Here is a 57,671-nt window from a genome sequence, read left to right on the forward strand (position 1 = left end):
CAACCAGTTCGGAAAATTTTTCACGCGATACCATGCTGCCTGCCGGGTTGGACGGGCTGGCAAGGATCAGTCCTTCAACCGGTTTATCCAGCGCTTCAAGCATGGCAATCGTTGGCTGATAGTGGCTTTCGGGACCGGCCATCAGTGTGACCGTTTCAATACCAAGCGCGCCGAGAATATTGCGATAGGCCGGGTAACCCGGTGCCGCCATCGCCACACGGTCGCCAGCATCAAATGCCGCCAGAAATGCCAAAACAAAGATTGATGATGAACCGCTGGCAACACAAATGCGCGACGGGTCCAGCGTAACGCCGAATTTGCGTTTGTAATGCCCGGAAATTGCATTGCGCAGGGGTTCAACCCCCAATGCATCGGTATAGCCGATCAGGTCATCATCAAGCGCACGCGCCGCTGCCTCGCGCACCTTGCGCGGTGCAGGCGTGCCCGGCTGGCCGACTTCAAGATGGTAAACCGCCTTGCCGCTTTGCTGGCGCATATTGGCCGCGCGCAAAACATCCATCACGATAAAAGGCGAAATCGCACCGCGGTCAGATTTTTTCAACGTCATCTTCTATCCAGTCCGTCAAAACGAAACCTGCCTGTATGAAGATCACACAGGCAGGAAAAGGGTCTTTTCTGCATCAGGTGGTCAAACCGCCTGCAAAACGATTACCGGCGCGTTTACCGCCCCAGTGCCATACCGGCCCCGGCAGGGTCCGCCACAAACTGGCAGCTTTCCGGATGCGGCGGAATGCCCGCAGGGCATGACACCTTGTTCACCGTTGAAACACCTTTGCTGTTCAGGCCAATATTTGCCGCACTGCCCGCACCCACCAGTTCCTCGGCCATCTGGGCGATCTGGCTGGTTGCGCCTGCCGGCGTATCGGTCCCGGCGATGCCATAATAGAATTCAAAGACATTCGGGTTGATTTTCAATACCGGGCCGACCAGCGGTTCCGCAACATCACCACTGGCAAGGTCAAGACCAAAGGCATTGGCGCCAATACCAACGCCAAACGGCTCGGTCATGGTGGTTTCGCAGGCAACGGCATTTGCGGCCAAGTCAACCACAACAAAACCGCTGCGCCCGCCCTTTGCCGCGCTGGCCGGGGCATTATCAATATCGGCCAGATAACGGTTCAGGACATCCACCAGTTCACCTTCCCCGGTAATGTCGCCAGTGCCCGTGGCAGCCCGCGGCGCATTGGTGAAATAGATGTTTTCATTGCCCGATTTAACCGCAGTTGCTTCACGCCAGACCGGTTTATAATTGTTCAGGTCCGCCAGGGTCAGCGTGCCACCTGCATTGTTCACGGCAGCAACAAGCTGCGTTGCCAGGCCACCATTATAAAACTCACCCGGCCCCTTAACACGCAGCGACGTCAACAAGGCACCAAGACCCAATTGCTGAACACGATCACCAACATCAAGCAGTTCGCCATCACGGCTGTAAATCTGTGCCAGTGACGGGGTGGAAAGGATTTTATCGCGCGATGCATCCAGATCAATTTTAAGCGAGCGCGATAGCGGGGTCCCAAAACGGGCATCCTGTTCGGCACTGGCAAGAAGCTGGCCCCAGTTCAAACGGCCATAGCGGGCGCTAAGCGCATAAAGACCACGGGGAACACCGGGAACGGCCGTATGGACCTGCCCGCTTTTGGTTTGGGTGCCCGGGCGCGGCCAGAAATCAAGAACTTCGATTTTTTTTGCCAAACGGTCATGCACAACACACACACCGCCACCGCCAATCCCCGCCACCGAAGGCTTGGTTACGGTCATGGTGGCATACATGGCCACCGCAGCATCAGCCGCCGTACCACCGGCAGACAAAACATCGCGCGCGGTCTGGACTGCAAGGGGTTCATCACCCGTAATACCACCCAGCACACCTTTTACTGCCCCGATCTGGCCAAGATTTTGTGTTGGGGTTGTACAGGCGGCAAGTATAGCAGTCATTGCGAAAGCGGCAGCGATCCGCCATGATGGCTGGCCCGACGACTTTTCGTCTGGCCCGGATGAACGAACATACGGAACGCATATTTTGCTTAGACGCATTTTAACACTCACTGCCATTTTCCTTGTTGCCTTGCCTAGCGCAGTATTCGCCCAAGGCCGTTCATTTATCCGTGACACGGAAATCGAAGAAACCCTTCGTCTCTATGCCACGCCCCTGTTCAAGGCCGCTGGTCTCGATCCACAGGCTGTATCGGTTTACATCGTTTCCGATAACAGTCTCAATGCGTTCGTTGCCGGCGGGCAAAAACTTTTTATCAATACCGGGCTTCTGTTGAAAGCAGATACTCCTGAACAGGTGATGGGCGTGATCGCGCACGAAACCGGCCACATTGCCGGCGGCCACCTTTCACGCGTGCAGGACCAGTTGCGAAATGCCTCGGCAATATCCATTCTTTCCACGGTGTTAGGCGTTGCTGCTGGTGTTGCAGCGGGTCGTGCGGATGTGGGCACTGCCGCAGTTATTGGCGGGCAGAACCTGGCCCAGCGTAACTTTCTTGCCTATTCCCGTACCCAGGAAAGCAGCGCGGACCAGGCCGGCGTTAAATTCCTGACCCAGGCCGGTATTTCGGCGCGTGGCATGAAAAACTTCATGGAAAAGCTTGAAGGCCAGGAACTGTTAAGCGCCGCCAACCAGGACCCGTATCTGCGCAGCCACCCGTTAACCACGGAACGTGTTGAGTTTCTGGAAAATTACGTTGCCAATTCGCCGCTGAAAGATGCCAAGGTCTCGCCGGTTCTGTATGAACGCCATGCACGCATGCGCGCGAAGCTGTATGCCTTTACCAACAGCCTGCAATTAACCCTGCGCCAATACCCGGAATCGGATACCAGCATGGCTGCGCGTTACGCGCGTGCCATTGCCTATTACCGCGATTCGCAATTGCAGCCGGCACTGGACCGCATCAATGCCCTGATCACGGATGAACCAGAAAACCCCTATTTCGCCGAATTGAAGGGCCAGGTCCTGCTGGAATTTGGCAAAGCCAGCGATGCCATCGAACCGCTGCGCACTGCGGTTCAGCAATCCAATGGCGATGCACCGCTGATTCGCATTCTGCTGGCCCATGCCGAACTGGAATCCAATAACCCCGATGTTTTGCCCGACGCCAAAGAAAACCTGCTCGCGGCCCTTTCCAAGGAACGGGACAATGCGTCGGCATGGCGTTTCCGCGCGATTACGGAATCGCGCTTGAACAATGCTGGCGAAGCATCCCTTGCCCAGTCGGAATACAGCCTTTTGACAGGGGATCGCAGTGCTGCACGCTATCATGCCGTTCAGGCCGACCGCCAACTGACCAGCGGCACCGCCCCCTGGCAGCGCGCGCAGGATATTTTGCGCGCAACCGAACCGGATAAAAAGAACTGACACCCCAATACACCCGGCGCGTTTAACGCTTAAACAGCAATTAATCGCGCCGGGTGACCTTTGGGGGATTGCTCGGCAGTAATCGTTCAAACCACTTCCACCCTTCGGCTTCACCCTGCCAGAAAGCATTGATATCCGGGGCGGCAAACCACCCTGCCCCAGGACCAAACCGCTTTCTGCTGCTTTTGATTTTGCGGAAAACAGGCATATGCCGAAACCAGCCTTTCACCCCCTTGCCCATCTGCACTGTCTTTTTACCCGTGTCCTGGCATCCGGTGCGCTTTGTCTGGTACTGGCAGCCTGCACCCTGCCCGGTTCCGGGGTGGAGGCCAATGGCGGGCTGAAACTACTTTATGCGCCCTTTCCATTAAATGCGGAAAAGCTGCCGGAGTATTGGCTTTATGCATCACCGGTCGATGATCTGGTGACAGGCCAGCCGTCGCCAAATCGCAGCGATGATACCCTGCAACGCGATACCCTGTTCTGGCAGGATATCGACGGCAGGATTGCACTGGGCGTTTCATCCCACCCCGCGCAAAACCGGCATATCCAGCTTGGCCGACGCACCAATGTTGCCATTCTTGGCAGCCCCTATCTGTCGTTTGACTGGCAGTTGCGCGGCGGGGCAAAGGGTGGCGACACCACGCTTATTCTTGGTTTTCGCAACCAGAATGCCGGTAGCTGGAATGAAAATGACCTGGGCATAGGACTGCCTGGCGTCGATTACGTTTTGCAAATTCCCGTGGGTGGCGCACCCGGTGCAAAAGAACCGCTGATCAACAACCCCGCCCCTGACGAAACAGGTTATTGGCAAACCGATTATCTGGATCTTGCCACCCTGCATCGCCATTACTGGCCCGATGCCAATACACGTGACGTCAAACTGGTCTGGATCGGCATTGCCACCGGCCCCCATCAAAGCCGCCCGGCGCAGGCTGTGACCTACCTCTCGCATATTTTACTTTCCCGCTAGGGGTGCTTCCCCGTATCAAGGCAGGATAAAGTTTTCACATGGATGGTGGTGTTCGCGTCACCATTCCGTAAACAACAGGAATTTCAATGCCTTTGCACATTTTAAAGAAAACCGCAGGATTTGCTGCAATCGTGCTGCCGCTTTCAATGATGGCGATGGCCCCGGCCCATGCCAGCGACGACAATCTGTCTGACGCGCAGCAGAAGCAGGTGGAATCCATGATTGAAAACTATCTGATGGATCATCCCGATGTGCTGTTAAAGGCGCTGCAAAATGTTCAGACCTGGCAAATGGCAGAAAAAACCCGCATGCAGGACGAAGCCATTGCACCGGTCTGGCAGGAACTGACCAGCAAGGATGCCACTGCACCGTCCGTTGGTGCAGCCGAGGCCCCCGTCACGGTTGTCGAATTTTTCGATTACCAGTGCGGCTATTGCAAACGTGCCTTTGACGATGTGATGGCAATGGCCGATGACGACACCCAGAAAATCCGCACCGTATTTTTGGAACTGCCGATCCTGACACCGGAATCACTGGTGGCCGCCAAGGCGGCCCTCGCTGCCCAAAAACAGGGCAAATATCTGGAACTTCACCGCGCCATGATGGGCAGCCGTGGTAAACTCAGCAATGATCGCATTGATGAACTTGCCGCAGGTGCCGGCGTTGATGTCGCCCTGATGCGCAAAGATATGGAAGGCGACGATATCCGCAAGGAACTGGCGCGCAATGCAGCGATGGCAAAATCCATCGGCGTTAATGGCACCCCGGCCTTCCTGATCAATGGAACGCTGGTACCGGGCGCGGATATGGAACGGGTGCAGTCACTCGTGGATGCTGGCCTGGAAAAGAATTCCTGATCCGTTAATTGCCAACACTGGCAGTTTTTTGGTTTCGGTTTCAAATCAAACAAAGAAGGCTCCGTTTCGATCGGGAAACGGAGCCTTCTTTTTACCCTGAGCGGGTTTTGCGCCGATCAGATAATACCTGCCAGCGGCGAGGACGGATCGGCATAGCGCTTGCGCGGCATACGACCAGCCAGGAACGCTTCACGCCCGGCAATAACAGCATGTTTCATGGCGCGCGCCATACGGATCGGGTCCCTGGCACCAGCAATGGCTGTATTCATCAAAACACCGTCACAGCCCAGTTCCATCGCATAGGAAGCTTCTGATGCAGTGCCAACGCCCGCATCAACCAGGACCGGCACCTTGGCGTTTTCCTTGATCAGCGCGATATTGACCGGGTTAATGATCCCCATGCCTGATCCAATCAGCGAGCCCAGCGGCATGATGGCAACGCAGCCCATATCTTCAAGAATTTTCGCCTGGATGGGATCATCGCTGCAATAAACCATCACATCGAAACCCTCTTTGATCAGAATTTCGGCGGCTTTCAGGGTTTCGGGCATATTCGGATACAGGGTTTTCTGATCGCCCAGCACCTCAAGCTTCACCAGGTTCCATCCCCCGGCTTCGCGGGCAAGGCGCAATGTGCGCATGGCATCATCGGCGGTAAAGCACCCGGCCGTATTGGGCAGATAGGTGTATTTTTTGGGGTCAACATAATCAACGAGCATCGGCTGGCTCGGATCAGTTACATTCACGCGGCGCACGGCGACCGTTACGATTTCAGCACCGGATTCCTCAAGCGCAAGGCGGGTTTCCTCGAAATCGCGATATTTACCGGTCCCGACCAGAAGACGGGATTTGAAACGGCGCCCGGCGACAACAAAGCTGTCATCGGCAGCAGCCGCCAGTTCCGGCTCGCCCGTGCCACCACCGATAAAATGAACGATTTCAAGCCGGTCGCCATCGCCCAGTTCTGTGGCACCATAAGCGGTTTTGGGTACGATCTCCAGATTGCGCTCCACGGCAACCTTGGTCGAGGCAATCTGCAATTGCTCGAGCAGGTCGGCGACGGTTGCGGCATTTTCGATAATACGGTCTTCACCATTGATCGTAAGGCGCATTGTTCTGCTTACTTTCCTAATCCTTGCATGCTGGCGCGCAGTATGGTCAGCACCGGGGGCGAAGGCAAGCCGAGATCGAGCGAAATACCGCCCCTAGACGGTTGAATAGGGCAATCAACGAACAATTAACGACAGGGCTGGCATATTCCTTGTTCAGAATGTAAGGAATGCAGCGTTGCGTCAGACTTTCGTCGTGTTATAAACGCTGCACAAACTGTTGGGTATGTGAGACCGGATGACAAAACCCGTCTACATTTTAAATGGGCCAAATCTTAATCTTCTTGGACAGCGTCAGCCCGAAATATACGGTGCGACCACCCTTGAGGACATAAAGTCACTGTGTGACAACCATGCAGCGACGCTTGGTCTGGAAATTGCCTTTCATCAAAGCAATCACGAAGGCGTCCTGGTTGACTGGATACAGGAAGCCCGTGTAAAGGGATGCGGCATCATTTTGAATGCTGCGGCCTATACACATACATCGGTCGCAATTCTTGATGCCTTGCTGGCATCCGACCTGCCGATCATCGAGGTACATCTGTCGAATATCCATCAGCGCGACACTTTCAGGCACCATTCCTATGTATCGAAGGCCGCAAAAGGCATGATCTGCGGTTTTGGTGCCCAGGGTTACATTCTGGCCCTTGACGCGTTGAAACCCCTTATCGCTCCATCATCATAAAAGATAGTCGAAATGAGCAAGTTCAACATCGATAACGACGCCATTCGCCAGCTTGCAGAACTGCTGGACGAAACCAACCTTACGGAAATTGAAGTTGCCGCTGGCGACAACAAAATCCGCGTTGCCCGCCAGGGTGCAACCTATGCCGCCGCACCGGCCCCGCTTGCAGCAGCGCCGGTTGCAGCCGCCGCTGCACCGGCAGCCGCCGCATCTGGCGGTGACGTTGCATCGCATCCGGGTTGTGTCAAATCACCGATGGTTGGTGTTGTCTATTTCGCACCGGAACCCGGTGCCGCACCGTTCATTACCGCTGGCAGTACCGTTGCCGAAGGCCAGACCCTGATGCTGATCGAAGCGATGAAAACCTTCAATCCGATCCGCGCGCCGAAGGCCGGTAAAATCAGCCAGATTATTGCGACCGACGGCAACCCCGTCGAATATGACGAGCCGCTGGTCATCATTGAATAAGCCGGGGTTATAACCGCAATGTTCGAAAAAATCCTGATTGCCAACCGAGGCGAGATCGCGCTGCGTATCCAGCGCGCCTGCCGCGAAATGGGCATCAAAACCGTTGCGGTGCATTCCACCGCCGATGCCAATGCCATGCATGTTCGCCTGGCAGACGAAGCGGTTTGTATCGGCCCGGCAGCATCGCGTGACAGCTATCTGAATATTCCGGCCATTCTGTCAGCAGCTGAAATCACCGGTGCCGAAGCCATCCATCCCGGATATGGCTTCCTTTCGGAAAATGCCGATTTCGCCGCCATGGTCGAAGAACACGGCTTTGCCTTTATCGGCCCCAGCCCGGAACATATCCGGACCATGGGTGACAAGATCACGGCAAAACAGACCGCCGAAAAGCTTGGCATTCCTGTTGTGCCGGGTTCCGATGGTGAAATCACCACCGTTGAAGCCGCCAAAAAATGTGCTGCCGAAATCGGCTATCCGGTTCTGATCAAGGCATCGGGTGGTGGCGGCGGTCGCGGCATGAAGGTCGTTGAACGCGACGAAGACCTTGCCGAAGCCTTTTCCATGACCCGTAAGGAAGCATTGCAGAACTTTGGCAATGCTGCCGTTTATATGGAAAAATATCTGGGCAAGCCGCGCCATATCGAATTGCAGGTTATTGGCGATTCACATGGCAACGCCGTGCACCTGTTCGAGCGTGACTGTTCGCTGCAGCGTCGCCATCAAAAGGTTCTGGAAGAAGCACCAGCGCCAATGCTGCCTGCCGAAGAACGTGCCCGTATCGGGTCGATCGTGGCTAACGCCATGCGCGGCATGGGCTATCGCAATGCTGGCACCATCGAATTTCTTTATGAAAATGGCGAGTTCTATTTCATCGAAATGAACACCCGCCTGCAGGTGGAACATCCAGTAACCGAAGCCATTTCCGGTGTTGATCTGGTGCGCGAACAGATCCGCGTTGCCGCTGGTATGGAACTGTCATTTACCCAGGACGATATCGAAATCAATGGCCATGCCATTGAATGCCGTATCAATGCCGAAGACCCGCAAACCTTTGTCCCCTCGCCTGGTAAAATTCAGGAATACCATGCACCGGGTGGCCTGGGTGTGCGTGTTGATAGTGGCATTTATGCCGGCTATTCGATTCCGCCCTATTATGACAGCATGATCGCCAAGCTGATCGTGCATGGCCGTGACCGCGAAGAATGCATGATGCGCCTGCGCCGTGCGCTGGCCGAATATGCCATTGGCGGCATCAAAACCACCATTCCTTTACATCAGCGACTGCTTTCAAACCCTGATATTCAGGCCGGCAACTACGATATTCACTGGCTTGAAAAATTCATGGATATGAAGAAGTAAAATAAAAAACCGGGGATCAAATGATCCCCGGTTTTTTGCTGTAATTGCTACATCAAGTGGGATTAGGTCGGTGAGGCATTATCAACCAATTCTGAACCCTGTATGACCGGTATCTCAGAATCAGATTCACCATTTTGTTCTTGATTGTTTTGCCCGCCCTGATTCTGCAATAATATGTTCTGCAACTGGGCGGAATTGCCCGGATTTGCAGCATTTAAATTCTGGCTGGTACTTGCCTGACTAATAGCCGAAGTTACTTGCTGTACCGCCCCAGGCGACACCGCAACGACCGCCGAATTATTTGCCGCAGCATATGAATTGGCAGCAACCTGCACACTTGCGGTCGGGTTAGCCTGATATACGCGCGGTGATGTTGCAACCCGAACCGCCTGGGTCGCAACTTGCGCAACCTGTGCAGGTGCAACCCGAATCACATTCGGGTTAACAATAATACGAGCCGCAATTGCGGCCACATTATTGGCAGCCGCTGGCGCGGAAGTCTGGATCGGGCTGTTGCTGACAATACTGACCGCCGCCTGCGCCGCAGCAATGGCCAACTGCGGATTGGCATCAGCAACCCCCTCAGCTATTGCAACAACCTGCTGGGCAAGACTTGCTGCCTGCGTCGGGTTACCCCCACTCAGGGTCTGAATTGCCGACTGAATTGACTCTACATTCCCCGATACAAGAGCCGCCCGCAAAGCTGGGGGAAGCTGGTTAAGAGCAGAAGGCCCCGCCTGCTGGGCGAAAGCGATTGTCGGACCGTATGCGCCGACAAAAGCCGTCGAGACAAGGAAGGCAACACCAACTGACCGTAAAAGTTTCATGATACCTCCTCAGAAAACATACGGTTGAATTTTGCGAATAATGCGCTGAACATGCGTATTACACAATGCCAAATCGGAATTCCAAAACCAGTACGACAGGTTTTCTGATACTGGCCGAATGCAATTTTGTTTTATCCATCAATGCGATATCATCATCGCAAATTTGAACCCCATTAAGTATAGGTTGCATTATACCTAATCACAGTAAAACAGAATAGATTAATTTTCATCTTGTTGCGCTGGTCACGATACACATATGAAAGACAGGATCTGACGGGACGGGCCGTCAGTATGATCGGGATATGCAGCTATTTCAGCCATCATGTCGAACCAACTGACACCAGAGCTTTTGATCCGCGCCTATTCCGTGGGGCTGTTCCCCATGGCCGAAAGCCATGATGACCCGACCCTGTACTGGATTGATCCGGAATGGCGCGGCGTTATCCCGCTGGAAGGCTTTCACGTACCGCGCAGCCTGCGCAAGGCCGTCCGAAAGGGCGAGTTTGATATTCGTGTTGATTCAAATTTCGCTGCCACCATCGCAGCCTGTGCCGCCACCACCGATAACCGCGAAGAAACCTGGATCAATAAAGGCATACGTGATGCCTATTGCCATTTACATGAAATGGGCTGTGCCCATTCAATTGAAGCCTGGCAGGGCGGGCAACTGGTTGGCGGATTATATGGTGTCAGCCTGGGGCAGGCCTTTTTTGGCGAAAGCATGTTTTCACGGGCAACCAATGCATCGAAAATCGCGCTGGTTCATCTGGTGGCATTGATGCGGCAGGGGGGCTACCGCCTGCTTGACACACAGTTTGTCAATGATCACCTGAAACAGTTTGGCGTTATTGAAATTTCGCGTGAAAAATACCGGGGCCAACTGGCACAGGCGCTTACCGGTCGCGCCACCCTGCCCTTCGAGGCCGATGAAGACGCAATCGAAGCCGTTTTATGCCAAAAGCCCTATCCATAAAAATACCGGCTGCGCCTTTTGGGCAACGCAGCCGGTAACATGAAAGCCTATCAAACACCATCTAACAGCGCGGAATTTATCGCGCAGGCCAAGGGCTACACCCTTATTGTTGCAAACCCGGAAATGCCCAAAGACCCGCGACACGTAACAGATCGCGATAGACAACAAGGCGTTCGGCGTCGCTTACTTTTGCGGCTTCTTCGATACTGTCAAAATCAAGCGCGATCAGCGGATGAACCACAGCATCGTCATCATACTGGCCCAGAGCATCCTCGAGAACGCTGCGCGCGCGGCGCATGTGGCTGGCGCTGGTTACCAGGATGACGTCATCAGCCGTATGACGATGCAACAGGTTGGCGACATTCAGCATATTGCCAACGGTATCCTTTGATTTGTCTTCGATGATGATGCGATCGCGGCTGATGCCATGATCCACCAGCCAGCGCATCATCATGTCACCTTCCGTCACACCTGATTGCGGCTGGCCACCCGTTACCATCACATAGGCATCCCGGTTCTTTTTCGCCGCTTCCAGCCCCACTTCCAGGCGCTGCAACAAAGGTGGGCGCATGCTGCCATCTTCGGCCAGGGCATAGCCCAGGATCACCACCATCGAATGGTTTTGCAAAACCGGCACCGTCTGGTTCGGGCTTTCGGCCATGATGGCATCGGCACGCGCAAAACGCTGGCGGAACTGATCAGCCCGGACATGGTCAATACCGGCCATGGCATCCATATAATTGCGATAGGCGGCGGCGTCATTACGGATATGGGCCAATGCCGCCAGCCAGGTATAGGCGTTAAAGGCATTGGGATCGACACGGGTGATGCCGGTCAGGGTTTCAATGGCACCATCGGTATTTTTCTGCAAAATCCTGGCGGATGCAATGGCATAGCGGAAATCCAGCCGTTCGGGTGACAGGGCGGATGCCTGGGTAAAGGCCTGCTCGACCACGTCGTAGCGCCCATGCAGGGTAATGCCCTTGAAGACCTCGGCCTCGGCCTTTTTGATGTCACCGCCGGACCAGTAATAATGCATGCCGGTATCCACCAGCTCGCGAATGCGCGCGGCATCGGTTTGGTCGGCTGCCCACAGGGATGAAACCGGCGCGCTTGCCAAAAGTGCTGCCGTAATGCCAACCCTGATAGTTTTTTTGATATTCATTTTCTTGTCCTGTTTTGCCTTGTCCACGAAAGAACATCAAAACAGAAGCATGAAAAAATACCTTTTGAATACCAAATATGACACTTTTATTACAAAAAAGTTACAGTGGCTTTGATTGGTATTTGAATCACGAAAGGGTTTGAGACCAGTTCCAAAAAACAGCCACGAAAAAAGGGCGATGCCACCTGGCACCGCCCCTTTCAAAGCAGCGAGACAGACCGGAGTCTTAGAACAGGAAGCGCACGCGGAGCGTGCCGTTAATGGCTTCGAGTTCCTTGCGAATACCAAGGCCCGGTTTGATTTCGTCGTCAACTTCGACGACCACATAACCAACACCACCTTCGGAACGCAGATACTGGCCGGAAATGTTCATACCGCGCGATGCAAACACATCGTTGATCTTGGAAAGAACACCCGGAACGTTGCGGTGAATATGCATGAAGCGTGTATGGGTGCGGTTTTTAACCGGCAGGGCTACTTCGGGGAAGTTAACCGCGCCAAGGGTCGAACCGTTGTCGGAATAGGTGATCAGCTTGTCTGCAACTTCGATACCGATATTTTCCTGCGCCTCCTGGGTGGAACCACCGATATGCGGGGTCAGGATAACATTGGTCATGCCGCGCAGCGGGCTTTCAAATTCCTCGTCCTTGCCTGCAGGCTCGACCGGGAAAACGTCAATCGCGGCACCAGCAAGATGGCCGCTTTCAAGGGCAGCAGCCAGATCTTCGATAACGACAACATTACCGCGTGCCGCATTGATGAAATGCGCACCCGGCTTCATTTTGCCCAGTTCGACCGAGGTGATCATATTTTTGGTCTGATCATTGGCCGGAACATGCAGCGAGACAACGTCGGAACGGGCCAGCAGGTCATCCATGCTGACGCACGAAGTTGCATTACCCATGGCAAGCTTGTTGATCACGTCATAGTAAACAACATTCATGCCCAGCGATTCCGCAAGCACCGAAAGCTGCGAACCGATATGGCCATAACCGATAATGCCCAGCGTCTTGCCGCGTGCTTCGTACGAGCCCTTGGCATTTTTAAGCCAGCCACCGGCATGGGCCGCGGCACTGCGCTGCGGAATACCGCGCATCAGCATAATGATCTGGCCCAGCACCAGTTCGGCAACCGAACGGGTATTGGAATAAGGCGCGTTGAATACCGGAATACCGCGCATGGCAGCAGCCGACAGATCAACCTGGTTGGTGCCAATACAGAAACAGCCAATCGATGTCAGCTTCGGGGCGGCATCAATGATTTCTTCGGTCAGTTTGGTACGGGATCGAATGCCAAGAAAGTGCGCTTCGGAGACAACAGATTTCAGTTCGTCTGCGTCAAGCGCGGCGGGATACAGGTCGACATTGGAATAGCCAGCCTCCCGGAACATTTTAACAGCATTTTCATGGATACCTTCGAGCAGAACAATTTTGATCTTGTCCTTCTCCAACGAAAGTTTGCTGATCACGACGTACCATCCTTTTTTTCGAAGAATTAGCCGGGGTTTTCCCCGGGCCGTTCATGAAATAGGACCAACTTGCCGCTACGTCAAAGGCTTTCCCTTGCACATATACGCATTGCGCCTATCTTTTGAACGCATATACCGGGTTATGCGTAGACTTTCTTGGGGGCGAATACGCCCTTTGCCAACGGGGAAAAAAGTTTGCCAGTCGAATTGAAAACAGCCACCGATATCCACCAGATCGGGGCCGAAGCATGGGATGCCTGTGCCGGCGCCGCCAACCCGTTTGTCAGCTTTGCTTTTCTATCCGCCATGGAAGACAGCCAATCGGCACATGCCGATACCGGATGGCAGCCCTTTCACATCATTTGCCAGGATGAAGACGGCACCATTGCCGGTGTGGCCCCGCTTTATGTTAAGGGCCATTCTTACGGCGAATATGTATTTGACTGGGCCTGGGCCGATGCCTTTCAGCGGGCTGGTGGCAAATATTATCCCAAACTGCAATCAGCCGTGCCCTTTTCGCCGGTGCCTGGCCCCCGCCTGATGGTGCGTGCCGACCACCCCAACCCGGCAGAAATTAAAACCGCCCTGGCGCGTGGCCTTGCAGCCCTGCCCGAACAGCTTGGCCTTTCGGGTGTGCATGTCACATTTTGCAGCGAAGAAGAAAGCCAGGTCATGGCGCAAAACGGCTTTCTTGCGCGCGTGGGCATTCAGTATCACTGGAAAAACCGCGGCTATCAGACCTTCGACGATTTTCTGGCTGCCCTTAATTCGCGCAAACGCAAAAACATCCGCAAGGAACGCCGACAGGTTGTCGAGGCCGGATACAGCTTTGCCGCCCTATCGGGTGATGATTTGAAAACACATCACTGGGACCGTTTTTTCCGGTTTTATCGCGACACCACCGATCGCAAATGGGGCGAAGCCTATCTGACGCGGGAATTTTTCGACCTGCTGCATGACCGGCTGCGAGAAAATGTCGTACTTGTGACCGCATCACGCGACGGTGACATTGTTGCAGGAGCACTTAACCTTTTGGGGCAAGACACCCTATATGGCCGTAACTGGGGCAGCATTGATCGCACCCCGATGCTGCATTTTGAAACCTGTTATTACCAGGCCATCGACATTGCCATTGAACGCGGCCTTAAAACCGTTGAAGCCGGGGCACAGGGCGAACATAAAATCCAGCGGGGTTATGAACCGGTCTTGACGCATTCTGCACATTTTCTGCGCCATCCCGGCCTGCGCGATGCCATTGCCCAGTTCCTGGAACATGAACGTGCCGGGATCGAGGATGACAGCCTGTTTATCCGCGAGGAACACAGCCCCTATCGCAAGGAAACGGAACCACCGCAGCAGCCGGAATAACCCTGTTGCCCACATCAAAGCACAAACACAAAACAAAAGGCCGGAGCATGCAGCCCCGGCCTTTGTCGATTTTAGGTCACTGAAACTGCTTACACGTTGCGAACTTCATCAAGGAAGCCATGCACATGGGCCAGCAACTGGTCGTTAGCAGCCGTCAGACGGCCAACACAGCCCAGCTGACCGTTTGAAAGTTCGCCACTTTCGGTGGCCGCACGGGCAACACTGCCAACCGCATTGTTGATTTGCTGGTTGCCCGAGGCAACACCATCAACACTGCGCGAAATTTCGTGGGTGGCAGCACCCTGCTCTTCCACCGCGCTGGCAACCACGGCCATCAATCCTTCGATCCGGCGGATGGTTTCGGCGAAATCACGCACCGCCGCGGCAGCTGCACCGGTTTCAGACTGCATTTCCGTAATCTTGCCGGTGATCTGTTCGGTCGCACGGGCCGTTTGCGAGGCAAGGTTTTTCACTTCACCTGCCACCACGGCGAACCCTTTGCCTGCTTCACCGGCACGGGCCGATTCAATGGTTGCGTTCAGGGCCAAAAGGTTGGTCTGGTTGGCGATGTCGCTAATCAGGTTCACAACTTCGCCAACGCTTTGTGCGGCTTCGTTAAGCTGCAAAACGCGGGCATTGGTTCGTTCGGTATCGCGCACGGCCTGCTGGGCAATGTCGGTCACCTGCGAAATCTGATGCGAAATCTCGTTGATCGAGGATGAAAGCTGCGAAGTAGCCGTCGCCACCGTTTCGATATTTGCCGACGATTCCTGGGCCTGCACCGCGACGCTCTGGGCGTCGTTATTGGCACGTTCCGAATGGTCCGAAAGCTGTTCGGATGCACCGCGCACTTCATCAAGTGCGGTCGTCACGGTTTTCAGGACTTCGTTAATCTGACGATCAAAACGGTCGGAAAGTTCACCCATATGGCGAGCACGATCGAGCTGACGCTGGGCTTCGATGCTTTCCTGTTCAGCCAGGCGGGCACGTTCGGCAGCATTCTCGCGGAAAACCTGCAGGGCACGCGACATGGCACCAACTTCGTCGGTACGCTTCATTTCCTTGATGTAAACATTCACATCACCATCGGCCAGTTTGCTCATTGCGCCGGTCATATCGCGGATGGGCAGTGCAATCATGCGGGTCAGAACGGTAGCAAACATAATTGCAATACCGATCAGGATGATGATGCCGGTCAACAGCGTGATTTTGAAAAACGTGGTTGCAGCGTGTTGCTCTTTTTCCAACTCAAGACGCGTACCGTCGATATAGTCTTCCAGTTCCTGGGCTGCGACATTGACCTTGAGCGCCAACGCGCGCGGCTCGCCCGATGCTTCAATCGCCCGGGCATGGTTCACCGTCAGGTATTGACGCATCAGAAGCGCCTGCTCGTTGGCAAGTTTTTCCCAGCTATCAATGGCAGATTCCATTTCCTTTGCGAGGGCACGGATCTGCTCGTCATTGATCGCGGTATCCATCAGATGCGCGACGCTTTCGTCGGTGCGCACGACGGCGGCCTTATATGCTTCAAGGCCCTGGCGGTCACCGGTGGTCAGGAAGTAGGTCATTTCCTGGCGGGCCGTACGATAAGCAGCATCAATATTGTTGAAGCTTTCTTCAACATAGATCAGGTTTTCGCTTTTGCCATCGGCTTCTTCAACCTGGCTCATGGCGTAAAGGCCGCTACCACCAACAGCAAGAATAACAAGGATCATAACTGCAAAGCATGCCGCCAGCTTGGTCGGAATAAGCATATTTTTAATGTACATCATAACACTTGATCCCTTAGAGGCCCTTGCGGCGGGCGAGTTCAGTGAGGTTGACTTCAACAGTTACGGCACCCATCGGCTGGCCAGTATGGTCGGCAAGCGTCATGTTGAGCTGCGCACGCCAATTATCGGCATCTTCGTTATATTCCGCTTCGTCGATGAAAACGGCCGAGGCTCCAACCGGATAGGTTTTCTGAAATTTTGCTTCGTCGCCCTGCCAGAAATCCGACGTGATCGAGCTTTGACCAACATTAAGGCCATGCGCATCCATGACAAAAATTTCGCTATAAAGGCCACCGGAACGGGCCTGGATCTGTGTTAGGTATCCCGAAAGCGGATTGGTCAGGACAGCGGCAATAATCGGCTGATCTTCTGATTCGCGCTCAGTCCGCCATTCCTTGTCGGCAGTGTCGATGTCGGCCTGCGTCATATTTGCATTACGCTTGTTCTGGCCCATGACAGAAATTTCGACCACCGGACTGGCCAGCCATTCGCGGATGCCTTCGATCACCTTTGCATCAATAAGCTGCTGCGGAGACGCCGGAAGATCCTGCTTTGCTGATGCCGCACCCGTCACCAGCAACGATGCGAGGCCGGCAGCAACTGCCAAATACCGCGGATTAAATTGTTTCATCGCACATCCTTTGCCATCCTTTGGTGCGCCCTGACTTTATAGTTTGGTTACGAGCGCCAGATTTACAGGGCTTTTAATGCAAAATTCTGCCCTTGGGTATATGCGCAAACTATACGAATAGCGATATCTTACAATATCCTAATTTGGGGAGTGTTGTTTTGCCGTGACCAAATTCATTTTTCAGGCAAGAAAAAAGCGGCGATACGAAATCGCCGCTATAAGTTTTGGTTGGGACACGAGCAAACTGCAGAAGATTACGTTGTTCCAGGCGCACCGTAGCGCGCCCCTGCACAGAACAACTGTCCACTCCCTTCTATGCAGATACCGTGCCAGTTTTAAAATTTATAAATTTTCGCGGGTTTGCGCGGTATAGAGTAGTAATACTTTAGAGGTATAGAGGATAATTTCGCAAAATGCGAATTTCAATTTGCAAAATGCGAAATTATCCTTTTCAACTTGCAAAATTTTCACTTAAAATACGCGTACAACGTGATGAGAAATCAGCACAAAGCACGCAATGCCAGCATTTCGCCACGGCATCTCGTCCGAAAACTGAAATTTGCATTTTGGCGAATAGACTTCTACAAGCCCCGGTTTTAACGGGCTTTTTGCGACACCCCACAAGAGAGGGGTATTAATCCGAATGGATTAGAGGATTTCAAAATTCCAACTAAACTAGCGGAATCTTTTGCGTTTATTGGCTGTCGGCTTCTTATCGAAATTCAAAAGAGCCGGGGCATGCTGGATAATTTCTTCCAGAATATCGCGTGCCATATCCAGGTCATCCTGGGCGCTGGCATCAAGATCGCTTTTGAAACGCGGATCGGACAGCATTTTTTCAGCTTCATAGAGCGTGCGAAGCTCGCTTTGAAATAATTCCCGCGAGCCAAGGGGCAAAAAGGCCTTCGCACTCATGACAAAGAAGAATTTCAGGCTGGTCTTGATCACCAAGCGCAGCATCAGAACCTGCAGCTTGTGAAACTGGGTTTCCAGCTCATCCTTGCGGGGATGTGCATCAAGGGCAGCCAGACGCTCCGAGAGGATCAAAGACAACGCCTTGAAGTTGTCCACCTGCTCGCGAAAGGGGCGATAACGGGTAACATCCGTTGTATCAGCCAAGGCTTCAAGCTCGGCTGCAATCGATACCAGGATGCGCCCACGCTTTTCCAACTGCGACAGGAAATGCTCGACCTCTTTTACTTTTTGTCTTTGTGTCGATGAATTCATAAAGCGCCGGAACGTTCCTCGATGAAAAAATGCATCCGGTCCATAAGGATAGCCCGGATGCATTCCAAGATACTATGCTGTGTGCCGATAGCAAGTCCGAAGGACGGCACCCGTTAAATCAGCAAAGGCCGATTTATTCGACCATTTCAGGGTCGCGGGTTTGGCTTTTGTCTTCCTGATGATCAGGGAAACGGAAAACAACGCCGTCATTTTCGATATCCACCAGAACAGAACCGCCCTTTTCCAGCTTGCCAAACAGCAATTCCTCGGCAAGCGGCTTTTTGACGTGTTCCTGAATGACACGGCCCAGCGGACGCGCCCCAAATGCAGGGTCATAACCACGTTCCGCAAGCCAGGTGCGGGCTGCTTCCGTCAGCTCGATCGAGACGTTACGATCCGCAAGCTGAACTTCAAGCTGCAGAATGAACTTATCAACCACCATCTTGACCACATCGGCCTGCAGATGGGTAAACGGAATGACCGCATCGAGACGGTTGCGGAATTCAGGGCTGAATGTCCGCTTGATGGCTTCCTCATCCTCGCCAATGCGCTGGTCACGCATAAAGCCGATGGCAGGTTTTGCCATGTCCGAAGCGCCAGCATTGGTTGTCATCACCAGCACGATATTGCGGAAATCAACGGTTTTGCCGTTATTATCCGTCAGCTTGCCATGATCCATCACCTGCAGAAGAATATTAAACAGGTCCGGATGTGCCTTTTCGATTTCATCAAGCAACACCACAGCATGCGGATGCTGGTCAACGGCATCGGTCAGAAGGCCACCCTGATCAAACCCGACATAGCCGGGAGGTGCACCAATCAGCCGTGAAACGCTGTGACGTTCCATATATTCCGACATGTCAAAGCGAACAAATTCAATGCCCATGACATGTGCAAGCTGCTTGGTAACCTCGGTTTTACCAACACCGGTCGGACCGGAGAACAGGTACGAACCAATCGGTTTTTCCGGCTCACGCAAGCCCGCGCGCGCCAGCTTGATGGCACTCGACAGGGCCTCGATCGCCTTATCCTGACCAAACACAACCGTTTTCAGGTCACGTTCGATATTCTGTAATGCCTTGCGGTCATCGCTCGATACCGATTTGGCCGGAATACGGGCAATTTTCGCAACAATTTCTTCCACATCGCGCTTGCTGATCGTGCGTTTACGCTTGCTGGGTGCAATCAGCATCCTTGATGCGCCAACCTCGTCGATAACGTCAATCGCGCTATCGGGACGTTTGCGATCATTGATGTAACGCGATGCCAGCTCAACCGCCGAACGAATGGCTTCGTTGGTGTATTTGACGTGGTGGTGTTCTTCGTAATAGGGCTTCAGCCCCTTGAGAATCTTGATGGTATCTTCCAGCGACGGCTCATCAACATCGATTTTCTGGAAACGACGCACAAGGGCTCGGTCCTTTTCAAAATGACCGCGGAATTCCTTATAGGTGGTCGAACCGATGCAACGCAGCGCACCACTGGCAAGAGCCGGTTTGAGCAGGTTGGATGCATCCATTGCCCCGCCCGATGTGGCACCCGCCCCGATCACGGTGTGAATTTCATCAATGAACAGTACGGCATTTTCATGCTCGTCCAGTTCCTTGACCACGGCTTTCAACCGTTCTTCAAAATCACCGCGATAACGTGTTCCCGCCAGAAGCGAGCCCATATCAAGGGCAAAAATGGTCGCACCCTGCAAAACCTCGGGCACATCACCATCGACAATACGCTTGGCAAGGCCTTCGGCAATGGCGGTTTTGCCCACGCCCGGGTCCCCCACATATAGCGGGTTATTTTTGGTGCGGCGGCACAAAACCTGAATGGTGCGGTCGATCTCGCTTTGGCGGCCAATCAGCGGGTCAATTTTGCCCTTCTGCGCCTTGGCATTCAAATTAACGCAATAAGCCTTAAGGGCTTCGCCTTCCTTGGCCGCACCCGTTTCATCGGCATCGGCCGAACCGGGTGCATTAAGGTCTTCATCCGCACCACGCGGGATGCGGCGTTCATTAAGTTCAGGCGCCTTGGCAATGCCGTGGGAAATGTAGTTCACCGCATCCAGCCGGGTCATATCCTGCAATTGCAGGTAATAAACCGCATGTGATTCCCGTTCGGAAAACAGTGCTACAAGAACATTTGCGCCGGTAACTTCTTCACGCCCCGAAGACTGGACGTGAATGGCGGCACGCTGAATAACACGCTGAAAACCGGCTGTCGGTTTTGGATCAACCAAACGCGCACTAACCAGCCCGGAAAGCTCGCTATCGGCAAAGTCGCGCAATTCATTGCGCAGCCGGTCAACGTCGACGCGGCAGGCTTTGAAAACCGCAACCGCATCCTGATCTTCGGTCAGCGATAGCAGCAGATGTTCCAGAGTTGCGTATTCGTGACGCCGTTCGGATGCATATGCAAGCGCACGGTGCAGGCTTTCTTCCAGATTACGCGAGAGCATGTATGACTACTCCTTCTCTATCGTGCACTGCAACGGGTGCTGGTTCTGGCGCGCCAGGTCCATCACCTGGTTAACCTTGGTCTCGGCGATCTCGTATGTAAAGACACCGCATACACCGACACCTTTTCGGTGAACCTGCAGCATGATCGCCGTCGCCTCCTCACGCCCCTTGGCAAAGAACTGCTCCAGGACGAGAACGACAAATTCCATCGGTGTGTAGTCATCATTGAGCAACAACACCTTGTACATTGCCGGTTTTTTGGTTTTCGGCCGCGTTTTGGTTACAACGCCTGTGGTAGGGAGGCCGTCACCCTGATTGCCCTGATCACTCATAACCTGCTAACCGGAATCCTCTTAGTTGCGCCTTGGAAACATGATAGGTCAACATGACCGCGTTTCAAAGCCCCGTAAATTCAATCCACGAAATGATTGCTTGTTTACATGTCATGTAAGTTGCGTTTGCAGGCGCGCAAGATGCAGGCACAAAACTTGGTTGCACGGCACAACACCAAATCGTGAAGGCACCATCCCTTGTGGTGCCAAAAAGAAAACGGGCGCAGTCAAAACTGCGCCCGCCCGCCTTGATGGCCATCTTACATCCAAACGCCAAAACCACGTTTCGACGGATGAAAATCTTTTTTCTTGCGCCTGAAAACAGCGCTAGCCCGGTTATTTCGGCGCCCAGCTTTTTTCCATCAGCGCAACGCTATCATTCCACATCCCGAACCAGATTTCCTGGAAACGGGATTGTTCAGCCATACCATCATCGACGATACGCTTGACCATGCGGGCGTTGATTTCCTGAAAATCATCCATGGATTCCACCTTGGAAAGGGACTCGATATCCCCCTGAAGCGCATCAATTTCGCGCTGCATCCAGGTCATCCATTCCTTGCTTATAAGCCCGCTCTGGTCCGCCATTTTTGACGAAGCCTGCATCAACCCGTCCCAATTGGAAAGGTGGGACTGAATCAAATCTTCATACTGGCTGGCAAAATGCGAACCGGCATCCGAAACAATGTCGGTATGGTCCGACACTGCATCCATCAGGCTGGCAAAGGCATCATTTGCCGCTTCCTGGGCCGATGTGACCAGATCAACCACGTCATCTGACTGCCAGAATTCAAACATCTGCGAAACAGGCACGGTTGGCACCGGAATATCGGCAACCACCTTTTGCGAAACTTTCACCGTATCTTTCGCAGCCTTGTCATCAATGCTGACTTCAACCTTGGCAACCGGCGTCACCACTTCGGCCTTAACAGGCGCAACGATTTCCGGCGCCTTGGGTGCTTCTGCGGCGGCTTTCGCCACGGCTTCGGTTGCCGCCTTGGTCATTTCACCAACGGTTTCCTTTGCAGCCTCGGCTTGCTTGCTGGTGGCGGATTTTACGGTATCAGCCGTTTTAGCAGCGGCCTCGGTCGCCTTGGCGGCACTGGCGCTGGCGGTTTTGCTGGCAACACTGGCCGATTTCTCGGCTGGTTTGCTGGCACCCACGGCTGCAGCCCGTTTGGGTGCGGCAGCCTTGGCTGCGGACGGCGCAGCGCTGGATGAGGCCTTGGCAGCAGGTGCTGCCGCCTTTGGTTCTACCTTGGGTGCTGCTTTGACCGCACTACCAGAAGGCGTTTTTGCAGCCGACGCCGCCGGCGTGGAATTTGATTTGTTCGCAGATGCAGCACCGGCTTTCACTGTCTTGACAGACGAATCAGAAGCCCCGGACGCGGCCGTGCTTTTTGCGCTGGATGCTGACGCTTTTTGAGATTTTGCAGGCACCTTCTTCGGGGTCGTCACCATTGTGCCGTCCTCCATTTCCAAGTTTCAGGATTGCCGTCGCGATGTTGCAATGCAACAAAACCTTAGATGGAAACGGAAAATTCGTCAAGGATACTTTCGTGACATTCGCTTCACAATCCGCACTACCCTGCCCCGGATTGCCCCTAAAAACAACGGGCTGGCAAATGCCAGCCCGTCTGCGGATTTTACTGAAGCATGTTTCCGCGCACTGTTCTGTAGAAATTGCGATCCCGCATATTCTTGTCATTGCCATAAAAAGGATCGGGATTTTTGGCGGCATCAGGGTCCGGCGCGGGCGGCAATGGATCAGCCTGGCCTGACAATTTCTCCAGGACAACCGGGAAATGCAGGTCGCGCAGGTCACCCTTTTCCGAGCTCCAGGCTGCCAGCGTCATATGCTGCTGGGAACATCCCAGCGCCACCCAATAATGGTCTTCGGATTGCAAACGCAGGCCATCGCGGTCCTGGGTGCCAAAACCATCCTGCTGCATTGCATCGGTCAGGGTCAGATATTGCTGGCGCGTCATCTGGTTGCGCACCGGTTCGCCACTGAAGGCACCCAATGGCGACCTGACAGAGACATTCATCTCGCTCACATCGATCGGCCCGAACTGGTGGGACTCGATTATAAAGCCATCACTGCCAGTTTGCGGGGTGACGTCAAAGGTACGGACGTCTTTGTAATAATCCGCATTATAAACAATTCTGATTTTGCCTTCCGCCTCGCCGGCAGAGCAGGCCACGCGAATATCATCCGCATTCAGATAGGAAAACCAGCTTGCCTTGCGCACAACCGGATTCGCAACATCGCTGGTCGCCGTGTAGGTACAGCCACCCAAAATGGCAATTGTTGCCGCTGCTGTTGCAAACTTAATGATTCCAAGCCGCTTTGGGGCTACATCCTTGTGCGGTCGATGTATTTCTGTGGGCATTAATACCTCTGTTTTGACAGACTCGGTCACAACGCATAAACTCGCGTGCAATTGGGGCATCGGCAAGGCACATTGGCCTGCCAGCAATTTTCATTCCGTTAAGCATTTTTTTAGTCGGAACTGGCATGCTGGCCTCAACCGTCTTGGGGATACTCGTTAACCGGACATTGTTTATGATTTCTATGTTCCGCGTCGGCCCTGCCGTGCCGACCAGACAACCAGATTCCGCTGACTTTTTGCCATCACGCGTGACGGCCCGTCGCCTTTTCTGCGTGCTGAGCGTCATCCTGCTTTCACTGCTGGCCCTGCCCGCCATCAGCACCAATGCGCTTGCCCGTACCTACACGGCTCTGATCGTTGATGCGGATTCGGGCGAAGTGCTGCATGAATATCGCGCTGACCAGAAAGTTTATCCTGCGTCCCTGACCAAGATCATGACGCTTTATATGCTTTTTGATGCGCTTGATAGCGGCAAGGTATCGCTGGCGACCCGTATGCCGGTATCCAAACGCGCATGGGGTCAGGCACCGTCAAAGCTGGGTGTTCAGCCTGGTGAAACCATTGCCGTCAAGGATGCCATTCTGGCGCTGGTGACAAAGTCGGCAAACGATGTTGCCGTGGTGATTGGTGAATATCTGGGTGGTAGCGAAACGAAGTTTGCGCAGATGATGACCGCGACCGCGCGCAAAATCGGCATGAAAAGCACGACCTTCCGCAATGCATCGGGCCTGCCCAATCGTGGGCAAATGACCACTGCACGCGACATGGTACGCTTGGCAATGCGCCTGCGCCATGATTTCGGTGACTATTACCATTTCTTTTCGACCCAGAAATTCACTTATGGCAACCGGACTTATGGCAACCATAACAATCTTCTGGCGTCCTATTACGGAACGGATGGCATTAAAACCGGCTTCATCAATGCATCGGGCTTTAACCTGGTGGCATCGGTCAAACGCGATGGCAAACGCCTGATTGGCGCCGTGTTTGGCGGCCGCACGGCACGTTCGCGCGATGACCAGATGAAAAAGCTGCTTGATAAAGCCTATGTCGAGCTGAAAAAGGACGGCGAAATCATTCCGCCGCGCCCGCGCATCAGCCCGGAAGAAAAAATTCTGCCCGCCGATACCCAGCTTCTGATGGCAAAAGCCAACAGCGCCAGTGAAGGCCAAATTCCCGGCCACATCGACACTGACACCATTGTTGCCCGCATTAAACCAACCGGTGGTGGCTGGGGCATTCAGGTTGGCGCATTCAGCGACCAGCGCCGGGCTCAGGAAGCGGTGCTGACCGCAGCACGGACCGCCCCTGAAATTCTGCGACTGACCCGTGCAGCGGTTGAGCAGCAGGAATCAGATAGTGGCGTTGTCTATCGCGCCCGATTAATCGGCTTTGGTGCCGAAGAAGATGCCCGCAGCGCCTGTGCAGCCCTGCAACGTCAGAACATGGCCTGTATCCCTGTTGTCACCCCTGGTGACGCTGGCTGATTGCAAGAACGGCAAGCACACAAAACATAACGATCAAAGGTCGCCACGCTGGCGGCCTTTTTCTTTGCCCGTTAGACATAAGGTTACAGGCAAAGCACCTTTCCCAAAAAACATCCGCTCAACGCACCATCACGATCTAAACATCCCAGCAGCTCTCAATCTCTATAGACCGACACCGGGTTCTCTCTGATCGTGCTCAAAATAACGCAACCAAAAAGGCCGGGGCATTGCTGCCACCGGCCTTTCTGATCAGCCCGTAAATCAGGGCATCAATCTTTTAGTGTCCGCCACCTGGTGCGAAGAAATCATCGCTTTCAAGGCCGCTTTTCTGCAATTGCGCGGTAACCTGTGCTTTCAAACGCTCCAGCCCGGCATCGTCAGCCGCTTCGCAGCGTGCAACGATTGCAGGCTGGGTGTTGGATGCACGCAGCAGCCACCAGCCATCATTGCTTTTGACACGGACACCATCAATGCCATCAACTTCGGCATCGGTGCTGGCCAGACGATCACGTACTTCTTCGATCAGCGCAAATTTGCGATCATCGGGGCATTCAATGCGGGTTTCCGGGGTATTAACCGCCACCGGCATTGCGTCCCGCCAAGTATCAAGGCTTTTGCCGCTTTGCACCAGAATGCGATACAGGCGAACGGCAGCATAGGTCGCATCGTCATAACCGTAATAACGTTCGGCAAAGAAGATATGGCCGCTCATTTCACCGGCAATCGGTGCCTTTTCCTCGATCATTTTGGTTTTGATCAGGGAATGGCCCGTTTTCCACATAATGGCATTACCGCCCAGACGGGTAACTTCATCAAACAGGGTCTGGCTGGCTTTGACATCGGCGATAATGGCGCCGCCAGGAACACGTTCCAGCACGTCGGCAGCATAAATCTGCAAAAGCTGATCGCCCCACAAAACACGGCCCTGCCCGTCAACCACACCAATGCGGTCGCCATCACCATCAAAGGCAACACCCCAATCGGCATTATGCTTGGCAACGGCAGCTTTCAGGTCCACCAGATTGGCTTCAACCGTCGGGTCCGGGTGGTGGTTGGGGAAATTGCCGTCGATGTCATCAAACAGCAGATGGTGTGTACCAGGCAACTTGGCCGTCAGTTTACGAACCACATCACCAGCAGCACCATTGCCGCAATCCCAGACAATCGTCATCGGTTTGGCAACGTCAACATCAAGTTCTTCAACCAGGCGATCAACATAGCGGTCTTCGATATCGATATCGTCAAGGCCGCCAGCACCGACTTCAAAATCGCCTTTTGCAGCGATACGGCCCAGTTCCTGGATTGCTTCACCAAACACCGATTTACCGGCATTCAGCATTTTGAAGCCGTTATAGTCTGGCGGGTTATGCGAGCCCGTCACCATAATGCCGGCATCGGTTTTCTGGTTATAAACCGTGAAATACAGCATCGGCGTCGGGCCGCGCCCGATACGCAGCACATCACAACCCGTTGCCCGAATACCCTTGATCAGTGCATCTGCAAGCTCTGGCGAGCTTAAGCGGCCATCACGGCCGACGGCAACACGGCTGCCGCCGCTGCGGCGAACCATGGTGCCAAATGCCCGCCCAAGGGCGTGGGCATCTTCTGCATGCAGGGTCTTGCCAACAACGCCACGCACATCATATTCGCGCAGCATGGACGGGTCGAATTTATGGCCATCCGAAGCGGTCATTTATTAATTGCCTCCGATTGTGCCGCGGCCGATACAGCTATATTCAAAGCCGTTTTCTTTCATTTCGCGCGGCTCGTACACATTACGCAAATCCACCACCACAGGTGATTTCAAAGCAGCTTTAACGCGTTTCAAATTCAGCCCGCGGAATTCGTTCCATTCGGTCAGAATGACCATTGCATCGGCACCTTCAATCGTTTCAAAGGCACCTTCGCAGAAAGTCAGACCATCAAGCAGTTTTGCCGCTTCTTCCATTGCTTCGGGGTCATAGGCCCGAACATTGGCCCCAGCAGCAACCAATGCCGGAACGACATCAAGGCTGGGTGAATCACGCATATCGTCTGTGTTGGGTTTAAATGCCAAACCAAGAATACCAATAGTCTTGCCTTCAACAGAACCGCCGCAGGCCGCGATAATACGATCCGCCATTGCCTTTTTGCGGCTGTCATTGACAGCAACCACTGTTTCAATAATGCGCAGCGGCGAATTATGTTCCTGGGCTGTACGAACAAGGGCGAGCGTATCTTTCGGAAAACACGATCCGCCATAACCCGGCCCGGGATGCAGGAACTTTTTGCCAATACGGCCATCAAGGCCAATGCCGCGTGCCACATCGTGAACATCGGCACCCACTTTTTCGCACAGATCGGCGATCTCGTTGATGAAGGTGATCTTGGCTGCCAAAAAGGTATTGGCGGCGTATTTGATCATTTCCGAGGTTTCACGGGTGGTGAAAACAATGGGCGTTTCAATCAGGTAAAGCGGACGGTAAAGGTCCGACATCACTGCACGGGCGCGTTCATTGCTGGTGCCGATAACCACGCGGTCCGGGCGCATAAAGTCGCCAATTGCCGACCCTTCACGCAGGAATTCCGGGTTGGACACCACGGCAAATTCCGCATCGGGCCGTTTGGCACGAATGATACGCTCGACCTCGCGGCCGGTACCCACCGGCACGGTAGACTTGGTCACGATAACGGTAAAACCATCCATTGCTTCGGCAATTTCTTCTGCCGCTGCATACACATAGCTCAGATCCGCATGCCCGTCGCCACGGCGCGTTGGCGTTCCCACCGCAATGAAAACGACATCCGCATCCTTCACACCCTTTTTAAGGTCGGTGGTGAAATGCAGTCGCCCCGCTTTGACGTTATTCTCAACCAGGACATCAAGCCCCGGTTCATAAATTGGCATAATGCCCTGCTCAAGCCGTTCGATCTTGGAAACGTCTTTATCAACACAAATGACGTCTGTGCCGAACTCGGAAAAGCAGGCCCCGGATACCAAACCGACATAACCGGTGCCAATCATTGCAACATGCATGGATGTTTTACCCCATAAAACACTTCCGGGGGCTTGGCCCCCGGAAATTTGACAAATCTTTTATTTCGCAGCGTCGCCTTCGGCGAATTCCTGGATCAGGGCGCGCATATCATCGCGCAGGTCAGGACGGTCAAGCGCAAAGGCAAGCGTTGCTTTTAGAAAGCCAACCTTGTTTCCGCAATCAAAACGCTGGCCTTCAAAACGATAACCATAGAACGGGACCTTGCCAATCATGGCGGCCAGGCCGTCGGTCAGCTGAATTTCATTACCCGCACCGCGCGGAATGGATTCCAGAACATCAAAAATGCCCGGATCCAGAATATAGCGGCCAATTGCGGAGAGGGTCGACGGCGCATCTTTGGGATCGGGCTTTTCAACCATCCCGCAAGCACTGACCAGACGGCCATTGGTGCCTTCAACCTCAAGCACGCCATAGCGTTTGGTTTCTTCGCGCGGCACGTCCATCACGGCAACCATGTTACCACCGGTCCGGCCATAGCTTTCAACCATCTGCTTCATGCAGGGTGTTTGCGACTGGATAAGGTCATCAGCGAGCAACACGACAAACGGTTCATCACCGACCAGCGATTTGGCACACAAAACGGCATGGCCCAGGCCATGCGGGTTGCCCTGGCGGGTATAGGTTACGCGGCCATTTTCCGGGATCATCGCCAGCGCTGTTTCAAGCGCATCATGCTTGCCACGCTCCATCAGGATCGCTTCAAGTTCGGCGGAACGGTCAAAATGGTCCTCAATCGCGGTTTTGCCGCGACCGGTCACGAAAATGAATTCTTCAATACCGGCTGCAATTGCTTCTTCAACGGCATACTGGATCAGCGGCTTGTCCACGACAGGCAGCATTTCCTTGGGCATCGCCTTTGTTGCAGGCAAGAACCGGGTACCCATGCCCGCCACCGGGAAAACCGCCTTTTTAATTCGCTTGGTCATGTTTTATTTCCTTTGTTTTTCGGCGGCAACGGATGCGCTAAATCGCTCTTTTTGCAGCAGTATGCATTGCTTTTGCCACATTTCGAGATCGATGATCAAGCTGCCCCTTGGGGTGGTCATATCAATCGCCACAATTTCTTAACAATACTTGTCGCGCTGCATTAACCCGTGATGCCAAATAGTCCGAACCGCCATGATCTGGGTGTACCGCCTTGATTAACGTTTGATAGGCGCGATTGATCTCAGCACGGCTCGGATTTTTTCCCAGACCCAGAATTTTGCTGGCCTCCGTGACATCCATTCCCTCGGAACGAAATCCGCTATTGCCTCCGTGTTGTTCCTGCCTCGACGAGCTGCCATCAGCCCGCCCGACACAGTCCCAGTTCCGCCAGTCCTGACAATCGCTGCGACGATCAAGATAGGTCCCAAGCACCGTACGGCTCTGATCTTGTGCGCTGCAACATTCAACATATAAATGTTGCAACTCGTCAAGTCCCAGCCCGTCCAGATCACGCCCCGCCAGGGAACCGGCAATCACCGATCCTGAAAGGCGGCCTGACTCGTGCTCAAGCTGCATTACCAAAAACTGTGTCCTGATTTCAGAAAAGCGGTTCCGCCTGGTTCCGTTGCTGCTGGAACCGTGCGGGTTCGCCCCCCTGCCCCGATATCGGGCAGAACCGAACATCCTCTTGAAAAATGGCCACATTACGCCGAATTTGAGGACACGAAAAAGAAATGGTATGGCGGCAACAAGGGCAGCGAACATGGCAGCAAGTTTGCCTGTCAACAGCAGCCATAACCCCATCAGCACCAGCAGAACGGCAATGCCCCCAAATAGCAGATGGCGAATATCGGACGGGCGTGCATTGGCAAGCCACCGCAGGATAAAACCAGTCGCAATAAACAGCCCAAAACCCAGAATGACCCATTGCATGCAGGTTAGCGCCTTAACTGATCGGTCAAAAGGCCGATGCTGGCGGATTTTTTTGATTTTTCGTAAAGGCTTAGCGCATTAAAGCCACCAACAATAAGGGATGCAATCGCGCCAAGCATATCAGCCAATGCTGATGCTGCACTGCCATCAAGCCGTGCAAATGCACCATTGCCCAACCGGCACATATCGCGAAACACAGCTTCCGCCGCAGGATCGCCGCCATCCTGAAAGATAAATATCCGCGTGCCCGACATGCCCAGCGTTCCGGCCAAATGACCCAATGCGTCGACATCTTCCTCAACGCAGTCGCCAATATATATCAGTGCATCAATTGGCTGGTCCGGCGTTTTTCGGGACTGATTAATGACATGTTGTAAAACACGCGCGATCTGGGTGTGGCCGGCGCGGCATTGCACCGACGTCATTTTATCGCGCAATTCTTTGGCATTCCGGCACCATTTGCTGGCTTTGCATTCGCCAAAACCCCGGAAAAACACCAACTGAATATCAAGCGTGCCAATATTGCCAACGGCATCGAACATTTCCGCCTGGATATGGGCGGCGCGATCCCAATGGGGTTGGCGGCTGGCCGTGGCATCCATGGCAAACACAATTCGCCCCTGTGCCGGGCCGGAACGCGGTGCATGTGTCGCCACGGAATTTGCATTGCGAATAAAGTCCGCAATGTCCTGTTCACTTGAAACAGATGAAACAGCCTTGTCGCTGTCTGCCATTACCAATCCGATCCCTTGCCTGCTTTGGGGCCGCACCGGCAAAAATCGGTGCTAGCATTCGCCCCGCCACATAGGCAACCCGGGTCAGATTGGCAATTCCTCGCCATCTGCCGGTGTGAAACCGATAACTTCCAGCAATTGCCGGACTTCCTGACGGGCAGCCATATGCGACATGCTCAGCGTAATACCGATACCCTTTTCACGCAAATCAAGAAGGGTAAGGCCATTCAGGAACAACTCACGGTAAATCACACGTTCGCCAAAGCCCGGCGCGACACGGAAATGCACACGGGTTGCAAGTTTATCGACAATTTCGGCGATATCACGTTTGTTGCGCGCATCAAGATGGGACAATCGGTTACGCATCACGATCCAGTCAATCGTGCCACCATCAACGGCCGCCCGGCGCTTGCGGGCATCCCATACCATTTCCGCATACAGGCTGGGCCCTTTGACCTCGAGGCTTTCCGGGTCAATGCGCGCCAGCATATCAAGGTCAATATAGCTGTCATTGATCGGGGTGATCAGGGTGTCGGCACAGGCATGGGCCAGGCGCGACAGATAATTATCACTGCCCGGACAATCCATAACAACGAAATCATGGTTTAACACCAGTTCACCAAGCGCACGGGTAAAACGCTCTCGTTCGTCATGCTTGGCGGCTGTCGCGTCGTTATCTTCACTACGGTAAATCGGGTAATGCACCGGCATTTTTAACGCCAGGCCACGCGCCTGGTTAAAGACCTGACGGTTTTCCACATAGCGGGTCAGCGTACCTTGCCGGGCATCGATATCGAGCGAGCCGACTGAAAAATCCATTTTCAGCAGTGCAACGATCAAATGCATGGCAGTAGTGGATTTACCCGACCCGCCTTTTTCATTGCCGATCACGATGACATGCGCGCGCTTTGTGCGGCCGCCTGTGGATTGTGCGTCGCCCTGGCCCTTGATTTCGGTCATGGTGGCGGTTGCGTCCCCCGTCATTACGCGCTGCTCCGTCATATTGTTTTCTGAAAACCAAAGTCCCCATCGCCCGTGAATGAACGCCTTTGCGAGGAAAAATCAAGTATAAAGACGCATAAGTCACGGCGCAAACTGGCTCTACCCTAGCCAATTATCTGTCTTGGCGCTAAAGATAGAGCAAACAGCACCGCAAAGACAGCAAGCTCAATGGGGGAGAAGTTTGTGACCTTTCAGCAAAAATTTGCACCTGCGATCGTCGCACTGGCGCTAAGTGGCATTGCATCGCATGCCAGCGCCCAAAATGCAGGTGGATTCCAAAAAATCGAGGCTGCCGAAAGCCCGGTAAACTATCACGCACCCTTTAATGCCGGTGTGGTCTATTTGCGTCAAATACGTGAAAACAGCACAGTTTACGTTGCGCGCTGGCTGGATCAAAGCGATGACAGCCATTCATCAAACCAGATTTTTATCGAATCGGTCTTTTCCGAAACAAATCCCGGCTTTGCCTTTCGGACCGACACGCCCCCGGCCAGCCTGCTGGGTATGTTCGATGAATTAAAAGGAAACGCGCGCCCGAACGGAAACAGCTTTTCCTATCAAACCCCATCCGGCCCGATCCAGGTTTTGCCGTTTGCCCGGGGAAATGCACAATGTATCAGCTATGCTGGCCGTTGGGAGCCCGCACGCACCGACCAGCGCGGAAGCCAGCTTCTGGGATATTTCTGTGAACAGATTGCCGTTCAAACTGCCCCAAAGCATGAAGCCCCGGCGCAACAACTACCCGACACTGCCGCGCGTGACTTTGCCGCCAATTTCTTTTTGCGTTTTGAGGTGAACCTGCCCGATGGCACCGGCGCCCCGGCAACTGCGGTGCAGGCACCTGTCCTGAGCGCACCTGTCACATCTGCACCCATGCAACAACCCGCACCGGATATGCCCGCACCAGGCACCAATGCGGGTACGATGACGCAGGGCCAGGCCCCCGTTGCAGCGATGGAACCAGCATCACCCCAGCAAGCCCCGGCCATTGCCCCGGATGAAGGCATTGGCATTGCCACAAGCTGGAACAACCAGAATGGCTATGGTGCCCTGAAATTTGATAAACCCGCAGGCGAAGGTACCATGATTGTCGATAGTGGGGATCGCCATTGCGAAGGTTACTGGCAGCATCAGGGCGGGCGTTATCAGACCGCAACAGTTCCCTTTGGCAGTTGGTCCCTGTTTTGTTCGGACGGTGTATCGGTGCGTGGCACCTATAGCAGCCCGGACCCAAGCCAGGTCAAAGGTGAAGGCCAAGACAGCAATGGCCAGCCGGTCTTTTTCCGCCAGGCAGGACAATAAATACCATGTCCTTTGATATCGAAACCATCGTTGTTGGTGCCGGTGCGGTTGGGCTTGCCTGTGCACGCGCACTGGCGCAAAGCGGCCGGGAAGTTATGATCATTGAACGTCATGACGCCATTGGAACCGAAACCAGTTCACGCAATAGCGAGGTCATCCATGCAGGGATCTATTACCCAAAAGGCAGCCTGAAAGCCGCACTTTGCGTGAGCGGCAAACAAACCCTGTATCAATATTGTGCCGAACGCGGGATTAATCATCGCAACACCGGCAAGCTGATTGTTGCAACCCACGATGACCAGATCGACGCCCTGCGCCAGATTGAAAAGCACGCGAATGGCAACGGTGTTACCGACCTTGTCTGGCGCACAGCCGTTGAAATTGGCAAGCGTGAACCTGCCCTTAAATGCGTCGCAGCCCTTGAAAGCCCGTCAACCGGGATCATTGATTCACATGGGCTGATGGTATCGCTTTTGGGGGATGCTGAAATTGCAGGTGCCACCCTGGCACTGAATACCGATGTTATTTCCGGCCGCCATGAAAACGGCCTGCATGTTCTTCTCACCCGGGATGTTGCAGGCGAAGAAATGGAAATTTCCTGCAAGGAACTGATCATTGCGGGTGGCCTGCACAGCCAGACACTGGCCCGCAACCTGACAGGGCTGCCCGCACAGGCCGTTCCGCCGCAACATTATGCACGGGGCATTTACTTTACCCTTGGTGGTAAAAGCCCGTTTTCCACCCTGATCTATCCCGCGCCGGAACAGGCCGGACTGGGTATTCATCTGACGCTTGATCTCGGCGGGCAGGCGCGCTTTGGCCCCGATGTTGAATGGGTGGATGCGCCTGATTACACGGTGAATGAATCGCGGCGCGCGATGTTTGCCGATGCCATTCGCCGCTATTATCCCGACCTGGATGAAACCGCCCTGCAACCCGGTTATGCCGGTATTCGCCCCAAAATCCAGTCGAAGGGCGAAGCAGCCCGCGATTTCATGATTTCAGGGCCGGAAAGCCATGGCATTGATGGGCTGGTTTCCCTTTATGGCATTGAATCGCCAGGCCTTACCGCCTCGATGGCGATTGGCGATTACGTCTGTGCTAAGCTCAATCCTTCTTTGGCAAAAAAGGCTGCGTCCTGATTATGGTTTTCGCCCGTTTGCTCCGCCCCACCAACATGGTTCGTAATACCGGCAATAACGGCGCGCCCAAGCGTTCGTTTATTTCCGACATCACATTTGTTGCCCTGATCGCAGCAACAATAACCGGCATCATTCCGGTGCGGACAAATGCCCAGCAGCTTGAACCATTTATTCCCCCGGCCAACAGCCTCGCCAACAGTCCGAATGTCGGGGATAACAAGGAGGATGACGATTCCAAGCCAAAACGCGATTTTGCCGAAGACATGCGCAAGATGGTCATATCGCTAAGCCGCTGGGCAAAGCGGGAACGCAGCGATTTTTCCATTATCGCCATGAATGGTTTGGACCTGACGACCTTTATCGAACCCGGCCTTTTCGTTACCAAATCAGATGCCAAACCGGCCCGTAATTTCATCCGCGCCCTGGATGGTTTCCTGATCGAAGCACCCCGTTACGGTCGCGATGGCTATAATAAGGAAACGGTTGAGGGCGAAGTTAAATATGACGAACAGTATCTTGAACGCCTGTCAGATACCGGCATGCGTTTTTTCATGCTCGATTACACTGACAAAATTGAAAACATTCGCAAATCGCGCGAAAGCGTAAAGGATCTGAACCCCTTATATTACGCAGCCCCGCCGCCCGACATGCAACTGGCCGCGCTGGCCAAGGTGCCATCAACCCCGCTGAACGAAAACCCGTTCATCATTGATACCATTCACAAGGCGCGCAACTACGCCATGGTTGTCGATAGTGCACCCTTCGGGAACAAGGATGCCTATGTTGATGCCCTTGCCAACACCAATTACGACATTCTGATCATTGATGCCTTTCACCGGGGCACCACGCCGCTGACCTACGATGACATACGCAAATTGCGATACAAAAAAATCGGCACCCCGCGGTTGCTGCTGGCTTATATCGATGTCGGACGGGCGCAAACCTATCGTTATTACTGGCGCAATGACTGGCGGGCGGGTTCACCGGATTTTATCAGCAGTGCCAGCAATACCGGCCGCTGGGGCCAGGAAAACCACGTTTATTACTGGGACCCGCAATGGCAGAACATCATTTTCGGCAATGCCAACAGTTATGTTGCCGGTTTGATGCAACTGGGGTTTGACGGCATTGTCATGGATGGCATCGAAGATTATCGCTGGTGGCTTGACCAATAGGGCGAAATCAGGCGCTATATCCCCATTCAAGAAATGGCGATTAACGCCCGTCCAGAGGAGACATTCGTGTCCAAGGTTATCACCCATTATTTTTTCGTGCAGTCCCCATGGGCCTTTCTCGGCATCCGCCGGGCCATGGAAATTGCCAAACGTCACAACGCGACGATTGACCACCGCCCGGTAAAATCCAGCGAGATTTTCAAGCATGGCGGCGGCGTTCCCCTGAAACAGCGGCCGATCCCGCGCCAGGAATACCGCATGGTCGAGCTTAAACGCTGGCGTAAATTCCTCGATATTCCGCTAAACGAAAACCCCAAATTCTTTCCGGTGAACGAGGCCCTTGCTGCAGGCACCATTATTGCCGCCAAGCTTGACGGGCAGGATGTTTCCAACCTGGTCGCAACGATCATGGAAAATATCTGGATCGATGAACGCGACGCCGCGGCACCGGAAACCATTGCCGAGGCCCTGTCCGCAAACGGACTGTCTGACAAATATCTGGCACAGGCCAATGACCAGGCAGTGCTTGAAACCTATGACAGCTATACCGAAGCAGCCAAAGCTGTGAATATTTTTGGTGTGCCCACCTATTTCATCGGTGATGAAATGTTCTGGGGCCAGGACCGGCTGGATTTTGTTGATCGCGCCCTTGCAGACTGACCCAAGCACGATCAATCGCTAACAACTGCAAAAAGAAAAGGGCGGGTGTGGATCCCGCCCTTTTCCTGTCTAACCATTTGCGCCAGCACTTGTCTTATCATCCCGTTTAATCGGGAAGATGGCACAGAAGCCAAAATCAATCGTGGCGTTTGACGTGATCGACAACAAACCCGTCACAGGACGGATAATTCTTTTCGATCATGGCAAGTGCCTTCGTTTTGGTCTGTGCTGCAACTTCGTGGGTCTGAACGTCGGCCCAACGATCATCATAAAGTGCGTGAGAACGGTTTTCTTTTACGCATTCACGCACGAACTTGTTGTGTAACCCAACTTGATAAACGCGCTTCCGGTGGTCTGTAAAAGCTGACATCCCCCGAAACTCCTCTTGCTGTCAGCGTCCGACCAGACGCCTTGGTATGTCCTGATGATATCTCGCTTAAAAATGAAATATCAACCACAAGTCTGCGACCAGTAGTTTAACGAGCCGTAAATCACCCGGCCTGAATCGTAATTTAATTGAAACATGCAAAACCGTAGCGCGCCGGTTTTGCATAGTCGGCTTGCAATAATTGCGCGAAATAAAATTACAAACGCCGGTTCAGGCGGACATTAAATTCCGCGCAACCCAAGGCTTTTCATCGAAACGGTCTTTTTTAATTGTTGCGCGATTTTCCAATTGCCGAACGCCCAATGTAAGCAAACATAAAGGGGTAAGCAGGACTTTCCACTTCCCATAAATCAAAACAATCCCAGCCCGGGAGGCTGCCCCACAATGTCTATCTTTTCCGATTCTGCCTTCGATAATCACGAACAGGTCGTATTCGCCAGCGACCCGGAAACCGGCCTGAAGGCCATTATCGCGGTTCACAATACCAATCTTGGCCCCTCGCTGGGCGGATGTCGCATGTGGCCCTATGCCAGCGAGCAGGACGCCATCCACGATGTTCTGCGCCTGTCGCGCGGCATGACGTACAAGTCGGCCCTGGTCAATTTGCCGCTCGGTGGTGGCAAATCCGTTATTATCGGCGATCCACGCAGCCAAAAGACCCCGGCCCTGTTCCGGGCCGTCGGCCGCGCTGTCGAGCGCCTGAATGGCCGTTACATCGTTGCCGAAGATGTTGGCACCAGCCCTGCTGACATGGCCGAAATCGCCAGTCAAACCAGCCATGTTGGTGGCATCAATGATGGAAAGGACCCGGCGCGCACGGGCGATCCCTCGCCTTTTACCGCCTATGGCGTTTTCATTGGCCTGAAGGAAGCCGTTAAATACAAAAATGGCAGTGACGACCTTAACGGCATGCGCGTTGCCGTGCAGGGCCTGGGCAATGTCGGTTTTCATCTGTGTGAAATGCTGCATAACGCCGGTGCGGAACTGATCGTTGCCGATATCAATTCAGCCGCCGTTGAGCGCGCCGTTACCGAACTTGGCGCGAAAGCCGTTTCGATTGATGAAATCCTGTCGGTCAATGCCGATATCCTCGCCCCGTGTGCGTTGGGCGGTATCATCAATGACACATCCATTGCCAGCCTGAAGGCCGGGATTATCGCCGGCGCAGCCAACAATCAGCTTGAAGCGGATCGCCACGGCGAAGTATTGCGGGAAATGGGTGTGCTTTATGCCCCCGATTACGTAATCAATGCCGGTGGGGTGGTTGAAGTCCATTATTGCCGTCAGGGTCGCCCGGTTAGCGAAACCAACAGCCACATCGAAAGCATCGGTGCCACCGTGCGCGAGATTTTTGAACGGGCCGAACGCGAAAACAAATCAACCGGCTTCATCGCCGACCGCCTTGCAGAAGAGCGTTTTGGCAAAAAAGCCTGAGCGCCCCTGAATCAGCGCAAAAATAAAGGCGAGGCCCCGCGGCTTCGCCTTTTTCATATTCAATGATCATTTATTGCCACGACAGGCGAGCGCATCAAATCAATTGCTGCCTCATTGGCTTAGTCTGGCTTATTCTGCGGCAATGGCCTGATCGGCAGCCACATTTGCAATAACCCGATCCTGCGCCCCATCCGCCGAGCAACAATGCTGGCTGAGTTCGGAGCGCATATGACAGGCGCACTTACCACATTGTGGTTGGCAGCCATGAAAACGGAAAACCTCTGCCGGGCGCGTCGCATTTCCCTCAGTCGCAGCACGTTTTACATCGCCCTGGTTAAGGGCATTACAAACACATACAAACATAAATGCAAATGCAATCGGTTATTAGTTACACACCCTTCCAATAATGCAAATGCGAATGCGTTTCAAATGATTTCGATCAAATCTGCCATTCAAGGCACAAAAAAATCCGCAGCCAGACTGGGGCTGCGGATCATTTTCGGAAAATATCGTTTAGTTAGAATATCATCCAACAACCGACACATGGCTGACCACTTTGGTCACACCCTTGATGCGGCGAACGATGCTCAGCACCTTGTCATATTCGGTTTTGTTGGCGGATTCGCCCATGATGTAGACGATGTTGCTAACCGACTGCCAACGGTAATTAACTGAACGCACACCCTTTTCTGCCAGCAGCAGCGCCTTGATCTGGCTTTCGATCCAGGCGTCGGAGACGGACTGCTTGGCCGAATCCGCAGGGACGGCATTGTCTTCACCGTATTTCTGTTCAGCATCACGATATTCGGCAACGGTTTTGGCATCGGCAACCTGCAGATGGTCGTAAACCGTCTTGATTCGCTTGTCCTGACGAATGATCGACATCACGTCGTAATATTTGCCCTTGGAATCAACCATACCGGTCACCATGACCTGCTGCTTCCAGATGTCGACATTCACATCAATCAGATAGCTGTGATCGACCTCGGCGAAATCACCCAAAATCCCCGATTTGATTTTGGTATCGACCCACTGGTCATCGCCCGAACGGTTTTCAACCGGCATCTGCAGCGGGCCACAGGCCGCCAGCGGCGCACTGAATGCAATTCCCAGTACCACGCCCTGCAATGTTCGTTTCAACCCGCGAGACATACGTTTCATTCGCCTACTCCTAAATCGCTTTCCTGCCCGGCACCTTACAGTGCGTTGATTCCACTGCCTCTACAGGCCGATTATGACAAAATCAGCACCGTAATTGTGGCAAAGAAAATATTTCTTCAAAATCCGTATTAATTGAACGCTTTGCACGGCTCATACGTTCCCAAAACCTTCTTTTTCACCCGCCACATCCTCCATACACAAGAATCCCCGTTGACTCATTTCATTAAATTATTCATGTTTTACGATAATTAATCATCATGAAACCACAGGAATATGGAAATGAGCCAATCCGCCACCAAAATACGCACTGTAAGCCTGATCCTAAGTTGGCTATGCCTGATTGCTATCCTTTGTGAAATGGCTTTTGTACCGATTATCTGGCTGGTACCTGACCTTGCCCGTGATGGCATTTCCTATTCCGACAGCCTGATGCCAATTCCGGTTACCGACCTGCTGGTTCTTACCGGCTGGCAGCTTCCTGCTGTTTTCATCACGCTGATGGTGCCGTCTGTGGTCCTCAGCTTTGGCCTGTGGCATTTGTGCAAGATGTTCCAGGGCTTTGCCCGCAATGCAATTTTTGAACATGGCACCATCCGTCACCTTAAAATTTTCAGCATTGCCCTGCTTTCCCAAACGCTGCTGGCACCTTTGGCCGGTGCTGTCATGTCGGTTCTGGTCACCATCACCCGCCCCGAGGGCGAACGCGCCCTTTCAATCGGGCTTAGCAATATCGAAGCAACCAGTCTGTTTCTAGGCGGCCTGTTGCTGATCATTTCCTGGGTGCTGGGCGAAGCCGTCACCCTTCATGATGAAAACCGGAGCTTCGTTTAATGGCGATCACTGTCCGGCTGGATGTCATGCTGGCCAAGCGTAAAATGAAATCAAAGGAACTCGCCACCCTGATCGGTATCAGCGAACAGAACCTGTCGCTTTTGAAATCGGGCAAGGTTCGTGGTGTGCGGTTTGAAACCCTTGCGGCAATCTGTGCGGCACTGGAATGCCAGCCCGGCGATCTGCTGGAATATAGCGCTGACACAATCGAGGGGTAACGCTGCCCATCTCTCCGATCCAGCCTGCCAACAAAAAAACGGTCAGCCTCGCAATGGGGCTGACCGTTTTGTCATTCACTAACCAAAACCAATCGGTCTGATTTTAACGTGTCTCAGGCTTCATCCATCGACATCAGCGAAGCATTGCCGCCAGCCGCCGTGGTATTGATGGTAATGGTTTTTTCAGTTGCAAAACGGTGCATGAACAATTCGCCGGGCAATGCACCGTCGTCCTCGATGCCGCTATCGGAAATAAGCGACAGAATTGCACCATCACGGCGCGCCAGGACCCGCTTGAAAACCGTGACCCGCTGCAACGGTGCCACACAGGATACACCGGCAACCGCCCCGCCATTCATGGTCGCAAGGCCGGCTTCATCATTCACCGTTTTAACCACCGCCTTCGGCAGATCAAGGCTGGCAACCAGCTTTTCCACCCGGCCCAGCCATTTATCATTGCCAGCCAGAAGCACGCTGTTCCCTGCTGCCAGTGCAGCGGCCACATGGCGCAAGACACGGCCGGGTTCAGCCCCGCGATCTGCCTGCACCAAATACACACCACGGCCCAGCAGTTCCAGATCATTGGTTTCACCCGTCGGGCCAGGCAAACGCACCGGGGCAACAAACCCGTTTTGCGAAATCGCGGCAAAATCGGCAAAATGCTGTGCACCCAGGGCCAGTTCGTCGCTGCCTTCGGCCGCCAACTTTACTGCCAGGTTTTCAAGCTGCTTCATGCGCACATCACCCGGCGTTTTCTGCCAGTCGATCTGGCCTTTTGCCAGTTCGGCAATCTCGCTGGCCGGGACCGGAGTATTGACGAAAATGGTTTCCCGGTCGTCCGCGTGCGATGCATCGCCAACCGCAACATTGCCCTGGTCGATAACCGGTTTGGCAAACCGGGCAACATAGTGCGGCCCACCCGCCTTTGGCCCGGTGCCGGATTTACCCTGCCCGCCAAAAGGCTGCACACCCACAACAGCACCAATCATATTGCGGTTGATATAGCAGTTACCAACCCGCAATTTCTGGGCAATGCGCCGTGCCGTGCCATCAATGCGTGAATGCACACCCAGCGTCAGGCCGTAACCGGCATCATTGATCTGATCCAAAACCTTATCAAGATCGCGCGCCTTAAAGCGCACCACATGCACGATCGGACCGAATACTTCGCGTTCCAGCATTTCAAGGCTGGGAATTTCCACGCAATGCGGGGCAAAAAATGTGCCTTTTTCGGTTTCAGGCAGCATATCGCAAGCATGAAGAACCTTTGCTTCACGCTTCATGCGGTCAATATGCTTTTGCAGCATATCCTGCGCTTTGCCATCAATCACCGGGCCGACATCGATATCAAGGTAACCCGGGTCACCGACCCGCAATTCCTTCATCGCACCCACCAGCATATGGCACAATTTATCGGCGATATCTTCCTGCACAAACAGAACGCGCAGGGCCGAACACCGCTGCCCGGCGGACTGGAAGCCCGAAATCACAACGTCCTGAACCACCTGTTCAGGAAGGGCCGTGGAATCAACAATCATCGCATTCTGGCCACCGGTTTCCGCGATCAGCGGAATGGGCGCGCCAGGACGTTTTGCCAATGTGCGGTTAATCAGCTGCGCAGTTTCAGTTGACCCCGTAAAGGCGACACCGGCCACCCGACGATCATTCATCAAAACATCGCCCAGCTTGCGACCAGACCCCGGCAAAAGCTGGAATGCGCTACCCGGAATACCCGCAGCCAAAATCAGTTCTGCCGCCTTGCCCGCGATCAGCGAGGTTTGTTCTGCCGGCTTGGCAATAACGGCATTACCAGCAGCAAGAGCCGCTGTAACCTGGCCCAGGAAAATCGCCAGCGGGAAGTTCCACGGGCTGATGCACACAAACACCCCGCGACCTTCCATCGCATTGCCTTCGCGATAAAGTTCTTCACAGCGATTGGCATAATACCGGCAAAAATCAACGGCTTCGCGCACTTCGGCCACACCGTCGGAATAAAGCTTTCCGGCTTCGCGCTGGCACAGCAGTATAAACTCGTCCAGGTTATCTTCCAGCAAGTCACCCAGCTTGCGCAGGCAGGCTGCGCGCTCGCCTGCCGGTGTCGCATTCCAGCTAGCAAAACCAGCACTGGCGGCATCAAGGGCGGCTTTGGCTGTTTCTTCGTCAGCCAGAATAACTTCGCCAACCTTTTCGGCACGGTCAACCGGGCTCATCACATCCTGTGCAACGCCCGAAAGCCATTTTCCATTAATCAGCGGGGCCGCACGCCAGTCATTTTTAACCAGCGTTTTCATATGGGCCTCAAGGGCGGTCAGCTTGGTCTGATCTGTCAGGTCCATCCCGCGCGAATTAATGCGCCCTGCCCCGTACAAATCAACCGGCGCCGCAATTTTCGGATGCGCCTTGCGCGGCAATGCCGCCATTTTTTCAACCGGGTCGCCGATCATTTCTTCAATCGGCAACTGTTCGTCCTGGATACGGTTCACGAAGCTGGTATTGGCGCCGTTTTCCAGCAGGCGACGCACCAGATAGGCCAGCAAATCCTCGTGGGTGCCAACCGGTGCGTAAACACGGCAGGGAATATTTTCGCCCTGTTTGCCAACAATCTGTTCATAGAGGGCTTCGCCCATGCCATGCAGACGCTGGAATTCAAAGGTGCGGTCATTGCCTGCCATCGCCAAAATCGCGGCAACCGTATGGGCGTTATGGCTGGCGAACTGGCAATAAAATGCATCCCGGCGCGACAGCATAAGGCGTGCACAGGCAATATAGGAAACATCCGTTGCCGCCTTGCGGGTGAAAACCGGGTAACCTTCAAACCCGTTTTCCTGGCTGTTTTTAATTTCCGTATCCCAATAGGCACCCTTTACCAGACGCACCATCATTTTGCGGCCCACACGGCTTGCCACATCGGCCAGCCATTCCAGCACATGATAGGCGCGCTTCTGATAGGCCTGCACCGCCAAACCAAAACCCTCCCAACCATCCAGGTCGGGATCGGCAAAAACGGCTTCGATCACATCAAGTGACAGATCAAGGCGGTTGGCTTCTTCGGCATCGACAGTAAAGCCGATATCATGCTTTTTCGCCATCAGGGCCAATGCCTTCAGGCGCGGGACAAGTTCGTCCATCACACGGTCGCGATTGGCAAAATCATAACGCGGATGAATGGCCGAAAGCTTGACTGAAATGCCTGGGCTATCAATCGGCCCGCGACCTTTTGCGACCTTGCCGATCTCGTCGATCGCATGTTCATAAGATTTGAAATAACGGTCCGCATCTTCCATCGTGCGGGCAGCTTCGCCCAGCATGTCATAGGAATAACGGTATCCTTTTTCCTCGTTCGCGCGTGCCCGTTCGGCGGCCTCGGCAATGGTGCGGCCCATCACAAACTGGCGCCCCATTACGCGCATCGCCTGGTTAAAGGCGCGACGAATTACCGGTTCGCCCGAACGCGCGATCATACGTTTCACCAGCGCGCCGGGATTGGCCCGTTCTTCACGCCCGAAACGGATCACACGGCCGGTTAACATCAACCCCCAGGTCGATGCATTGACAAAAAAGCTGCCGCTATGGCCCAGATGGCTGTCCCAGTCGGCATCAAACAGTTTGTCCTGGATAAGCTTGTCGGCGGTTACGGCATCTGGCACACGAAGCAGGGCTTCGGCCAGGCACATCAAAATCACGCCTTCCTTGCTGGTCAGTTCATATTCATGCAACAGCGCATCAATGCCGCTTTTGCCGGAATCCGATGCCCGCACATTGGCCACCAGCTGATAGGCCTTTTCCTGCACCCTTACCTTGTCTTCAGGTGACAGCGTTGCCTTTTCGATCAGATTATTGACAACGGCTTCCTCATCGCACCGATATGTGGCACGGATCTGATCCCGCAAAGTATCGGATTTGGGCAAGGGGGAACGAAACATCACGCAAAAGACTCCCTGTTCAAAACGACGTGGCCCGATCAGCAGCGCATCAGTTTGCCAGGACGGTTATCATCCGCATTTTCCCGACAGACCTGAAACGCAAGGGCAACAGCAATGGGCCCAGAATAATGATGATTTAGAAAAATATGCTGCCAATTTTTCCAAATTTGCGATATATCATCCAACATAACTTTGGTATTGCAGTTTTAAACACTGGCTGAGCACATCAAATGCAGAAGAATGTCAAGAACCTCGACAAGATCGACAAACAAATCCTCCGGGAACTGCAACATGACGGCAGAATGTCGAATGTCGAATTGTCTCGGCGCGTCAATCTTAGCCCGACCCCCTGCCTTGAACGTGTTCGCCGCCTGGAACAGCAGGGTTTCATCATTGGCTATATGGCCCGTTTGGACCCGCGCAAGCTTGACCAGTCGCTGGTTGTGTTTGTCGAAATCACCCTGGACCGCACCACCCCCGATGTGTTTGACAAATTTTCATCTGCCGTACGCAAATTGCCCGAAGTTGAAGAATGCCACATGGTTGCCGGCGGGTTTGACTATCTGATGAAATCGCGGGTTTCCGACATGTATGCCTACCGCGAATTTCTTGAACGCCTTTCTTCCATCGAGGGGGTCAGCCAGACCCACACCTATGTCGTGATGGAAGAAGTCAAAGTCCGGCCCGGCATCACCATTGCCTAAGGCATCATGGTGAAAAACGCATCTATCGGGCCGGGTTATTTCGGCCCGAACTTCATTTTACAGTAGCATATCTACCGTCAAATCCGTAACGATCAGGGAAAACAAACTGATCATCAGGGACGGTAAAATGTCAGATCTGGATTTTTATTTCGATTTTTCATCGCCTTACGGCTACCTGGCTAGCGAACGCATTGACGGGCTGGCAGAACGCTGCGGCGTTACGGTGCATTGGCACCCCTATCTTATCGGTGCCATTTTCAAGCAGACAGGGCAAAGCCCGCTGGTCGAACAACCGATTCGTGGCGATTATTTTCGCCACGATATGGAACGTTGCGCAAAACTACAGGGAACGCCGTTTCAAATCCCCGCCAGGTTCCCCTATGCAGCCATCGGTCCCAGCAGGGCCTTTTACTGGATCGACAGCTTTGATCCCATCCTTGCCCGCCAGTTCGCGCATGATATCTATCGTGGCTATTTCGCCGATGGCCTGGATATGAGCAACCCCGAAACCGTCATTGCCACGGCAACCCGGCATGGAATCAATGCCAATGATTTGCGCAACGCCATGAGCGACCCGAAATGGAAACAGCACCTGCGCGATGTGATCACCCGCGCGGTTGAACGCGGTGCATTTGGCTCACCCTTCTTTTTCTATGAAGACGAACCATTCTTTGGCAATGACCGGATGGACCAGCTCGAACAATGGATCAAAAGCCGGTCCTGAATCTCTGGCAAGTCTGGCACCGGGCAGCATAAAACACTGCCCGTTCCATATTATCACAGCCATTTTGATCGCTGGGTCAACGCAGCGCAGCCGAGCATGCAAACAAACTGCCCTCAAAGTCCACTTTTGCAGCCAAAAAACGCTAAACCGCATCCATCCCACATTCTGGTCTGCGGCTGCGCCATTCAGCAAATAACCTGCTGAATCTCACGCACGGGAAGCCGAAGTGAAGGCGCTTAAAAGGCCGCAAGAGGCGCATTAGCATCGCTGAACGCAACAACCAGTCGGATTTTTTATTTAATAATCAGTGCACTAACCTGAAACGGTATACGGGCACCGCTCAAACCAGGCCTTGAATATCTGATATAAGTAAATTCGGTACTGAAATACCAATTTATACTTGCCGTTTACGTAAACTTCCGCCATAACAGGCGCATGGCCATCGTGCCAAAAACACATTTTGGGCCGCCTTGCCTGCCACCCGGCTGGCCCAGACAGTTTGGTTTCGACCCAGCAGGACGGGACATGCAGATAAAATCCGCCATCAATATTCGCGCCGAAGATTTCCGCAGCAATGCCGACCATATGGCAAAACTGGTTGATGATTTGCGCGACCAGATCGGCCAGATCAAACTGGGTGGCGGCGAACGCGCCCGTGACCGCCACACCAGCCGGGGAAAATTGCTGCCGCGTGAACGCATTCGCCAGTTGCTGGATGTCGGCTCGCCGTTTCTGGAACTTTCGCAGCTTGCTGCCTACGGCATGTATGGCGACGAGGATGTACCCGCCGCAGGCATTATTACCGGCATTGGCCGCGTTTCTGGCGTGGAATGCGTGATTGTCGCCAATGATGCCACCGTCAAAGGCGGGTCCTATTACCCGATGACGGTGAAAAAGCATCTGCGCGCCCAGGAAATTGCGCTGGAAAACCACCTGCCCTGTCTTTATCTGGTCGATAGTGGCGGTGCCAACCTGCCGCGTCAGGATGATGTTTTCCCGGACCGGGACCATTTTGGCCGCATCTTTTTCAATCAGGCCAATCTATCGGCCAAGGGTATTCCGCAAATTGCCATTGTCATGGGGTCCTGCACGGCAGGGGGCGCCTATGTCCCGGCCATGTCGGACGAAAGCGTGATTGTGCGCAATCAGGGCACCATCTTTTTGGGCGGCCCGCCGCTGGTTAAAGCGGCAACCGGCGAAGTTGTTTCCGCCGAGGACCTTGGCGGAGCGGATGTACATTGCAAAACATCAGGCGTGACCGACCATTACGCCCAGGACGATGCCCATGCCCTGTCCATTGCCCGCACCATTGTCAAAAATCTGAACTGGACGAAAAACCCCGGCATTACCCTGCGCGAGCCAGTCGCCCCGGCCTATGACCCGCGTGAAATTTACGGCATCATCCCGACAGATTCCAAAAAGCCGTTCGATGTACGCGAAATCATCGCCCGCATTGTCGATGGTTCCGAATTTGATGAATTCAAGGCCCTGTATGGCACCACGCTTGTGACCGGCTTTGCCCGCATTTTTGGCTACCCGGTCGGGATCATCGCCAATAACGGCATCCTGTTTTCCGAAAGCGCGCTTAAAGGTGCCCATTTCATCGAACTTTGCAGCCAGCGCGGCATACCGCTGGTGTTTTTGCAAAACATAACCGGCTTTATGATTGGCCAGAAATATGAAAGCGGCGGCATCGCCAAGGATGGCGCGAAGCTGGTAACGGCAGTTGCCACCGCCAAAGTGCCCAAATTCACCGTTTTGATTGGCGGGTCGTTTGGCGCAGGCAATTATGGCATGTGCGGGCGCGCCTATAGCCCGCGTTTCCTGTGGATGTGGCCCAATGCGCGCATTTCAGTGATGGGCGGCGAACAGGCGGCCAATGTGCTGACGCAAATCAAGGCCGATGCGATGGAAAAACGCGGCGAAACCTGGCCGCAGAATGAACAGGATGCCTTCAAGGCCCCCATCCGTGATCAATATGAAGAACAGGGCCACCCCTATTACGCTTCCGCCCGCCTGTGGGATGATGGCGTGATCGACCCGGCCGATACCCGCATGGTTTTGGGCCTTGGCCTTTCCGCAGTGCTGAACAAACCGGCCGAAGAAACCCGGTTTGGCGTTTTCCGCATGTGATGAAGGGAAAAGCCATGACCGAAGTTAACAATGATAACTCTACCCTGATCTGTGAGATCGCCGATAACGGTATTGCCCGGATCACCCTTAATCGTCCGGAAATCCACAATGCCTTTGATGATCAACTGATTAGCGATCTGACCGCCGCACTGAAACGCCTGAATGACAATGCAAATGTGCGCGTGGTGCAACTAACCGGGGCTGGCAAAAGCTTTTCTGCCGGAGCGGACCTTAACTGGATGAAACGCATGGCAACCTATAGCCATGCCGAAAACCTGGCAGATTCCCGCAATCTTGCAGCCCTGATGAAAACGCTGAATTTTATAGGTAAACCGACCATTGCGCTGGTTAATGGGGCGGCATTCGGTGGTGGTGTTGGCCTTGCGGCGTGCTGCGATATTGTCATTGCATCGGAACACGCGAAATTCTGCCTGTCGGAAACCCGCTTGGGGCTGATACCTGCTGTTATTTCGCCTTATGTGATCGAGGCCATCGGCGTGGCACAGGCAAGGCGATACTTCATCAGTGCCGAACGGTTTGATGCCAAAAACGCCCAAAATATTGGTTTGGTGCATGACGTTGTTAGCGCGGAAGAGCTGCTTGCCACAGGCGATGAAATGGCACGCACCCTGCTGCAAAACAGCCCTGCTGCAATGCAGGCCGCCAAAGACCTGATTTACGCGATCGCCAATCAGCCAATTACCGACACCATCATCGAAGATACCGCCACCCGCATCGCCGACCAGCGCGCCAGTGCTGAAGGTCGCGAAGGGGTCAGTGCCTTCCTTGAAAAACGATCCGCCTTCTGGATTAAGGAATAAACATATGCTGCGCAAACTTCTGATCGCCAATCGCGGCGAAATTGCCTGCCGCGTTATTGCCACCGCAAAGCGCATGGGCATTACCACTGTTGCTGTTTATTCCGATGCCGATAAATCCGCCCTGCATGTGCAACAGGCCGATGAAGCCTGGCATATTGGCGCCGCCGCCCCGGCGGAAAGCTACCTTCGGTCAGACCGGTTGCTTGATGTGATTGCACAATCAGGGGCAGATGCCGTTCATCCCGGTTATGGCTTTTTGTCCGAAAATGCCGAATTTGCCGATGCTGTCGCCAATAGCGGGGCTGTGTTTGTTGGCCCGCCCGCCAGTGCCATCCGCGCCATGGGGTCAAAATCCGAAGCCAAAAAAATTATGGCAAATGCTGGTGTGCCGCTGGTGCCGGGCTACCACGGCAAGAATCAGGACCCGGACCTTCTGGCCGCAGAAGCCGATAAAATCGGCTATCCCGTGCTGATCAAGGCATCAGCCGGGGGTGGCGGCAAAGGTATGCGCGCTGTTGAAAAAGCCGAAGATTTCGCCGATGCCCTGACCAGTTGTAAACGTGAGGCGAAGTCCAGCTTTGGTGATGATCACTGCCTGATCGAAAAGCTGATTTCCCATCCCCGCCACGTCGAAATTCAGGTTTTTGCCGATAGCCACGGCAACGCCGTTTACCTGTTTGAACGTGACTGTTCCCTGCAGCGCCGCCACCAGAAAGTAATCGAAGAAGCCCCGGCCCCCGGCATGACAGAAGAATTACGCGTGCAAATGGGCGAAGCTGCGGTCAATGCAGCACGCGCAATTGGCTATCAGGGTGCTGGTACGGTTGAATTTCTGCTTGATGCTTCTGGTGCGTTTTATTTCATGGAAATGAATACCCGCCTGCAGGTCGAACACCCGGTAACGGAAATGATTACGGGCGAAGATTTGGTGGAATGGCAATTGAAGGTCGCCAATGGCGAAGCCCTGCCCAAAAGCCAGGATCAGCTTGCCATTACCGGCCATGCTTTTGAAGTCCGCCTGTATGCCGAAGACCCGCAAAACGACTTTTTGCCCGCCACCGGCACGCTGACCCATATGCACATGCCCGAAGCCAACCGCCATGTCCGCATTGATACCGGCGTTTATCAGGGCGGTGTCGTTTCCATTCATTATGACCCCATGATCGCCAAGCTGATTGTCTGGGATCAGGACCGGACATCGGCACTGCGCCGTTTGTCGCGTGCGTTGGATGATGTGCAAATTGTTGGCGTCACCACCAACACCGCCTTCCTTGCCAATATTGCCCACCACCCCGCCTTTGAACGCGGCGAAGTCGAAACAGGCTTCATCCCCACCTATCAGGATGATCTGATCCCCGCCCCGGCCCAGCCCGATAACAGTGCATTATGCTTTACCGCACTTGAGATATTACATCAGCGCGATTGCGAAGCCCGCACCTTTGCCGCCAGCAGCAACGACCCCTGGTCCCCCTGGAACAGCACCGATGGCTGGCGCATGAATGATGATAACCACCATGATATTATCTTGCGGCGTGGGACGGATGACATAACCCTGAAACTGCATTACCGCGATTTCGGCCATATTTGCGACCTGCCCGATGGCACATCCATCCGCATCGAACAAACCTGCCATGATGATGGCAATATCAGCGCGATTATGGATGGCGTTCGTAAACGTGCGCAGGTACGCCGTGCGGGCAAAAACCTGGCTGTTTTCCAACCTGGCCGGATGGATCGCCTGGAAATGGTTGATCCCGCCGAAAATGCAACGGCCAATGCCGCGGGTGGCGGCAGCCTTAATGCCCCGATGCCCGGCAAGATCATTGCAGTCATGGCCAAAACCGGCGATGCTGTGAAGGCTGGTGACAAACTGGTGATCATGGAGGCCATGAAGATGGAACATACCATTTCGGCCCCCGTTTCAGGAACCGTCCGGGAAGTGTATTTTGCCGTCGGCGACCAGGTGGGCGACGGCGACGAATTGATCGCAATCGAGGAGGCCTGACCATGCCACGTCCCACGCTGGGTGACTTACCCTCAAAGGTAAAGATCGTTGAAGTCGGCCCGCGTGATGGCCTGCAAAATGAAAAGGCGATGGTCTCGACGGCCACAAAAATCGAGCTTATTCATCGCCTTGGCGAAGCTGGCCTTTCCGTCATCGAAGCCACCGCCTTTGTCAGCCCCAAATGGGTCCCGCAGATGGGCGATGCCACCGATGTCATGACACGGATTGAACGGCGCGATGGCGTGACCTACCCGGTCCTGACCCCGAACATCAAGGGGCTGGAAGCCGCCATTAGTGCCGGCGCAACCGAGGTGGCGGTTTTTGGCTCCGCATCTGAAAGTTTTTCGCAAAAAAATATCAATTGTTCGATTGATGAAAGCCTGAAAAGGTTTCGCCCCGTCATTACGGCTGCACGCAAAAACAATATTGCCGTGCGCGGTTATGTGTCCTGCGTGCTGGGCTGCCCCTACGAAGGTGATATTGCCCCGGAAAAAGTCGCCGAGGTGGCAAAGGCCCTGTTTGATATGGGCTGCTATGAAGTCAGCCTGGGGGATACCATTGGCACCGGAACACCCGTTAAGGCGCAAAATATGGTTGCCGCCGTTGCCCGGCATATACCGGTTGAAAAGTTGGCTGCGCATTTTCACGATACCTATGGGCAGGCACTGGCAAACCTTCTGGCCGTGTTGCAAATGGGCATCGCAACGATTGACAGTTCAGTTGCCGGTTTGGGCGGCTGCCCCTATGCCCAGGGTGCGAGCGGCAATGTCGCCACCGAAGACGTGGTCTATATGTTAAACGGGCTGGGCATTGAAAGCGGCGTTAATTTGGAAAAGCTGGTTGAAACCGGCCACTGGATTTGCAGCCGTGTTGGCCGACCATCGGCATCAAAGGCACAACTGGCAATTTCCGCCCATATGATGTGACACCAGACCAGCATCCTGTCTCTCCCCACGCCAAGTCACACTCGACGTAAAAGCAAAACCCCCGCGGCCTTCAGGGCAACGGGGGTTTTCCTATATTTAAAAATGCGACCTGGCTGCCCGGTTTTAGGCTGTGCGAACAGCGGTCAGGAATTGTTCAACGCGGGTGCGTAACCGTTCGGATTGCTCGGACAATTCACCTGATGCCGCCAGCACCTGTTCAGCAGCAGCGCCGGTAGAGGATGCAGCCTCGGTCACGCCACCGATATTCTGGGTGACTTCGCTGGTTCCGGCGGATGCCTGCTGTACGTTGCGGGTAATTTCCTGCGTTGCAGCCCCCTGCTGCTCAACCGCGCTGGCGATATTTGCCGCAATCTCGTTGATCTGGGCAATGGTGCCACCAATCGACTGAATGGCAACAACCGCATCACGGGTTTCGTTCTGGATGCTGGTGATCTGGCTGGTGATTTCATCGGTGGCACGCGCCGTTGCCGATGCCAGGTTTTTCACTTCTGCCGCAACAACGGCAAAGCCCTTGCCTGCCTCGCCTGCGCGGGCGGCCTCGATCGTCGCATTCAGGGCCAGAAGGTTGGTCTGATTGGCGATGTCGTTAATCAGGTTTACCACATCACCAATTTTCTGGGCGGCGTCGGCCAGGCCGCGCACCTGTGCATTGGTACGTTCAGCATCATCCACCGCTTTGCTTGAAATGCTTGATGACTGGCTGACCTGATGGCTGATTTCATTGATCGACGCGCTTAGTTCTTCGGCAGCACTGGCAACGGTCTGTACATTGTTCGATGCCTGGTCAGATGCCGCAGCCACCGCGGTTGACTGGCGGCTGGTTTCTTCGGCCGTTGCGGTCATCGATTGTGCGGTTGCCTGCATTTCCGTTGCAGCAGATGCCACGGTTTTTAAAACCGAGCTGACATCCTGGTCAAAGTCGGTCGTCAAGCGGTCAATCATTTCCGTGCGGGCCTGGCGACGCTTCTGTTCTTCAAGTTCCTTGGCGGCCAGTTCATCGGCCTTGATCATGTTTTCCTTAAACACCAGAACAGCAGCAGCCATATCGCCGATTTCGTCTTTATGGTCCTGCCCGGGGATCGCCACCGTTTTATTGCCATGTGCCAGTTCGCTCATGACATCGGTAATGGCAACAATCGGGTTGGAAATACCCCGCCCCACCACAATGGCCAGCCCCACACCCAGGATCAATGCCACGATTGACACCACAATCGATGTAATCACGGCCATTTCGGTCGCACGGGTTGCGCGCGGCCCCAGTTCGTCCTGCTGCGCTTTCAATGTCAGCTTCAACTGTTCAAGGTCGGCAGCCACCTTCGGGCCGATCACATCAAGCGTTCCATGAACAAGCGCATCACGGCGCGTCATTGATGCGGAATCACCCTTTTTGGTCAAATCCACGACCTGATCGAACGTGTCGATATACTTCTTCAGTTCATCGGCAACGGATTTAAGCAATCCGCGCACATCGTCATTATCATTAAGCTCCACCAGCTGCCCGTTCAGCTCAAGCGTCGTCGCCGCACGCTTTTTGGCCGATGCGCTGGATTTTTCCGCCTTGGTCAGCAGGAAGTCCTTCACGCCAAGGCGGGTTTCCAGCAGGTTCGCCTGAACCCGGCCTGCCAGATTGGTCTGCAGCGCAAGGTTGCGGTAATCCTTGAAATTCTGGTCAGCACTGCGCAGCGACATCCCCCCGACAACTGCAATAACCAGAAGCAGCGCAAGGATCACCCCAAAGCCACCAAAAATCTTCTTTGCTATACTGACGTTCTTTAACACCATCGCCCCCGTTGCATACTGGCCCCACGCGGCCGAACTATCTCATCGTATAGTTATTGTCCACCTGATCTTGGATTTTGGCAGTGAAATAGATCACAATCTGTTTATTAGGCCATTCTTTTGTATAGTAAAAATTTCATTCGCCTTTAGAAATCGCAACTTAGGGGCTACACTTTGGAACATCAATTTTTCAGCTCAGCCACCTGACAAAAAGAAATCCAGAGTTGATAAAAACGACTCCCGGCAATTGTGTTTCAAAACGCCCGGCAGCAATAAATTTTCACTGATCCAGCGGCACTTTAGAAAATTCTATTTCCAGATATACCAACCAAAAGTTGCATCTCACCACTCTCACAAATCAACATCAAAAACACCAAAGATAGAAAACGATCTCCATCCACGTCACCAAAATGTGTCCCCCATAAAAATCCATCTTTCTACCAAGGCCCGATCCCGGACAATCGGTCGCTGTTCCCACCAGCCTTTGGTTGGAAAAATCGATTCAGGCACAAAAAAATGGGCACCCAAAGGAGGGTACCCATCAGTTTCGTCGGCAGTTTATCTGATAAAATCAGGAGGCAGCATCGCCAAGGGCTGTACGGCGGCGATCCCGAAGGGACCCGGCCGTTGCCCGGCCATCACCGGTGGGCTGGTAATAAACCGTCATATCCCGCAGGGCCGCACGCACCTTTTCAAGGGCAGCGTCGGCATCATCAGCCAGTTCATAGGCATCAAAACCACAGCGATGCATATAAAGGATCTGGTCGCGCAACACGTCGCCAACGGCACGCATTTCACCCTGATAGCCATAACGTTCGCGCAAAACGCGACCATAGGAATATCCACGGCCATCGGTATAAGCCGGGAATTTCACAGCAATCAGCGAAAAACGGTCGATATCATCGGCAAGATCTTCCGGCGCATCACCAGGAACCAGCAGCACACCCAGCCCGCCATTGCGCGCAACCAGGGTTTCGCGTTCAGCCTTGAAACGGGTCAGGCTGACCAGCACATTTGCACCGCTTTCAGGCACCGATGCCTCGTCATCAAGCGTGACCCATTCATTTTCGATCACGCTGTCATTTTTAACGATCGCCATAAAGCACCTCCTTGAACGGGTCCATGCCAACACGGCGGTAGGTATCGATGAAACGTTCGCCAACATTGCGAATGTCGATATAGCGCGTAATCAGCGATTCAATGGCATCCACCACTTCGGCCTCGGAGAAACCAGCACCGGCGATTTTACCAATCGATGCATCCTGGCTGGCATCGCCACCAAGGGTGATCTGATAAAATTCCTTGCCGCGCTTATCGAGGCCCAGAATACCGATATGACCAACATGGTGATGGCCACAGGCATTGATGCAGCCCGAAATCTTGATCTTCAGCTCGCCAATATCATATTGGCGGTCCAGATCACCAAACCGCTCGGAAATACGTTGTGACAGGGGAATGGAACGTGCCGTTGCCAGCGCGCAATAATCCAGCCCCGGGCAGGCAATAATGTCGGTCACAAAACCAAGATTGGCCGTTGCCAGTCCGCCATTTTTAAGTTCGGCCCACAGGGCAAACAGCGCGGCCTTTTTAACATGCGGCAAAACAAGGTTCTGTTCGTGGGTCACACGCACATCGCCAAAGCTGTACTGATCGGCAAGATCACCCACCAGTTCCATCTGTTCGGCCGTGGCATCACCAGGGATGCCGCCAATCGGTTTCAGTGAAATATTGGCAATCGCGTAACCGGGCTGTTTGTGCGCAATCACGTTGGAACGCACCCAGGCGGCAAAATCCGGATGGGCCCGCTTGCGGCGTTCAAATTCCGGGTCGTTATCCGAAAGGTCTTCAAAGGCAGGCGGGGCGAACTGCGCGATATATTGCGCAATTTCATCATCGCTGACACGCAAAGAACCGTCTTTGATTTTCGCCCATTCTTCTTCTACCAGGCGACCGATTTCTTCGACACCAACCTCGTGCACCAGAATTTTGATACGCGCCTTGTATTTGTTATCGCGGCGGCCAAAGCGGTTATAAACACGCAAAATGGCTTCCAGATACGAAAACAGGTCATTCTTGCCGATAAAATCGCGAACGGTTTTACCAACAAACGGCGTACGGCCAAGGCCGCCCCCGACAATCACCTCGAACCCGGTTTCGCCAGCATCGTTCTTATGCATGCGAAGGCCAATGTCATGCACACGCACGGCAGCACGGTCATTGGGCGACCCCGTCACCGCAATTTTGAATTTGCGCGGCAGATAGGTAAATTCCGGATGGAAGGTTGACCACTGGCGGATCAGTTCGCAATAAGGCCGTGGATCTTCGATCTCGTCGGCTGCGGCACCGGCATACTGGTCGGTCGTGGTGTTACGAATGCAGTTGCCTGACGTCTGAATGGCATGCATTTCCACGGTTGCCAGATCATCCAGCGCATCGGGAATTTCATTTAACTTCGGCCAGTTGAACTGGATGTTCTGGCGCGTGGTGAAATGGCCATAGCCCTTGTCATAGGTGCGCGCGATATAGCCCAGCTTGCGCATCTGATCGCCATTCATGGTGCCATAAGGCACGGCAACGCGCAGCATGTAGGCATGAAGCTGCAAATAGACACCGTTCATCAAACGAAGCGGCTTGAACTGGTCTTCGGTCAACTCACCCGACAGACGGCGGGCTACCTGGTCGCGAAACTGTGCGGTGCGTTCCGCAACAAGCTGGCGGTCAAAATCGTCATAACGATACATGATGTATCCTCCTTATCCCGCCTGATAACCAAGATCGGTGCGCACGCTTGGCCCCTGTGTCCGCAAAACTTCACGGTACTTGGTCGGCGCAAGCACACCATCTTCGTTTGCAACATCAATCAGATACGGCCCTACAACCGTGATCTGCTGTTTTTCGGTATCCGCCCGCGCCAGCAGGGCGTCGGCCTGCTGGGCATCCTCGGCGCAAACGGCCTGACGGATATCTGTGCTCCAGCCATCATCAGCCGTCATAAAGACAGCCAGGCCATCATCAAGCCGGTTTGCCGTAACAACTTGCAAGGACATTGGGTTCTCTCAGACAGTAAATCTCTCGTGGGGGCCCGCATTGAACCGGGCTTTTATTATGTAGAATTTGGCTGATTGCACGTTAATGGTCAAGTTTTTTTGTTAAATACCATAAATAACAAATTTAATATGTTATTATTGGCAAACCTTGACGTTCCCCGCCCCCTCGGCTAGTGCAAAGACTGCTTCACCAACAGACAGCCCCCATGCCCCAAAACCTGATCAAATTGAGTGTCGGCACCGAAAGCCCGGAAACACTGCGCCAGTGGCAGGAATATATGCGCCAGACCTATGGCCGTATCTATCACACCACCCGCATGACTCCGAAGCGGAGGGACGAAGTCCTCGATGGTGGGTCAATTTACTGGGTGATCAAAGGCGCCATTCGCTGTCGCCAGCGCGTGATCGATCTGGAAGAATTCACCGACGAGGCCGGTATCAAACATTGCCGCATTGTTCTGGATGACAATCTGGTTGAAACGGCTGCCTACCCGTTTCGCGCTTTTCAGGGCTGGCGTTACCTTGCCGATGACAAAACACCGCCCGATGCCAAAACAGGCGGCACCGATGATGCCCTACCCGAAGACATGGCCATGGAACTGCGAGATCTCGGCCTGATCTAGGGCCGCATCAACCCTGTACCGAAATGCCATGTCGCTACATATCGCCCTACAAATGATTGGGCGATCCTGCTGCAATTGCTGGCTGGTTTTCCTCGATATCTTTCAGGGTTACCGCAACTTCCTTTTTCAGCCAGCGGATAAAGGCTGTCACCCGTGGGCGGTTCAGGTTTTCTTCCGGGCAGGTGACATAATAGGCATAACTTGACGCCACCTTTTGCGGAAAGGGGCGCACCAACAGCCCCACCTTCAAATCCTGGGCGGCAAGTGATGTGCGGGCAACGCCAACCCCCTGCCCCATCAGGGCCGCCTGAATAACCATATCCCCACTGTTAAACCGCAAACCCCGGCGCAGATCGATACCGGTTACCCCCACACCATCAAGCCAGAAGCGCCAGTCCGCCGCGCGCGGTTTATCAGCGTCCGATGTTGCATCATGCAGCAATCGATGCCCGGCAATATCCTTTGGCACACACAAAGGCGGGCTGGATGCCAGATAATCCGGGCTGCAAACGGGGAAAACCTCGTCACGCATTAAAAGTTCGGTATACAGGTTGGGGTAATGCCCCCGTCCGAACCGCACGGCCAGGTCAATCCCTTCGGTCCGAAAATCCACCAGCCGGTCATCGGCATGGATCCGCACATCAATATCGGGATGTTCATTGCGAAAATGACCCAATCGCGGGATCAGCCATTTTACGGCAAAAGACTGCAAAACGCTGACCGTTACCACCCCGGCTTCTTCCACCGCCAGCAGGCTTTCAATTTCCCCGGCAATACGGGTAAAACCCTCGCTGGTGGCGCGCGCCAGCCGGTCACCTTCATCCGTCAGCTGCAACCGTCGTGGCAAACGAAAAAACAGGCGAAAGCCCAGATATTCCTCAAGCTGGCGAATTTGCTGGCTGATCGCGCCCTGTGTCACAAACAGTTCTTCGGCAGCCCGGGTAAAATTCAAATGCCGGGCGGCGGCGTCAAATGCGCGCAAAGCCTGTAATGGCGGTAATCGCATCTTTATCCCCATAATATGATGGATGGCTAACCGGGACTCCGGGCGAACCAAGGCATACCAACACACCATTAGCCAGGCTAAT

General features: G+C 53.9%; 52 protein-coding genes (1 of these 52 running past the window's edge). 24 read left to right on the plus strand and 28 right to left on the minus strand.

Translation table 11 applies throughout. The features are described from left to right. Nucleotides 1-568, minus strand: the start of a protein-coding gene (locus CSC3H3_RS11500) for a pyridoxal phosphate-dependent aminotransferase (protein WP_101284898.1). The gene continues 584 nt to the left of window position 1, outside the view; the window shows 568 of its 1,152 coding nt (coding positions 1-568); its start codon is at nucleotides 566-568; the stop codon falls past the left edge of the window. Between the two features lie 113 nt (nucleotides 569-681). Further along, the gene (locus tag CSC3H3_RS11505; protein WP_245881091.1) at nucleotides 682-1,956 is read right to left on the minus strand and encodes a gamma-glutamyltransferase; all 1,275 of its coding nucleotides are present in this window, start codon (nucleotides 1,954-1,956) and stop codon (nucleotides 682-684) included. An 85-nt stretch (nucleotides 1,957-2,041) separates the two neighbouring features. Here CSC3H3_RS11505 and CSC3H3_RS11510 point away from each other — a divergent pair, with 85 nt between their 5' ends. The 3 genes from CSC3H3_RS11510 (at nucleotide 2,042) to CSC3H3_RS11520 (ending at nucleotide 5,212) form a co-directional block, all read left to right on the plus strand. Then, nucleotides 2,042-3,382, plus strand: coding sequence for a M48 family metalloprotease (locus CSC3H3_RS11510; RefSeq protein ID WP_101286203.1), 1,341 nt, complete (start codon nucleotides 2,042-2,044; stop codon nucleotides 3,380-3,382). 208 nt (nucleotides 3,383-3,590) lie between these two features. Then, a complete protein-coding gene (locus tag CSC3H3_RS11515; RefSeq protein ID WP_101284900.1) occupies nucleotides 3,591-4,355 on the plus strand; it encodes a hypothetical protein in 765 nt (254 codons plus the stop codon). Nucleotides 4,356-4,441: 86 nt separating this feature from the next. Next, nucleotides 4,442-5,212 carry a thioredoxin domain-containing protein gene (locus tag CSC3H3_RS11520; protein WP_101284901.1) on the plus strand — a complete coding sequence of 257 codons (771 nt, stop codon included), beginning with the start codon at nucleotides 4,442-4,444 and terminating at the stop codon, nucleotides 5,210-5,212. A gap of 116 nt (nucleotides 5,213-5,328) precedes the next feature. Here the strand turns inward: CSC3H3_RS11520 and thiS are convergent, their stop codons facing one another. Continuing rightward, nucleotides 5,329-6,324, minus strand: coding sequence for a sulfur carrier protein ThiS (thiS, locus tag CSC3H3_RS11525; protein WP_101284902.1), 996 nt, complete (start codon nucleotides 6,322-6,324; stop codon nucleotides 5,329-5,331). 235 nt (nucleotides 6,325-6,559) lie between these two features. Here thiS and aroQ point away from each other — a divergent pair, with 235 nt between their 5' ends. From aroQ to accC, 3 genes are read left to right on the plus strand one after another with little or no spacing between them, the layout of a single operon-like run. Beyond that, nucleotides 6,560-7,006, plus strand: a complete 447-nt coding sequence (aroQ, locus tag CSC3H3_RS11530) for a type II 3-dehydroquinate dehydratase (protein WP_101264339.1) — start codon at nucleotides 6,560-6,562, stop codon at nucleotides 7,004-7,006. 12 nt (nucleotides 7,007-7,018) lie between these two features. Then, the gene (gene accB, locus CSC3H3_RS11535; RefSeq protein ID WP_101264340.1) at nucleotides 7,019-7,474 is read left to right on the plus strand and encodes an acetyl-CoA carboxylase biotin carboxyl carrier protein; all 456 of its coding nucleotides are present in this window, start codon (nucleotides 7,019-7,021) and stop codon (nucleotides 7,472-7,474) included. Between the two features lie 18 nt (nucleotides 7,475-7,492). Beyond that, the gene (accC, locus tag CSC3H3_RS11540; RefSeq protein WP_101284903.1) at nucleotides 7,493-8,836 is read left to right on the plus strand and encodes an acetyl-CoA carboxylase biotin carboxylase subunit; all 1,344 of its coding nucleotides are present in this window, start codon (nucleotides 7,493-7,495) and stop codon (nucleotides 8,834-8,836) included. A gap of 62 nt (nucleotides 8,837-8,898) precedes the next feature. On the opposite strand, the gene CSC3H3_RS11545 is transcribed toward accC, so the two are convergent. Further along, a complete protein-coding gene (locus CSC3H3_RS11545; protein ID WP_101284904.1) occupies nucleotides 8,899-9,663 on the minus strand; it encodes a hypothetical protein in 765 nt (254 codons plus the stop codon). Nucleotides 9,664-9,985: 322 nt separating this feature from the next. Here CSC3H3_RS11545 and aat point away from each other — a divergent pair, with 322 nt between their 5' ends. Then, nucleotides 9,986-10,636 carry a leucyl/phenylalanyl-tRNA--protein transferase gene (gene aat / locus CSC3H3_RS11550; protein WP_101284905.1) on the plus strand — a complete coding sequence of 217 codons (651 nt, stop codon included), beginning with the start codon at nucleotides 9,986-9,988 and terminating at the stop codon, nucleotides 10,634-10,636. Between the two features lie 103 nt (nucleotides 10,637-10,739). Here aat and CSC3H3_RS11555 read toward each other — a convergent pair whose 3' ends face one another. Both CSC3H3_RS11555 and serA read right to left on the minus strand, forming a co-directional pair. Then, complete coding sequence (locus CSC3H3_RS11555) at nucleotides 10,740-11,801, minus strand: ElyC/SanA/YdcF family protein (RefSeq protein WP_101284906.1); 1,062 nt, start codon at nucleotides 11,799-11,801, stop codon at nucleotides 10,740-10,742. A gap of 226 nt (nucleotides 11,802-12,027) precedes the next feature. Beyond that, nucleotides 12,028-13,269, minus strand: a complete 1,242-nt coding sequence (gene serA / locus CSC3H3_RS11560; protein ID WP_101264345.1) for a phosphoglycerate dehydrogenase — start codon at nucleotides 13,267-13,269, stop codon at nucleotides 12,028-12,030. Between the two features lie 195 nt (nucleotides 13,270-13,464). Between serA and CSC3H3_RS11565 the strand changes: the two genes are divergently transcribed. Beyond that, nucleotides 13,465-14,637 carry a GNAT family N-acetyltransferase gene (locus CSC3H3_RS11565; RefSeq protein ID WP_101286204.1) on the plus strand — a complete coding sequence of 391 codons (1,173 nt, stop codon included), beginning with the start codon at nucleotides 13,465-13,467 and terminating at the stop codon, nucleotides 14,635-14,637. Between the two features lie 89 nt (nucleotides 14,638-14,726). Here the strand turns inward: CSC3H3_RS11565 and CSC3H3_RS11570 are convergent, their stop codons facing one another. The 6 genes from CSC3H3_RS11570 to CSC3H3_RS11595 form a co-directional block, all read right to left on the minus strand. Further along, entirely contained in the window at nucleotides 14,727-16,409 is a 1,683-nt protein-coding gene (locus tag CSC3H3_RS11570) for a methyl-accepting chemotaxis protein (protein WP_101264346.1), read from the minus strand. 13 nt (nucleotides 16,410-16,422) lie between these two features. After that, a complete protein-coding gene (locus CSC3H3_RS11575; RefSeq protein ID WP_101284907.1) occupies nucleotides 16,423-17,040 on the minus strand; it encodes a hypothetical protein in 618 nt (205 codons plus the stop codon). 675 nt (nucleotides 17,041-17,715) lie between these two features. Next, nucleotides 17,716-18,330, minus strand: coding sequence for a hypothetical protein (locus CSC3H3_RS11580; protein ID WP_245881092.1), 615 nt, complete (start codon nucleotides 18,328-18,330; stop codon nucleotides 17,716-17,718). Nucleotides 18,331-18,400: 70 nt separating this feature from the next. Continuing rightward, nucleotides 18,401-20,719, minus strand: a complete 2,319-nt coding sequence (clpA, locus tag CSC3H3_RS11585) for an ATP-dependent Clp protease ATP-binding subunit ClpA (protein WP_101264349.1) — start codon at nucleotides 20,717-20,719, stop codon at nucleotides 18,401-18,403. Between the two features lie 6 nt (nucleotides 20,720-20,725). Continuing rightward, nucleotides 20,726-21,052 carry an ATP-dependent Clp protease adapter ClpS gene (clpS, locus tag CSC3H3_RS11590; RefSeq protein ID WP_073956469.1) on the minus strand — a complete coding sequence of 109 codons (327 nt, stop codon included), beginning with the start codon at nucleotides 21,050-21,052 and terminating at the stop codon, nucleotides 20,726-20,728. 336 nt (nucleotides 21,053-21,388) lie between these two features. Continuing rightward, complete coding sequence (locus tag CSC3H3_RS11595; RefSeq protein WP_101284908.1) at nucleotides 21,389-22,216, minus strand: phasin family protein; 828 nt, start codon at nucleotides 22,214-22,216, stop codon at nucleotides 21,389-21,391. 28 nt (nucleotides 22,217-22,244) lie between these two features. Between CSC3H3_RS11595 and CSC3H3_RS11600 the strand changes: the two genes are divergently transcribed. After that, entirely contained in the window at nucleotides 22,245-22,478 is a 234-nt protein-coding gene (locus CSC3H3_RS11600) for a hypothetical protein (protein WP_157831882.1), read from the plus strand. A 220-nt stretch (nucleotides 22,479-22,698) separates the two neighbouring features. On the opposite strand, the gene CSC3H3_RS11605 is transcribed toward CSC3H3_RS11600, so the two are convergent. Continuing rightward, a complete protein-coding gene (locus CSC3H3_RS11605) occupies nucleotides 22,699-23,445 on the minus strand; it encodes a hypothetical protein (protein WP_245881093.1) in 747 nt (248 codons plus the stop codon). 173 nt (nucleotides 23,446-23,618) lie between these two features. Between CSC3H3_RS11605 and CSC3H3_RS11610 the strand changes: the two genes are divergently transcribed. Continuing rightward, complete coding sequence (locus tag CSC3H3_RS11610) at nucleotides 23,619-24,932, plus strand: D-alanyl-D-alanine carboxypeptidase (RefSeq protein WP_245881094.1); 1,314 nt, start codon at nucleotides 23,619-23,621, stop codon at nucleotides 24,930-24,932. A gap of 277 nt (nucleotides 24,933-25,209) precedes the next feature. Here CSC3H3_RS11610 and pgmG read toward each other — a convergent pair whose 3' ends face one another. From pgmG to CSC3H3_RS11640, 6 genes are all read right to left on the minus strand, one after another. Next, nucleotides 25,210-26,625, minus strand: coding sequence for a phosphoglucomutase/phosphomannomutase PgmG (gene pgmG / locus CSC3H3_RS11615; protein WP_101284910.1), 1,416 nt, complete (start codon nucleotides 26,623-26,625; stop codon nucleotides 25,210-25,212). 3 nt (nucleotides 26,626-26,628) lie between these two features. Continuing rightward, the gene (locus CSC3H3_RS11620) at nucleotides 26,629-27,948 is read right to left on the minus strand and encodes a UDP-glucose dehydrogenase family protein (RefSeq protein WP_101284911.1); all 1,320 of its coding nucleotides are present in this window, start codon (nucleotides 27,946-27,948) and stop codon (nucleotides 26,629-26,631) included. Between the two features lie 60 nt (nucleotides 27,949-28,008). Next, nucleotides 28,009-28,896, minus strand: coding sequence for a UTP--glucose-1-phosphate uridylyltransferase GalU (gene galU, locus CSC3H3_RS11625; RefSeq protein WP_101264353.1), 888 nt, complete (start codon nucleotides 28,894-28,896; stop codon nucleotides 28,009-28,011). A 121-nt stretch (nucleotides 28,897-29,017) separates the two neighbouring features. Continuing rightward, complete coding sequence (locus CSC3H3_RS11630; protein ID WP_172963418.1) at nucleotides 29,018-29,830, minus strand: J domain-containing protein; 813 nt, start codon at nucleotides 29,828-29,830, stop codon at nucleotides 29,018-29,020. Between the two features lie 5 nt (nucleotides 29,831-29,835). Continuing rightward, complete coding sequence (locus tag CSC3H3_RS11635; RefSeq protein ID WP_101284912.1) at nucleotides 29,836-30,564, minus strand: hypothetical protein; 729 nt, start codon at nucleotides 30,562-30,564, stop codon at nucleotides 29,836-29,838. 84 nt (nucleotides 30,565-30,648) lie between these two features. After that, complete coding sequence (locus CSC3H3_RS11640) at nucleotides 30,649-31,524, minus strand: division plane positioning ATPase MipZ (protein ID WP_172963465.1); 876 nt, start codon at nucleotides 31,522-31,524, stop codon at nucleotides 30,649-30,651. 225 nt (nucleotides 31,525-31,749) lie between these two features. On the opposite strand from CSC3H3_RS11640, the gene CSC3H3_RS11645 reads away from it, so the two are divergent. From CSC3H3_RS11645 to CSC3H3_RS11660, 4 genes are all read left to right on the plus strand, one after another. Further along, nucleotides 31,750-32,868: an MORN repeat-containing protein gene (locus tag CSC3H3_RS11645; protein ID WP_157831883.1), complete on the plus strand. Its 1,119-nt coding sequence runs from the start codon at nucleotides 31,750-31,752 to the stop codon at nucleotides 32,866-32,868. Nucleotides 32,869-32,873: 5 nt separating this feature from the next. Beyond that, nucleotides 32,874-34,010 (plus strand): NAD(P)/FAD-dependent oxidoreductase, encoded by a 1,137-nt coding sequence (locus CSC3H3_RS11650; RefSeq protein ID WP_101284915.1) that lies wholly within the window; start codon nucleotides 32,874-32,876, stop codon nucleotides 34,008-34,010. Between the two features lie 2 nt (nucleotides 34,011-34,012). Then, entirely contained in the window at nucleotides 34,013-35,185 is a 1,173-nt protein-coding gene (locus CSC3H3_RS11655; protein WP_101284916.1) for an endo alpha-1,4 polygalactosaminidase, read from the plus strand. A 66-nt stretch (nucleotides 35,186-35,251) separates the two neighbouring features. Continuing rightward, complete coding sequence (locus CSC3H3_RS11660; RefSeq protein ID WP_101264359.1) at nucleotides 35,252-35,845, plus strand: 2-hydroxychromene-2-carboxylate isomerase; 594 nt, start codon at nucleotides 35,252-35,254, stop codon at nucleotides 35,843-35,845. A gap of 136 nt (nucleotides 35,846-35,981) precedes the next feature. Here CSC3H3_RS11660 and CSC3H3_RS11665 read toward each other — a convergent pair whose 3' ends face one another. Beyond that, on the minus strand, nucleotides 35,982-36,215 hold the full coding sequence (locus CSC3H3_RS11665) for a hypothetical protein (protein WP_101264360.1): 234 nt from the start codon (nucleotides 36,213-36,215) through the stop codon (nucleotides 35,982-35,984). Between the two features lie 402 nt (nucleotides 36,216-36,617). Here CSC3H3_RS11665 and CSC3H3_RS11670 point away from each other — a divergent pair, with 402 nt between their 5' ends. Next, nucleotides 36,618-37,667, plus strand: coding sequence for a Glu/Leu/Phe/Val dehydrogenase dimerization domain-containing protein (locus tag CSC3H3_RS11670; protein WP_101284917.1), 1,050 nt, complete (start codon nucleotides 36,618-36,620; stop codon nucleotides 37,665-37,667). Nucleotides 37,668-37,796: 129 nt separating this feature from the next. Here the strand turns inward: CSC3H3_RS11670 and CSC3H3_RS25160 are convergent, their stop codons facing one another. Both CSC3H3_RS25160 and CSC3H3_RS11680 read right to left on the minus strand, forming a co-directional pair. After that, nucleotides 37,797-38,030 (minus strand): (2Fe-2S)-binding protein, encoded by a 234-nt coding sequence (locus CSC3H3_RS25160; RefSeq protein ID WP_101284918.1) that lies wholly within the window; start codon nucleotides 38,028-38,030, stop codon nucleotides 37,797-37,799. Nucleotides 38,031-38,192: 162 nt separating this feature from the next. Then, complete coding sequence (locus tag CSC3H3_RS11680; RefSeq protein ID WP_101284919.1) at nucleotides 38,193-38,828, minus strand: BON domain-containing protein; 636 nt, start codon at nucleotides 38,826-38,828, stop codon at nucleotides 38,193-38,195. Between the two features lie 279 nt (nucleotides 38,829-39,107). Here CSC3H3_RS11680 and CSC3H3_RS11685 point away from each other — a divergent pair, with 279 nt between their 5' ends. Continuing rightward, entirely contained in the window at nucleotides 39,108-39,659 is a 552-nt protein-coding gene (locus CSC3H3_RS11685) for a DUF2975 domain-containing protein (protein ID WP_101284920.1), read from the plus strand. Continuing rightward, nucleotides 39,659-39,877, plus strand: coding sequence for a helix-turn-helix domain-containing protein (locus tag CSC3H3_RS11690; protein WP_101264365.1), 219 nt, complete (start codon nucleotides 39,659-39,661; stop codon nucleotides 39,875-39,877). The genes CSC3H3_RS11685 and CSC3H3_RS11690 overlap by 1 nt, the downstream gene beginning before the upstream one ends. Before the next feature lie 113 nt (nucleotides 39,878-39,990). Here the strand turns inward: CSC3H3_RS11690 and putA are convergent, their stop codons facing one another. Continuing rightward, nucleotides 39,991-43,800 (minus strand): bifunctional proline dehydrogenase/L-glutamate gamma-semialdehyde dehydrogenase PutA, encoded by a 3,810-nt coding sequence (gene putA / locus CSC3H3_RS11695; RefSeq protein WP_101284921.1) that lies wholly within the window; start codon nucleotides 43,798-43,800, stop codon nucleotides 39,991-39,993. Between the two features lie 230 nt (nucleotides 43,801-44,030). Between putA and CSC3H3_RS11700 the strand changes: the two genes are divergently transcribed. From CSC3H3_RS11700 to CSC3H3_RS11725, 6 genes are all read left to right on the plus strand, one after another. Next, entirely contained in the window at nucleotides 44,031-44,504 is a 474-nt protein-coding gene (locus CSC3H3_RS11700; protein WP_101264367.1) for an Lrp/AsnC ligand binding domain-containing protein, read from the plus strand. Between the two features lie 127 nt (nucleotides 44,505-44,631). Beyond that, complete coding sequence (locus tag CSC3H3_RS11705) at nucleotides 44,632-45,228, plus strand: 2-hydroxychromene-2-carboxylate isomerase (RefSeq protein WP_101284922.1); 597 nt, start codon at nucleotides 44,632-44,634, stop codon at nucleotides 45,226-45,228. Between the two features lie 525 nt (nucleotides 45,229-45,753). After that, nucleotides 45,754-47,361 (plus strand): carboxyl transferase domain-containing protein, encoded by a 1,608-nt coding sequence (locus tag CSC3H3_RS11710; RefSeq protein WP_101284923.1) that lies wholly within the window; start codon nucleotides 45,754-45,756, stop codon nucleotides 47,359-47,361. A 14-nt stretch (nucleotides 47,362-47,375) separates the two neighbouring features. Then, the gene (locus CSC3H3_RS11715; RefSeq protein WP_101286208.1) at nucleotides 47,376-48,182 is read left to right on the plus strand and encodes an enoyl-CoA hydratase/isomerase family protein; all 807 of its coding nucleotides are present in this window, start codon (nucleotides 47,376-47,378) and stop codon (nucleotides 48,180-48,182) included. 4 nt (nucleotides 48,183-48,186) lie between these two features. After that, on the plus strand, nucleotides 48,187-50,187 hold the full coding sequence (locus CSC3H3_RS11720; protein ID WP_101284924.1) for an acetyl/propionyl/methylcrotonyl-CoA carboxylase subunit alpha: 2,001 nt from the start codon (nucleotides 48,187-48,189) through the stop codon (nucleotides 50,185-50,187). A gap of 2 nt (nucleotides 50,188-50,189) precedes the next feature. Then, the gene (locus tag CSC3H3_RS11725; RefSeq protein WP_101284925.1) at nucleotides 50,190-51,113 is read left to right on the plus strand and encodes a hydroxymethylglutaryl-CoA lyase; all 924 of its coding nucleotides are present in this window, start codon (nucleotides 50,190-50,192) and stop codon (nucleotides 51,111-51,113) included. A gap of 123 nt (nucleotides 51,114-51,236) precedes the next feature. Here CSC3H3_RS11725 and CSC3H3_RS11730 read toward each other — a convergent pair whose 3' ends face one another. From CSC3H3_RS11730 to CSC3H3_RS25005, 4 genes are all read right to left on the minus strand, one after another. Next, the gene (locus tag CSC3H3_RS11730) at nucleotides 51,237-52,916 is read right to left on the minus strand and encodes a methyl-accepting chemotaxis protein (protein WP_101284926.1); all 1,680 of its coding nucleotides are present in this window, start codon (nucleotides 52,914-52,916) and stop codon (nucleotides 51,237-51,239) included. Between the two features lie 568 nt (nucleotides 52,917-53,484). Then, nucleotides 53,485-54,012 carry a DUF934 domain-containing protein gene (locus tag CSC3H3_RS11735; protein ID WP_101284927.1) on the minus strand — a complete coding sequence of 176 codons (528 nt, stop codon included), beginning with the start codon at nucleotides 54,010-54,012 and terminating at the stop codon, nucleotides 53,485-53,487. After that, entirely contained in the window at nucleotides 53,999-55,654 is a 1,656-nt protein-coding gene (locus CSC3H3_RS11740; RefSeq protein ID WP_101284928.1) for a nitrite/sulfite reductase, read from the minus strand. The genes CSC3H3_RS11735 and CSC3H3_RS11740 overlap by 14 nt, the downstream gene beginning before the upstream one ends. 12 nt (nucleotides 55,655-55,666) lie before the next feature. After that, nucleotides 55,667-55,960 (minus strand): DUF2849 domain-containing protein, encoded by a 294-nt coding sequence (locus CSC3H3_RS25005; protein WP_101264376.1) that lies wholly within the window; start codon nucleotides 55,958-55,960, stop codon nucleotides 55,667-55,669. 206 nt (nucleotides 55,961-56,166) lie between these two features. Here CSC3H3_RS25005 and CSC3H3_RS11750 point away from each other — a divergent pair, with 206 nt between their 5' ends. After that, nucleotides 56,167-56,583 carry a DUF1489 family protein gene (locus CSC3H3_RS11750; protein WP_101284929.1) on the plus strand — a complete coding sequence of 139 codons (417 nt, stop codon included), beginning with the start codon at nucleotides 56,167-56,169 and terminating at the stop codon, nucleotides 56,581-56,583. Between the two features lie 46 nt (nucleotides 56,584-56,629). Here the strand turns inward: CSC3H3_RS11750 and CSC3H3_RS11755 are convergent, their stop codons facing one another. Continuing rightward, nucleotides 56,630-57,589, minus strand: coding sequence for a transcriptional regulator GcvA (locus CSC3H3_RS11755; protein WP_101284930.1), 960 nt, complete (start codon nucleotides 57,587-57,589; stop codon nucleotides 56,630-56,632). Nucleotides 57,590-57,671 lie beyond the last annotated feature (82 nt).

Source organism: Thalassospira marina (genome assembly GCF_002844375.1).
Taxonomy (GTDB): domain Bacteria; phylum Pseudomonadota; class Alphaproteobacteria; order Rhodospirillales; family Thalassospiraceae; genus Thalassospira; species Thalassospira marina.

Coding starts and splice junctions, on each gene's coding strand:
- CSC3H3_RS11545 (WP_101284904.1), bottom strand. CDS start 9,663: ATGAAACTTTTACGGTCAGTTGGTGTTGCCTTCCTTGTCTCGACGGCT.
- CSC3H3_RS11640 (WP_172963465.1), bottom strand. CDS start 31,524: ATGACCGAAATCAAGGGCCAGGGCGACGCACAATCCACAGGCGGCCGC.
- CSC3H3_RS11655 (WP_101284916.1), top strand. CDS start 34,013: ATGGTTTTCGCCCGTTTGCTCCGCCCCACCAACATGGTTCGTAATACC.
- accC (WP_101284903.1), top strand. CDS start 7,493: ATGTTCGAAAAAATCCTGATTGCCAACCGAGGCGAGATCGCGCTGCGT.
- CSC3H3_RS11620 (WP_101284911.1), bottom strand. CDS start 27,948: ATGCATGTTGCAATGATTGGCACCGGTTATGTCGGTTTGGTATCCGGG.
- aat (WP_101284905.1), top strand. CDS start 9,986: ATGTCGAACCAACTGACACCAGAGCTTTTGATCCGCGCCTATTCCGTG.
- CSC3H3_RS11505 (WP_245881091.1), bottom strand. CDS start 1,956: ATGACTGCTATACTTGCCGCCTGTACAACCCCAACACAAAATCTTGGC.
- CSC3H3_RS11515 (WP_101284900.1), top strand. CDS start 3,591: ATGCCGAAACCAGCCTTTCACCCCCTTGCCCATCTGCACTGTCTTTTT.
- CSC3H3_RS11700 (WP_101264367.1), top strand. CDS start 44,031: ATGCAGAAGAATGTCAAGAACCTCGACAAGATCGACAAACAAATCCTC.
- CSC3H3_RS11685 (WP_101284920.1), top strand. CDS start 39,108: ATGAGCCAATCCGCCACCAAAATACGCACTGTAAGCCTGATCCTAAGT.
- CSC3H3_RS25160 (WP_101284918.1), bottom strand. CDS start 38,030: ATGTTTGTATGTGTTTGTAATGCCCTTAACCAGGGCGATGTAAAACGT.
- CSC3H3_RS11575 (WP_101284907.1), bottom strand. CDS start 17,040: ATGAAACAATTTAATCCGCGGTATTTGGCAGTTGCTGCCGGCCTCGCA.
- pgmG (WP_101284910.1), bottom strand. CDS start 26,625: ATGACCGCTTCGGATGGCCATAAATTCGACCCGTCCATGCTGCGCGAA.
- CSC3H3_RS11720 (WP_101284924.1), top strand. CDS start 48,187: ATGCTGCGCAAACTTCTGATCGCCAATCGCGGCGAAATTGCCTGCCGC.
- CSC3H3_RS11740 (WP_101284928.1), bottom strand. CDS start 55,654: ATGTATCGTTATGACGATTTTGACCGCCAGCTTGTTGCGGAACGCACC.
- CSC3H3_RS11750 (WP_101284929.1), top strand. CDS start 56,167: ATGCCCCAAAACCTGATCAAATTGAGTGTCGGCACCGAAAGCCCGGAA.
- CSC3H3_RS11570 (WP_101264346.1), bottom strand. CDS start 16,409: ATGATGTACATTAAAAATATGCTTATTCCGACCAAGCTGGCGGCATGC.
- galU (WP_101264353.1), bottom strand. CDS start 28,896: ATGACCAAGCGAATTAAAAAGGCGGTTTTCCCGGTGGCGGGCATGGGT.
- CSC3H3_RS11670 (WP_101284917.1), top strand. CDS start 36,618: ATGTCTATCTTTTCCGATTCTGCCTTCGATAATCACGAACAGGTCGTA.
- CSC3H3_RS11725 (WP_101284925.1), top strand. CDS start 50,190: ATGCCACGTCCCACGCTGGGTGACTTACCCTCAAAGGTAAAGATCGTT.
- CSC3H3_RS11630 (WP_172963418.1), bottom strand. CDS start 29,830: ATGCAATGGGTCATTCTGGGTTTTGGGCTGTTTATTGCGACTGGTTTT.
- CSC3H3_RS11680 (WP_101284919.1), bottom strand. CDS start 38,828: ATGAAACGTATGTCTCGCGGGTTGAAACGAACATTGCAGGGCGTGGTA.
- CSC3H3_RS11520 (WP_101284901.1), top strand. CDS start 4,442: ATGCCTTTGCACATTTTAAAGAAAACCGCAGGATTTGCTGCAATCGTG.
- thiS (WP_101284902.1), bottom strand. CDS start 6,324: ATGCGCCTTACGATCAATGGTGAAGACCGTATTATCGAAAATGCCGCA.
- CSC3H3_RS11665 (WP_101264360.1), bottom strand. CDS start 36,215: ATGTCAGCTTTTACAGACCACCGGAAGCGCGTTTATCAAGTTGGGTTA.
- CSC3H3_RS11580 (WP_245881092.1), bottom strand. CDS start 18,330: ATGCATCCGGGCTATCCTTATGGACCGGATGCATTTTTTCATCGAGGA.
- CSC3H3_RS11555 (WP_101284906.1), bottom strand. CDS start 11,801: ATGAATATCAAAAAAACTATCAGGGTTGGCATTACGGCAGCACTTTTG.
- CSC3H3_RS11610 (WP_245881094.1), top strand. CDS start 23,619: ATGATTTCTATGTTCCGCGTCGGCCCTGCCGTGCCGACCAGACAACCA.
- CSC3H3_RS11650 (WP_101284915.1), top strand. CDS start 32,874: ATGTCCTTTGATATCGAAACCATCGTTGTTGGTGCCGGTGCGGTTGGG.
- CSC3H3_RS11730 (WP_101284926.1), bottom strand. CDS start 52,916: ATGGTGTTAAAGAACGTCAGTATAGCAAAGAAGATTTTTGGTGGCTTT.
- CSC3H3_RS11735 (WP_101284927.1), bottom strand. CDS start 54,012: ATGGCGATCGTTAAAAATGACAGCGTGATCGAAAATGAATGGGTCACG.
- CSC3H3_RS11605 (WP_245881093.1), bottom strand. CDS start 23,445: ATGCCCACAGAAATACATCGACCGCACAAGGATGTAGCCCCAAAGCGG.
- CSC3H3_RS11755 (WP_101284930.1), bottom strand. CDS start 57,589: ATGCGATTACCGCCATTACAGGCTTTGCGCGCATTTGACGCCGCCGCC.
- accB (WP_101264340.1), top strand. CDS start 7,019: ATGAGCAAGTTCAACATCGATAACGACGCCATTCGCCAGCTTGCAGAA.
- CSC3H3_RS11710 (WP_101284923.1), top strand. CDS start 45,754: ATGCAGATAAAATCCGCCATCAATATTCGCGCCGAAGATTTCCGCAGC.
- clpA (WP_101264349.1), bottom strand. CDS start 20,719: ATGCTCTCGCGTAATCTGGAAGAAAGCCTGCACCGTGCGCTTGCATAT.
- clpS (WP_073956469.1), bottom strand. CDS start 21,052: ATGAGTGATCAGGGCAATCAGGGTGACGGCCTCCCTACCACAGGCGTT.
- CSC3H3_RS11715 (WP_101286208.1), top strand. CDS start 47,376: ATGACCGAAGTTAACAATGATAACTCTACCCTGATCTGTGAGATCGCC.
- CSC3H3_RS11690 (WP_101264365.1), top strand. CDS start 39,659: ATGGCGATCACTGTCCGGCTGGATGTCATGCTGGCCAAGCGTAAAATG.
- CSC3H3_RS11635 (WP_101284912.1), bottom strand. CDS start 30,564: ATGGCAGACAGCGACAAGGCTGTTTCATCTGTTTCAAGTGAACAGGAC.
- putA (WP_101284921.1), bottom strand. CDS start 43,800: ATGTTTCGTTCCCCCTTGCCCAAATCCGATACTTTGCGGGATCAGATC.
- CSC3H3_RS11705 (WP_101284922.1), top strand. CDS start 44,632: ATGTCAGATCTGGATTTTTATTTCGATTTTTCATCGCCTTACGGCTAC.
- CSC3H3_RS25005 (WP_101264376.1), bottom strand. CDS start 55,960: ATGTCCTTGCAAGTTGTTACGGCAAACCGGCTTGATGATGGCCTGGCT.
- aroQ (WP_101264339.1), top strand. CDS start 6,560: ATGACAAAACCCGTCTACATTTTAAATGGGCCAAATCTTAATCTTCTT.